The following is a 57,671-nucleotide window of genomic DNA, read 5'->3' on the forward strand; positions in this document are numbered from 1 at the left end:
ATAATCGTTTCTTTGATAATTGTATTAACTCAGTTAATACTTTTAATAAGGTATTAATTTTAAGGTACAATAATTTAGGAGGTAAGTAATGCGAATATATGATGACGAATTAGATTTGTATGGTCCCGATGGAAAACTTCTCCAGGAAGACGTTCCGTTGGAGGCTATCAGCCCGCTTAAGAATTCTGCGATTCAGGATATGATATATGACATTAAAAGATCTGCTGCAGTAAACTTGGCCGGTATTGAAAAAGGATTGAAAAATGCTGCTATGGGCGGTAAATCCGTTTTTATTCCGGGAAGAGAGCTGGATCTTCCTATAGTTGAAAACGCAGAAGTGATAGCCGGGAAAATTGAAAAGATTCTTCGCGTTAATGAAGATGATGACACCACCGTTAACCTTATTAACGACGGACAGCAATTGCTGGTTCAGCTTCCGTTTGAAAGGCTGAACGTGGCTGCCGATTATTCCGTATCCACAATGCAGACAGGTGCCGCAACGATTCAGGCAATCATCGACACCTTTGATGTAAACATGTTTGACGCATCAACAATCAAGACGTCAGTAATGGGTGCATATCCAAGAACCGTCGATTTGTCCGGTGCACACATCAGTGCGCTTCTGGGGCCTCCGGTTCTCCTGGAAGGTTTAGGTTATGGTTTAAGAAACATTATGGCAAACCACGTTGTTGCAATTACCAACAAGCAGACTTTAAATGCTGCTGCACTGTCCTCAATCATGGAACAGACTGCAATGTTTGAAACCGGTGATGCGACAGGGGCCTTTGAAAGGATGCACCTGCTGACCCTGGCATATCAGGGCTTGAATGCCGACAATTTGGTTTTTGACATTGTAAAGGAAAACGGAAAGGGAACCGTAGGTACTGTAATCCAGTCCCTGGTCGGCAGGGCAATTGAGGATAATGTAATCAGAGTAGCTAAAAAGATGCCTTCAGGATATAATCTATATGAACCGGTTGACTGGGCATTATGGAACGCTTATGCCGCTGCAGGATTGCTTGCTGCAGTAATCGTTAATATCGGTGCTGCAAGGGCTGCTCAGGCAGTTGCATCAACTGTATTGTATTATAACGACATGCTCGAATACGAAACAGGGCTTCCTGGTGTGGATTACGGAAGAACCGAAGGTGTAGGTGTAGGATTCAGTTTCTTCTCACATTCAATTTACGGTGGGGGAGGACCGGGAACATTCCACGGAAACCACGTAGTAACAAGACACGCAAAGGGAACGGCAATTCCTTGTGCATCCGCTGCAATGTGTTTGGATGCGGGAACCCAGATGTTTTCAGTTCAAAGGACTTCATCATTGATTGGAATAGTCTACGGCACTATAGACAATCTTAGAAATCCGATTCCTAACGTTGCAAACGTTGCAGGTGAAATTAAGGAAAAGCTTTAGGGTGTTTTTATGGATGAATCAGAAAAGGTTAATGTTATAGACATTAAAATTATTCCAAACAGATACTTGAAGCCAAAGACTACCGAAAAATTGCTGAACGCCATTTATAATCTGGAAGGTCAGCAAAGAGTCCTGATACATGGCCCATCAATTCCTCTGAAGGTATTTTATGGACCGGGAAAGGGACACGTTGTAAATCACACGGACAGAAAGGTCATAAACGTGAAAGGTCATGATCTGGAACTGCGTGTAATGGTCGGCGAAATCGTTATCACTGTGGACATGTCTAAGTTCAACGCCTTTATGGATGATTTGGAAGACATTCTGGGTGAATTCATGCCGTGTGACTATTCATTGCTTGTTGGAATCTTCACGAGAACAAAGTCAACGATTTCCGATTATCTCAAGTATGGAAACAATTTCGAAAGCGCAATAGATGAACGTTACATCGGTTTGGTCGATTCACGTGCAAAAACATCTGAAACAGTTAAAGTTATTAAATAATGTTGGTGAATTATGGGATATAAAGCTCAATACGGTCCTGGTGAAACTAAAATTGCTGAAAACAGAAGAAAGCATATGAATCCGGACCATGAATTTAAGAAAGTTAGAAGTGTATCTGATGAAGGCATAGTAAAGATACTTGGCCACAGAAACCCTGGTGAAAGCTATAAGACCGTTCATCCACCATTAGCTGAAATGGAAGATGACGGGGATATTATCAAACACATCGTAGAGCCAACGCCAGGTGCTGCTGAAGGAATCAGGGTCAGATACATTCAGTTTGCGGATTCCATGTATAATGCTCCTGCACAACCTTATGACAGAGCCAGAACATATATGTGGAGATATAGGGGAGTGGATACAGGTACATTATCTGGAAGACAGGTAATTGAAATAAGAGAACAGGATTTGGAAAAAATAGCCAAAGAGTTAGTCGAAACCGATATTTTTGACCCGGCAAGATGCGGAATGAGAGGCGCAACGGTGCACGGTCACTCACTGAGGCTTGACGAAAACGGTCTGATGTTTGACGGGCTTCAAAGGTACATCTTCAATGAAGAGGATGGACACGTCTACTACGTGAAAGACCAGGTTGGACGTCCTTTGGATGAAGCCATTGACGTAGGCGCACCTTTGGATGAGGATTATCTGAAGGAAATCACCACAATCTACAGGGAAGACAATATAGGTATGAGACAAGACAAGGAAGCTCTTGAAGTCGTTGAAAATATCCATACTGCTCGTACTGAAGGAGGATATGGTATGGGTGTATTTTCCAAGGACTTAAAAAAGAAATTAGGTGAATAAAATGGCTTTGGAGAATAAAAAGTTTTTAAACGCATTAAATCAAAAATTCAAAGGTGAAGATCAGGAAAGCGATCACACCAGTTTCTACTGCTTCGGCGGCTGGAAACAGTCCGAAAGAAAAAGGGAATTCAATGATGCTGCGGAAAAATTAGCTAAAGAAAGAAACATGCCATTTTATAATCCGGACATTGGTGTGCCGCTGGGTCAAAGGCAGCTGATGGCATACAAGATTTCCGGAACCGAAGATTACGTTGAAGGCGACGACCTGCACTTCTGTAACAATGCGGCAATCCAGCAGCTTGTTGACGACATAAAAAGGACAATCATTGTAGGTATGGACACTGCACACTCTGTTCTTCAGGAAAGGCTCGGTGTGGAAGTGACTCCGGAAACGATTAACGAATATATGGAAAACATTAACCACGCGCTTCCGGGCGGAGCCGTTGTGCAGGAGCACATGGTTGAAGTTCACCCTGGACTTGTGGATGACTGTTACGCTAAAATATTTACCGGAAACGACGATCTGGCTGACGAACTGGACAAACGGGTGTTAATTGATATTAATAAGGAATTTCCAGAAGATCAGGCAGAAATGCTCAAGAAATATGTTGGAAACAAAACCTATCAGGTAAGTAGGGTTCCTACCCTTGTTGTAAGGGCATGTGACGGAGGTACAGTTTCCAGATGGTCCGCTATGCAGATAGGTATGAGTTTCATCAACGCATACAAGCTATGTGCGGGTGAAGCGGCTATCGCTGACTTTTCATACGCTGCAAAGCACGCAGACGTTATCGGTATGGGTGCATTCCTGCCGTCAAGACGTGCAAGAGGACCTAACGAACCCGGCGGTGTGGCATTCGGTAACCTTGCCGATATGGTACAGACTTCAAGGGTAAGTGACGACCCTGCGGAAGTGTCTCTGGAAGTAATTGCGGCCGCTGCAGTACTCTACGACCAGGTCTGGCTTGGATCATACATGTCAGGCGGTGTAGGATTTACGCAATACGCAAGTGCAGCATATACCGACGACATTCTCGACGATTTCCTCTATTACGGTATGGATTATGTTGAAAAGAACTATGGAATGTGTAACGCTGAATTAAGCATGGATACTGTCCGTGACATCTCAACCGAAGTAACCCTTTACGGATTGGAACAGTACGAAATACCTACCCTTCTTGAAACCCACTTCGGAGGTTCTCAAAGGGCAAGTGTCATATCTGCCGCTGCAGGCTGTTCAACCGCATTTGCAACCGGAAATTCAAACGCCGGTGTAAACGGATGGTATTTAAGTATGATTCTGCATAAGGAAGCTCATTCCAGACTTGGATTCTACGGCTATGACTTGCAGGATCAGGCAGGTGCATCAAATTCATTATCAATCAGAAGCGATGAAGGTCTGATTCACGAATTGAGAGGTCCAAACTATCCGAACTATGCAATGAACGTAGGACACCAGCCTGAATATGCAGGTATCGCTCAGGCACCTCACGCAGCAAGGGGAGATGCATTCTGTACAAATCCATTAATCAAGATTGCATTTGCCGATGACAATCTGACGTTCGACTTCAAGCATCCGAGAAAGGAAATAGCTAAGGGAGCATTAAGGGAATTCATGCCTTCCGGTGAAAGGGATATTATCATTCCTTCAATTTAAAAATCAATGAAAATGGTGGAAAAACGGCAGTAATTGGAAAATAAGAATGGATTGTTGCATTGATAAATTAATTAAGATTAAAATTTATATCATCAAACTTTGCCCAAACATAAATGAATCTTAATGTCAATATCAATGCATTTAATCTTTTTCAATTTTATTATATTTAAATATGCATTTTAAAGCCGATGTGAATTTAAATTTGCTGCTTTTTCACCTCTTTTTTTATAAACTGTTCATAATATTCTGTATTTTGCTTATTTTTTCACATTTAATCCCTGAATTAACGTTTCATTAACGGGTCATATGTGCAGGCGAAAAATCGAGTAATGTATTGAATTTGCCTTTTGGGAATTTCTTGCGTGCTGATGATTTTTCGATGGGGTTTTAGATTTATTAATACTTTCAGAATAAATTTTATTATTTATATATTATTATTTTTTTAAAAAGTATTACATTTTCTTTATCCAATTTAAACTCCGTATTTTCCTCATCAACTGATTTAAATAAGTTATTTTCATTTGTATTAAATTATTTTCTGGGGTTTGCTGCTTTTTGATAGTGAATAATCTGTTATATTTTTTTAACTTACTCTGTGTTTAAATTTTAAAATCAGTTAAATTAATACTTTTATATTTTAACTTAATTTTGACCAATATTTGCTAATTTAAAAACTTAATATTAATTTTCATAAAATTATGTTGCTTTTAAAATAATTAAAATCAAATCAGACGTTTTTTAAACGTTTTATTTTTAAGAAACTTTTATATGCTTATTACTTCTAATATATAAACTTGATTATTAGTTAAATAATCATTAATTTGAGGATTGTATTAAGTCAGTTAATACTTTTAATAAGGTATTAATCGATTAAGCACAATTCTCCGGAAAGTAACCTGTGTGCGAAATTATGGCGATAAATAATTCTGCATGTTGAATGAAAATCCTTAAACGGCATTCCTTAAAAGTTATTTGACTGCTTTAGCTTTCGGTGATTCAATAAAAAGTGATGCATTAAAGCTATAAGCTATTTTAAATCATTAAAAACTATTGTAATCACGTCGTGGAGAGAGATTTCTGAATTGCCGAAAATTAACTGGGTGTCCGGAATGTTTGTTCGTGCATTTGGATGTTATTGTCGCAATACATTAGGTTATTTTCCTAAAATCAAACAGAAATGTTTGTTAATGACGATGTAATAGACACATAAAAAGAATTCATGAATAATGAGGGATTTATTCCTTCATTATTCAAATGAAAGAATGGTGAAATAATGGTAGTGAAAATTTGCATATTAAGAAGCGGAAATATTGGAACCTCTCCAGTATTGGACTTGTTATTGGATGAAAGGGCAGACAGACCAAACATTGACGTTAGAGTGTTCGGGTCCGGAGCTAAAATGAATCCTGAACAAGTTGAAAATGTTGTACCTAAATTAGAACAATTTGATCCTGATTTCTGTAAATTTATCAGCCCAAACCCTGGGGCACCTGGTCCTGCAAGAGCAAGGGAAATCCTCTCTGAAGCAGACATACCAGCCGTTATCATCGGTGACGCTCCAGGTAAGGGCAAAAAAGATGAAATTGAAGAACAGGGCCTCGGCTACATTATCGTAATGTCTGATCCGATGATTGGTGCAAAAAGGGAATGGCTGGACCCTACAGAAATGGCTATTTTCAATGCAGACATCATCAAGGTACTTGCTGAAACCGGTGCATTAAGACTGGTTCAAAACACAATCGATGACATGATTGCTGCAGTTGATGCAGGTAAGGAAATCGAATTGCCTAAACTCATTATCACCGCAGAAAAAGCTGTCGAAGCAGGCGGATTTGAAAATCCATATGCCAAAGCTAAAGCAATCGCAGCTTACGAAATGGCTGGCGCTGTAGCCAATTTAGATATGAAAGGTTGTTTCATGACAAAAGGATTTGAAAATTTCATCCCATTAGTCGCTGCAGCCCACGAAATGGCAGCTTGCGCAGCTAAATTAGCTGATGAAGCAAGAGACATTGAAAAATCAAACGACACTCTTTTAAGGACTCCTCACATGAAAGAAGGAGAAACCGGATGTAAAAGATGTTTGATTTCAAAACCGGAATAGAATTAGAAGACTGCATTGATAGATTTAATTAAGATTGAAATAACTTTATATTTCATCATCAGCCCAATAAAATTAAATAAATCTTAATGTTTCATATCAATGTAGTTATTCTTTTTTTATTTCATCATATTTAAATCAAGATTATTAAAAAGTTGGTGGAAATTCTATTAACTACTATTCTCCTATATTTTCATCATACTTTTTTATAATAAGTAAGGTTGGAGGTATATGGTTTTTAATCGTATATTTCCAATCATTTTTACTTCGTTTTTAAAAATAGCTATTTTTTGAAGTGTTTTAACAAAAAAATAAAAAAAGAAAGGAAAATTTTAGGTTTAATTTTCCAGTTGTTCGAGTTTTTCCGGGAAGTAGTTGTCAACAACGTACTCGAGCCCATATTTTGAGAAAGACTGCTGTTCTGCTTTCTTCCCGATTTTAAGCATTTTTTTGATTTCAGTTTGCCAGAAATCGCTTTTATACCTTGGGTCTTTTGAAAGCTCTTTAAGCCTCATGACGTCAACGTCCTTGAGTTTATCGGTAGGCAGGTCATAGTTGATAATGTCTGATGCCGTTACTCCCATAAACTTTGCGTTTGGAGTGGCTAAGTCATGATTAACGTGAGCAAGCTTCGCACTTCCGGAAATGATAACCTGTGCGATGTGGAATCCCCAAGGGTCTCCGTCGTTACAGATATAAACTGGCAGTTCAAGCTCTTCGTTAACCCTTTTGATGAATCTTCTGGTTGCACGTGCTGCCTGACCCTTAAGTCCGACAATCAATGTGTTGAACCTTTCGTTAGCGTTTTCCTGAACCATACGGTGGAACATTCCCATGGTTTCCACTGCAATGACCCTTTCGACTCCGCAGTCTAAAAATTCGACCTGATCGATTGTAGGAGAAATTGTATAGCCTGATTTTCCGGCCTTTGCAGCATTGATTTCAACGTCGTCATCTAAGAGAGTAATGTCTCCGTAAACTGACGCACCGTCCTCTTCGGGCATTAGTCCCAAATCCTCACGGGTGGTACCTAAGGTAACTTCCAAATCCTCTCCGACGATGTTTGATTCCTGCTGGTTTTTAAAGCTTATTCCCCAGCCTTCGGAAACGTAATACATTTCCCTGATGGTAGCTGTCTTTTCTCTTGCAACCAGATCCTTACAGAAATTGGCGACATAAACCATCTGGCCCAGTTTCCTGATTTGCTTAACGTTACCGAGTGATCTTCTTCCGTACCTGTCGCCTAAAACGTAGTATCTTTTGGCGTCATCGTATACGATGTTTCCGGTACCTCTTGAAGGAACCTTGATTGAAGGAACTTGCTGCTTTTCAATCTCTTCAATGATTTCCTGACCTAATCCTTTCAGCTTGTTGAAAGTGTATTCTTTTCTTAATTCCTTATGGGATTTGCCTTCCTGTTTTATTTCAGTCATATAATCACCTATTCTTCAAATTCTCCTTCTTCATCATCTTCTTCTTCAAAGTTAAGATTACTGTGCTCTTCGTCAACGGCATAGCCCATTTCATCAAACTCTTCCATGATGATTGCGTCAAGCTCTTCTTCCTCAACTTCCTCTTCAACTTTCTCTCCAAGCAGTTCTGCAAGAGCTCTCTTGGTTACCTTTGCAAGGACTTCCTGATATTCAGGAACGCCGGTTTCACCGAGTTTTGCTGCCTCTTCAATGATGACAGGTACGTATTCCTCGAATACTTTGGAACGTTTTTCCTTTTCCTTGGCTGCTCTTTTGGATCTGATATGCTTTTGGAGCTGACGGGCCAGTTTCATTGTGGCCTGCCTGATTTCCTGAACGATTTCAGGTTCCGGGGATACGCTCTGCTTACCTGTTGAGAGGTAAGGAACCTGAGTTGAAATAATGTTTACAAATAATGTCAGCGGAGTGTTGTCCAGGTCTTTTAGACCGTAGCGTTTCCAGTCAATGCTTTTCAGTGCTTCAGTGATTGCACAGCTTCCTGCGTCAAAAGTCAAAGGAACCCTGTTTGCGAATCTCATGATTTCGGATTTTCTCTGTTCATTGACTTTTCTTCCTGAATTTCCTCCGTAAGCAAGACCTGCTTCAATGATGAATGAAACACCACCGGCGTAGGTTACAGGCTTTCTTGTGATTGTGGTAACGAATTCAGGCTGAAGGATCTGTTTCATACCCTTTTCAATCTGGTCTGAACCGATTGGTATGAGTCCGTCTGTTGGAGGTGCCATGAACTTCATTTTCTTGAAGCAGTGAACGATAGCTTCAGCTTCAGCAAACGTTATGTCCTTAGGACGCTTGTTCATGTCTATTCCGGTCATTTCGGCTATTTCGTCCACTCTCTTGTTGGACATCCTTGACATTGAAGCTGTAAGCATGCTTTTGTATCTTCTCTTGTCGGTATTCTTAGCCATTGTCATCAAATCGTCAGCGCTTACACCTTTAGGGTGCGGAAGCACTTCCTTAGGCTGTACAGGGACAATGTCAGCAGCCCTTTTGAAGATGTATTTGTGTCCTGTAGGGTCTCTGAAAGTAATCTGTGCGTGAGGGTTTCCGATCATTGTTCTTCTTATGTATTCAAAGGCACCCTGTTCCGCCATGGAATATGAAACGTCCTTGAACTGGAGTTCAATGCAGACTCCCGTGGATTCTGCCGGGTAGTCTTCCCTTTCCATTAAAATTCCTCTGTTGTTTTCAACGTCCATCTGGAATTTCATCTTGACTCCCTTGATTTCATCCCCTTCCTTGTAGCATGAAATTACTTTGGCCGGCTTACCTGTAGTCATCTGTGATAAAAGCACACATCCACTACAACCTAAACCCTGCTGTCCTCTGGATTGGATATTTCTGAATTTGGATCCTGCAAACATCATACAGTATACCTGCATGACATAGTCCTCAGGAATTCCCGGTCCGTTGTCTTTATGTCTTAAAATGTAATGTTCTTTGTCAACACGCATCAGTTCGATATCAATGTCCGGCAGGATTCCGGCTTCTTCACATGCGTCAAAACTGTTTGTAATCAGCTCGTGAAAAACAATGGTTAATGAACGGATTTTACCGGTGAAACCTAACATCTGCTTGTTTTTTCTAAAGAACTGGGATGGTGTTAATCTGTCGAAATCTTCATCCCAATCAATACCTATTTGCTGTTCGGCCAAAATTTTTCCTCCTTAGATTTTTATTAGTTTTTCTATAATTAAAATTATTAAATTTATCACTATATAAAAGACATCCAAGAGCGTCTGATAAGTAATATTTTTACATTACTCTATCTAAGCCATTGAAAAATATACAATAAATTAATAATAAAAATTGTAAAAAATATAGTATTTACACTATGTTATCTATATATGTTGGTTGAAGTATATAATAGTTTGCCATAACCTATGTTAATATTCTAGTTTCATGGCATTATTCTAATGGTTGAGTAATAATTCACTATAAAAAAAGAAGGTCAGTAACATGTAATGGATGTTACTGTAAAGTTTCTTCATCAAATTCGATTCCATCCCTAAACTCAATTTTGTCATCATGGATTCCAACAAGATCCTTGAATTCCTTGAGCTTGAGGGTCTCTTTCTTGTTTTCCAAAAAGGCATAAACTGATTTGTGCCTTGAACCGTTCAAAATCATTTCAATGGCTTCCTTGGCAATCATGACATTGTCCATCTCACCTATCAATGAAACGGTCTTGCCGTAAATGGCCATGTCCACATCGGCAAGTTCGGTAATGAGCTCACGGGTTTTGCCGTCCTTTCCGATAATTCTGCCTTTGTATCTGGCCAGAGCCTTCTTGGATTTGCCCACATAAAGGGGCAGCTTTATGATTTCAAGATAAATGTCATCATGAATCAGCTTTTTGGCAATTTCCGGGTTGAAGCCCCTTGCTATTGCCTTTACGATGTGGTTTGCATTCCAAACGCCTAAAGGATCTTCCATGTCCTCGCGGGGTGAAATGTAAACAGTTCCTTCATCGCTGTCGATATCAAGAATGGTGCCGGTAAGGTCTTCAATGGATTTTTTCACTTCCCCATTTTTACCGATTAATGCACCGACTCTGTTTTGAGGTATTTTTAAATAATCTGTTTCAGGCATTTCTATCACCTTCGTTAATTAATTATTTGTAAAAATTTCTATTTAAAACTTATTTTTAGGTCATGTTGGTTAATATATTTTTCTTTGAAATTCAATTTTTCAAGATTATTCTGTTATATAAATTTAAATAATAGCTTTGATAAAATTACAATCAAGAAAAATATCATCATCATTTCTTATTGTGTTAATTTAATCAGGGTCTGTTTTAAGAATTCGTGAAGTTCTTTTAAATGTTTAAACTGCGATGAAGATATTCTACGATTGCAGGAGATGATTGGTTTGGATGAGCTTAAAGTTGAAAGAAGGACAATTTTCGATGAATTTAAACTTGAAGGCATAAAAGAAGGTAAAGCTAAAGGCAAACTTGAAGGCATAAAAGAAGGTAGTTTGGATGTTTTGAATAGTTTTGCTAATGATCCTGAATGCCCTTATACTATCGAGCAATTAGCTAAAAAATTTGGATTCACCGTTGATGAAATAAGTAAAGGGAAATAAACTTTTATTTATTTCCTTTTTCATTTTTTAACCAGAGTACTTTTTAACCTGTCGCTATTTCGAGTTTTAATTAGATATTTTTTGATTTTTGGAGGTTCAATATGGATTATTCTGATAATCTTGAACTTGAAAAAAGAACCATTTTCGATGAATTTAAGCTTGTAGGTATGAAAGAAGGTATGGAAGAAGGCAGTCTGTCTGTTTTGAATGCATTTGCTAATGATCCTGAATTTCCTTATGATGCAGAGCAATTGGCAGAAAGGTTCGGATTCACAGTTGATGAGATACTTGATTGGAAAGCTGAATAGTTGATTGTAGATTTCTATAGAAAGTCGATTCATTTTTAATGCAAAATGATAATTTTTTATACATTAAAGTAAATAATTCTAACTTAGGTATTAACATGAATGAGAAAATAATATTAGGTCTTCCGAAAGGAAGTTTAAATAACGTAAAAAGAGGAAATACTCATCAGTTGTTTGTTGATGCAGGTTATGAAGTTAAAGGATACGAACCTGGTGATGAGTCTTACGAAATCGAAATATTGAACGATGACAGCATAGTTGCTTTTTTAACTCGTCCGCAATCCACTCCAGTCGAATTGAATAGGGGAATGGTTGACATAGCTATTGTCGGAGAGGATTGGGTTAAGGAAGAATCCGTATTGAGGGATACAAACACCATCAAGCTCGGTGATTTGGATTATGGAAAAACCCGTTTGATTGTGGCAGTTCCTAAGGATTCTCCATATGAAAATCTATCAGACTTTTTTAGAGCAAACAAGGACAGGAAAACTCCAATCCTATGTTTCACTGAATATCCTAACCTGACCAGAAAATTCTTCATGGAAAATGAGGCATATCAGGAAATATATGGCGATGCCGTTCCTTTCGTTCAGGTCAGGGGACTGACTCACGGTGACAATGAAATGGTTCAGGTAATCAACTCCGACGGTGCCACTGAAGTCTACATTGCAAAAGGTGCGGATTTAATCGTTGACAATACTCAAACCGGAAGCAGCCTGAGAAAAGCAGGACTTAAGGAAATCGAAACCATTCTGCATTCTTCAGCAGGTCTTTACGCAAGCGAAAAGATTAGCGATGAAAAGCTTGAAAAGGCCAAAATGATTTATCAGCAGCTGCTGGGAGCAATTACCGCAAAGAAATACTTCGATGTCAAGTTCAACATTGCAAACAACAAAATCGAAGATGTTTCCAATTACCTGATTGAAAACAAGCTTTGCGCAGACGAACCTACAATCACTCCGGGTTCCGATTTCTCACAAATCAACGTTTTGATCCCGAAATCAAAATTCCCTGAAATGGTCGATGCAATTAAAGGATTTGACGCAACTTCCATCATCAGAAACGACTTAAAACAGCTGGTCAACTAATTCTGGGGGCAAATGCCTCCGTTTCATTCTTTTTTTAATAGTATTTCGTTGCAAAAGAAAGTATCATCGTCGCCATAAAGCAGATTATTAAAACCATCGCATAATGATCATAGTTTTCTTTGAACCTGTCCAAAATCTTTATTTTATCGGAAACGATTATCGGTATCAGGGCAAAGAGCGGTACGAAATAGCGTGTTGTAATTCCAAGATTCAAATATCCGACGCTCGCCCATGTTAAAAGCTGGATAAAGGATGTTCCGAAATATATCATCAGCAATATGAAAAGAGTTCCGATTCTTGTTTTCAAGTCAAATCTGATATTTTTCGGGTATGCAAACAATGTAGCGCCGGCAAATAATAATAACGTGGCCACTATCATGTGATAGCTGTCTGAATAATGCACTTTTTGGGCAGCTCCAAAGAAGTTGAATGTGCCGTATGTTATGTGGGACAGGTTATATGTAAAGAGCTGTGATACGAATCTCAATATAAATTTCGGGTGTGCTGTAATGTAGTCGATTTGCGCTGTTGAGTTGATGAAGCGGAGTCTTGACCTCCATGAATGCATCAGGGTAGGTGTTGAGTATGTGCTCCATAGGATTCCGATTATTCCAACGATTGCAATGCAAATCAGGATGTATCCAGTAATCTTTTTGCCCTTTTTGAAATTGTCGGTCGGAACAAGCAATAAAAGGAATATGAATGCAAGATAAGGCAGTTTGCAAAGACCCAAAAGCAGGCACAGCGCACTGAACTTAACGACTTCCTTTGTGTCAAGCGAATTCTTTTCGGCCGTGTATAGGTAGAGGAAGTATCCTATCGCAAGTATTCCTACCCCTATTATCATTGAATCAATGCTCAGCGAAGCTGCCTGATATATGGAAATCGGAAGGCAGGCCACCACAAGCAGCGGAATTTTCAAAACGGGAGTCTTTTTTATTGCAAGCGATATCAGTCCCGCATAGAATATCAGGTTGAAGATACGTCCGAGCCACATCATCCAAATCACGTTAAGATCCAGTAGCTTGGCAATAAACATTCCAATGGCCTGCGGCAGGTATCCGTAGAAAGGGTTCTGTTCAAAGGCCGAAACGATCAAAACTGGTGTGTGGTTGATTTTTTCCGTATCATAGGGTGTTTGTTCCACGGTCTTTCCCAAATAGCTGGTGAAAAATTTCACCGATTCTATGGAATCGTATCCTGCGCCAGGATTATATTTGGCGATTTTGTTAGGTCCCGTCAGGTTGTATGCCCTTTCAACTCCCAAATCCTCTCCCGTCCAATGGGGAATAATCACTCCTCTTGAGGTCAATTCCGTTCTTGCCAGATGTTCTGTTTCATCGCTGACATCACAGATTGGCACGATAAATGAGGTTATGATACCGAAACACAGTATGGCCACAAAGGCGACCTTGTAGAGTTCATCTTTCGAATCGTGCATGAAATAATAGGTGATGCATAATATACCCAGAACTGCAACTATCAACAGCATGGCCAATTCAAAAGCAGGATCTTTAATGTTTTTGTATGTTACTGTTGAAAGCCCTAAAATTACTATCAAGACTAAATATGCCAGCCAATACTTTTTTGATTCCATTAACGTTTTCGTAAAATTTCCCGTAAAATTCTTACACTCCGACATAATCACCAAACTTAGAAAATAACTCTCTTGTTAAAAAGCATATAACATTATTACTTTTGTGGGTAATACTATTTAAAATCGATGAGTATCTCTTTATTATCAATTGTCCTTGTTTTTTTAATTTACCATGTAAGTAGGTGCTTGCATGCGGAAATATTTATTAATTGCTCTTTAAATAATTAATAGTGGAAATAAATACTTTTCTTTAAAAGATTCGGAGGCAGAAGTATGAAAAACATTATTTTAACTTTAATTGCAGTGGTCTTTTTAATACTCAGTTTAGGTTTCGTAACAGCAATTGACATGGAATTGAAGAAGGTTAATGATAATTCTACTGCTGGCGATATTGATGTTAATGATGCTGTTCTTGCAGGATATGGCCTCTCTATCAGTGGATATGCTTCTTCTCATCCTATATTCGGCGGTTCCAGCTCCGGCATCAGTGGAAATGACAGTCCTCTATACGGAGTTTCCAATCCAGGGTCTCTTTTTGGCGGCTCAGGTCTTGGCAGCGGTGGAAATCAAAACTTTTACTAGTTTACTAAAAAAAGGATAGGAATAATCGTTGAAATCATATTTCAACAATTATTTCTTCAAAAGCTGTCTATTTGTCAGCGTTTAATTCTAAGGTTTCTTTTTCAATTTCAATTCTTTCGTCTAAAATGGTTGAAACTTCATCCATTTCATCTTTGAATACTGCAAGATCTACTTCAAGGCCTATTAAATCAGCTACATTTTCCATGTCTTTTTCGAGATTTTTGATTAATTCGTTTTTAGCTTTTTGCATTTTCAGTTGGGTATTTAAGACGATTTCTTCTAATTGGTTTCCTGCTTTGAAAATAATGAATTCAATAGGTTTTTCTTCATCTTTTTCAATTTCTTTATCGACTTTGTCGAGCAATTTAAGGATGTCTGAGTCTGCATCATCTTCTGCTTTGTAAACCTTTTTAATGGCTTTTTCAACATGAGCACTTATTTTTTTGTCAGTGTATTTTTCTTTTAATGCAATTTTTCTTTCTTTACGGTTAATTTTAGCTTGTGTTTTCTTTTCTTCAAGTTTTACTTTTTTTTCATCGATTTTTACTGAAAGTTTTTCTTTTTGTTCATCTAAACTCATAATATCACCATAATATTTAAGTAATTAATGTTATATTAAAAATGATTTATAATTTTTTTCAAATGAAATCAGAATATGCAAATCCTATGTTGAAGCATCATTCATTATGCTTTTTGCTGATGGCTATCACGTTGATAATGGATATTACAAAAATAATTGTTAAACACATTATTGGTTCAATGAAAGCCACAATCATCGCTATTATGAAACATACGTAATTAAACATCCTGATTTTGGGTTCGTGATAATAGTCACGTTTCAATCCTGGATTTTCCTTAATTATCTGCATGTCAAGCACTTCAAAGGATAATGTCCACAGGAATAATATGACTGCATATGAACATTCAGGTAGTGGGCTGAAAGGAAACTCGCCGATCCAGCCTGTAGCAAATGGCACCATGGTTAAAAAGAAAATCCATACTCCATTCAGGTAAAATATTCTCATGGAAACTTTTTTGAATTTGTGGAAGAGGTTGTCATGCTTATACCATGCCAGATAAATCATTGCAAAGCTGTTTAAATAAGCTAGAAATACTGGCCATTGCTGGGCCAGTCCCTGAAGCGTTGGAACGTGGGGATTTACAAGCTCCAAAACCATAATTGTTGAAGCTATTGCAATTATCGCATCAGTAAAAACGATTAGTCTTTCTTTGTCTATGCCCATATTAGTCCCCGCCAAAAATATACATTTTATAATATTTGATAGTTGTTTATGACTTATATCTATTTTTTATGTATTAAAATTTTTCATAGGCATATTTCATTAATTATAATGTAAACATCCGGCAAAATTCTCATATCTGATTGTCAAAAGCCTGCATCTGTTTTGGGCAATCTATTAATCTTTAATTGGAATGTGGCCATGTTTGCATTAATTTTTGATTTGTTTTTGAATAATAATCTGAAAAAGCAAATTTTTTATAGAAAGTTGTTCAGATATTTAATCAGGTGAATAGAATTGGATGAATTAATGGGGGCATCGTCATTTCCGGTAGTGCCAATACTTATTGAAATAGTGCTTTTTATAGTTTTAATATTGGTTGCGACATTTATCGTTAAAAAAATCTTTAACAGTGACAGTAAATTTCTTAATCTGGAGGAATATCTTCCCAAAGAGGAAATTCAAACGTTGACGCAGCTGGCTTATCTGGCATTAATGTCTGCGTGTTTTCTAAACGTGATGTATACGCTGATTTATGTAAATTTCGACACTGTATACTTTGCACTGGCGGACGTTACCCTTTCGCTTTTCATTGCAGTATCGATAGACAAGAGCACGCTTTCCCGCAAATTGGTGGTATTGCTGCTGGTTCCTTACGGATCGCTCTATTTTCTGCTCTTCAATGCCACTCTGGTCGGTGTGCTGGATTTGATTCATATTCTCGTCTTCATCTATTTCATCAAATACTATTATGACAAATTCCATGAATATACGGAATCAAACGGTCTGGGAATAGCCGTTATTTTAGTGTTTATAATAATTTTCGTTAGCTTTATCCTCACTGCAGTTGCTGAAAACGAAAATCCTTTGCATTCCATTCTCATGGTTACCAATGCATTTACAAGCAACGGTTATGCGGTACTGGGGGATACTGACGTCGGAAAACTCACTTCCCTGATGCTGGCCTGGTCCGGATATATCCTTGCAACGGTAGGTACGGCAACATTAACGACGGCGCTTTTGTCAAGACACTTCAGGAAAAGGTTTGATGATTACGATGATAAGCTCGATGCGCTGAACGATAAGATTGATAATCTGGAAGATCTGATTAAAGGCAATTCTGATGATTAATGCGAAAATGGCTTAAGTTTTTAAAAGATGATATTTTGATGTCTAAACTTAATCATCAACCAACACTATTTTTTTATTTTTAATTAGAACAGTCTAAATCGCAAAATAAGAAATTTAAGGAATTTTTAAAAATTAATCATCAACCAAAAAATGTCCTAATCATCAACCGGTAAGCAATATTTTGGCAGTATCTAAAACTTCGGATTGACGTACTCCCAGACCTCATCGAAATTCGTTTTAACCCCTAAGCGGGTGTATTCGTTGACGAGAGTGTTGATGTCCCTTTCAAGTAGTTCCTTTGATATCGGATTGTCCAGAACTACTGACTGTGAAACGTCAATTATAACTGGGGTTTCGTTTTTATTCAGTATGTTGTAGTTGGACAGGTCTCCGTGAACCAGCTTGGCATCATTAACGAACTTCTTAAGCTCGACAAGAAGTTTATTGAAGAATTCATCCGGGTCTTCAGGCTTCTTGTTTCTCACGGGCTGTGCTGGGTTTCCGTTCTCGTCGCCGATGAATTCGATTAACAGCACGTTATTGGCGCTCGTGTAAGGCTCAGGCACGTTGACTCCTGCGTCATGAAGCCTTTTGAGGTTCTTGTACTCTTTTGTAACCCATGAATAGATGATTTTGCGCTTGTTTTTGGTCTTGACGTTGAATCTAGGATCTCCGTTAAGGTAATAGTTCATCTTCTTGAAGTCTGAAGTGGCTATCCTGTAGATTTTAACTGCCACAAAATTTCCGTCATTGTTGACGCCTATAAGCACGTTTGCTTCCTTTCCGGTGCTTATGGCTCCGTTTAAAACGTCAATGTATCCCTGATTAGCTATCTTGTATAATGTCTCCAGCGTTAACTTGTCAAAGATTTCGTTGCTGACCTTTCGCTCCTCGCTGTTTTTCTTTCTTTTACGGGAGTGAATTTCCTGGTGCTTGGCGTCCGCTTTAGCTATTTTAGGATCCATTAAAATCAGTAAAAAAAGTGAATGGTGTGGTTACATTTTCAAGTAACCTTTTCTTTCAAGCCAGTTGGATTCTGTTTTGGTGTATCTCCAGATTACGTCTCCTTTTTCATCGGATTGGAAATCCCAAGGTTTTACGAGGATAACGTCCCCTTCACGAATCCAAATACGTTTTTTCATTTTTCCAGGTATTCTTGTCATTCTGATGTGTCCGTCCGCACATCTGACTTTAAGTTTACCGTGCCCCATTATCTGTTCAACTACGCCAGGTATTTCCCCTTTCTTCGGAGTTCTTACCCTCCTGTACTCTTGCTGATTGTTATTAGGTTTAGACAAATACTCTCCTCCAAAATTATATTTATAATAGCTCTCACAATTTAATATAAATTATTTATATATTTATCAATAAACTATATATTAATTTATTGGATTTTATTAAAAGGTGTTTTAATGGGTACCGAATTTTTAAAAATAAAAGAGTGCGAAGAGGCACAGGATATTATACAGGAATTATTTGACAAGTACTGCAAGGCTCAAAGCGAAGAGATAGACTGCGAAGATGCCTATGGAAGGGTATTATATAATGACGTTTACAGCAGGATGGATTTTCCTCCTTTTGACAAGGCTTTAAAGGACGGATTTGCAATATTGTCCGAAGACAGTTTCGGCGCTTCAGAAGAGTCACCGAATACTCTTGAAGTAATCGATTTTCTTGAAGCCGGCTCAATCACAGATAAAAAGGTTGAAAAGGGCAAGTGCGTTGAGATAAGTACTGGCGCAGCTATGCCCGAAGGGGCCGACGCCGTAGTGATGGTCGAATACTCAGAAAAGTTCGACGATAAGGTAAATCTCCTTACGACAGCAACTCCGTCCCAGGATGTTGCAAAGAAAGGCTCAGACATTGAGGAAGGAAACTTAATCCTTAAAAAGGGTGATGTCCTCAATCCGGGAAAAATCGGCGTATTACTCTCACAGGGCTTCAAGACGATAGAAGTCTTTAAAAAGCCTTCTGTCGGCGTAATATCATCCGGAAATGAAATCACGATGCAGGGTGAGGATTTGCCGTTCGGTAAAATCTATGATGTTAACGGAAACATGATTAAAAATGACGCAATCTCCTGCGGATGCGATGCAAGGTTTTTGGGCGTTGTACGTGACAACTACGATCAGGTAAAGGAAAAGATTCAGGAATCCTTGAAAGAAGTTGATGTCCTTTTATGCTCCGGAGGAACCTCAGCAGGTCTTGGGGATGTAATAAAGCACGTTCTCGATGAGTTAGGTGAAGTATACATCCACGGAATCTCAGTTCAGCCTGGAAAGCCTACAATCGTTGGAGTCATTGACGAAAAGCTCGTTATCGGACTTCCTGGAAATCCCGTATCAGCGCTCATGATATTCAACGCCTTTGTAGCTCCGCCGCTAACCAAAATGGCTGGAATCGAAAGGGATTTCGAATCTAAAGTTGTTAATGGAGTAATGACAAGAAGAATCCACTCTCCTGTGGGACGTATGCAGTATCAGCTCGTAAAGGTTGACGGAAGCGACGTGCACCCAATATTTAAGGATTCCGGTGCCATATTCTCATTATCAAGTGCCGACGGTTATGTGAAAGTGGAAAAATCCGTCGAACTGCTTGATGAGGGAGAGGAAGTCGAAGTTTATTTATTCAACTAATCAAAATATTTTTTAATAACGATTGTCAAAGTTTAGTTTAAGGTGAAAAGAATGGAATATGAAGTGAAGGTCATTCCAGACCAGACAATTGCAGTCATTAATTATAAAGGTCCGATTGAAGATTTGGAGATTCTTGTCTCTAAGCTGATGGGTTGGGCCGAAGCTGAAGAGCTTGAAGTCTTAAGCGATCCTTTTGTCGTTTACTATTCACAGAGATACGAGGTAAACGAAGGCGATGCGGTCTTTGACGTGGGAATCGTCCTGGGCGAAGAGGCCGACGAAAAGGATATCATCCGTGTCGTCGACATGGTTGAACATAAGGTTTTAAGCGGAATACACGAAGGTGCAACCGACAATATTATGGAAAGCTATGCTGAACTGGTTGAAATAGCTGAGGCGAACAATTACGACATTATCGGTTCACCAAAGGAAGTATTTGTTAAAAGCGTTTTCAATCATGACAATGAAGATGAATACATTACTGAAATTCAATTGCCTATTATAGAAATGTGAGGTGATTTGATGGCTAAAGACGATATTGATTTTGATAAAGAATTAAAAAGATTATCAAGAAACATAGATATTGACATTATGAAGTCTGAGAATTCCTTTGACAACCTTTTTGAAAAGATGGATAAGGAAATCGACCAGGCTGTATCCAATAAGATATCTGCATTTGATGAATCCAAGGAATTGACATCCAAGCATATCATGACCAACTATACGGACTCAGCTTTGGAAAGATATAAAAGAAAATTGGATAAAATCTAATCTTCAAACAGTTTTAAGAAAGAATCCATTTCAACTTCTACGCTGTAGTTGCTGAATGGATTAATTACCACACCACTTATATTTTCCGGATTGTCATCAATCATTTCTGCCAGATTCTTGGCATAAATGTCAATGGCTGATGTAGGCTCCGGAAGCTGTAAATCATCACTGTAGAGCGGAATGAATACATCTCCATTTTCATTAACTATTTTTATTGGCTTGAAGCGAAGCCCATCATCGAATTCAATGATGTCTCCCTCTTCAATGTCATCCAAATCGATGTTGGAAGTTATTTCTATTGGCATTATAAGCTGTGCAGTCTTAAGCTCCTGTATTAATGCGTCATTATCCTCTTTTGTGGCGTCTTTTGGACTGATGTTGAGAAATTCCCTTAATCCCATGATATCTACAACCCTATAACCTTCAGGTCATGAACCAAAAGCTTCGGAATGATGAAAGGTCCCTTTTGCTTTATTTCGGATTTCACTCCATCGCATTTCCTCATCAGATCATAGATGTTTCCGGAAATCATGGCTTTTTTAACGCCATCGGTTATTTCTCCGTTTTCGATGGTGAATGCATTGCTTGCCTCAACAGAGAAATCTCCTGAAATCGGATTTGCAGTATGGGCTCCCAGGACGCTTGTGGTCAGGATTCCACTGTCAATTTCGTCGATTCCAATAAGGTCTTTAAATTTGAATTCTACATTTGATGTCCCTACATTTGGAGTTGACAGGTAAGATGATCTGTATCCGTTTGAAGTGCTTTCGCATCCTGCCTTGTTTGCAGTATAAATGTCATACATGAATGATTTTAAAATGCCGTCTTCAACCAGGTCTGTTTTGACTGATGCGGTTCCTTCACCGTCTGATTTTGCACTTCCCATTCCCTTTTCAAGAAGTGGATTGTCGGCTATCGTAAGGTTCGGATTGGTGATTTCATCGCCGATTTTATCATGAAGGATTGATCTTTTTCTAATCACGTTTTCACCGCTGAATCCCTGAATGAATGTTGAAAGAAGTCCTGATGCTGCATAGTAATCCATAACGACATCACACTCTCTGGTTTCAATGGATTTAGGGTCAAGCGAGTTATGTGCCAGCTTGCACACTTCATCAGTTATCTTTTCATATTCCAAATCGAGAAATCTTGAGCTGTTGTAGTCGTATGCAGTTGCAAACTGGTCGTCCTTTTCAATGTAAACAGATAATCCTCCGGAAAATGCTGTGCCTTCATCAAAGGTGTTCACTCCGTTTGAATTGACAATCAGCTCTTTTCCCTTTGAGGCTGAAAATCCGCAGGAGCTGATGTTGCACTTGTTGTCTTTAGTTCTTTCGATGATGTTTTCAAGGTATTCGCAGCATTCGTCAAGGCTTAAATCATCATAACTTTTATCAAAAGTTCCATTAATGTCACTGTATTTTCCCTGCTGTGAAAATTCGTAGTTTTCATCAATTTTATTTAATTTTGAGTTTTCCAATGCTTTTCGCGCAGTCTCGGGAATTTTATCTAAATCGGATGTGTATGCAAAGCCCATTTTATTGTCCTTTATTATCCTGATTCCCACTCCGCTGTCAATTTCCTCCTTTGCAAAGTTCAGGACGTCATTTTTGGATTCGACTTCGATGAGTTCTGTGTTGCTTATATAGATTTCCCAGTCCTCTGAGAGTCTTTCAACTTCCTTTATGCATTTATCGGCTATTTCATAAATCATGTTATCCTCCAAAGGCAAATTTATTAATGGCTTCAGCCACTCCGTCACCAAAATTATTTTCACATGTATAAGTGCTAATCTCCTTTAAGGTATCATCTGCGTTTGCAACAGCTATTTTAACTCCAGCTTCCTTCAGGAAATCCTGGTCGTTTTCGCTGTCTCCGATGGCCATCACGTTTTCCATATTTATGCCGTTCTTCTCGCAGAGCCTTCTGAGTGAGCTTCCCTTATTGACTCTCTTGTCGGTAACGTGAAGCGCAAAGCCACTGTCATAGATTTCAAGCTCATCTGCATGTTCATAATCATTAAGGGCATCTTCAATGACTTTCCTTTCGATTGTCTTGTAGAATACGATTTCCGTTGCCCTGTATTCGTTGTCGTGAGAGGCGTGTCTGGAATAATCATCGCCCAGTTTCTCTTTGAGATGAATGTCGGCATTTTCGATGTATTCCCTTTTAACCAGAATCTCAACGGCATTGTTATTGTATCCTTCCTTGAAAATCATTCCTCCGTTTTCAGCCACAAGGCCTCCGCTGCAGCCTATCAGCACCTCGGCCGCATAGGCATAGTTGACAACGTTTCCGGTAACGATTATCGTTGGAATTCCTTTCTCTTCTGCATCCCTCAGGGCTTCGATTGCGGAAATACAAATTTTCCTTTTGTCGTCAGTAATTGTTCCGTCAATGTCGACGGCTATAGCTTCAATTTTCATTTTTAGCTCCTTGAATATCTGTGTGCGATGTTACAGGTTCCTTCCTTACTTACCATGCATGCTCCAATCGGATGAAGCGGATTGCATTCCTTTCTAAAGAGCTTGCAGTCTTCAGGTCTTGCAAGGCCCCTTAATATAGGTCCGCAGATACATCCTTTAGGAGCTTCCTTAACGTCCTTTACCTCAATGTCATACTTTTCACGAGCATTGAAGTCTGAAAATTCCTTTTTAATTTCCAAAATGGAATTAGGAATCTTAGGAAATCCTCTCCATTCCCTGCTTGCAACGTCAAATACCTCATCAATCATGTTGGTTGCAATGACGTTTCCCTCTTCACGGACTGCTCTTGCGTATTCGTTGTCTATTTTCGGTGTTTCATTATGAATCTGTCTTAAAATCATGTAAACTGACATCAGGATGTCCAGCGGATTGAATCCGGCAACTGCCTGTGGAATTCCAAAGTCGGTTGAGAAATATTCGAACGGCTTCGTTCCGATAATCGTACAGACGTGTCCCGGCTGAATCAGTGCGTTTAAGCTGGTCTGTCCTGAATTAATTAAAAAGTCAATTGCAGGAGGTATCAGCCTGTGGCAGGACAGTACAGAGAAGTTTTCAGGAGGTGTTGACAGAAGCTCCGCAGCCGTTGTAGGCGCAGTGGTTTCAAAACCTGCAGCCATAAAGACAACGTCATTGTCTTCCTTTTCAGCTATTTCAATTGCTTTGTTGATTCCGTAAACGATTCTTACATCCCCACCTTCAGCTTTTGCATCTGCAAGGGAACCTTTGGAACCAGGAACTCTCAGCATGTCTCCGAACGTTGTTATCGTCACTCCCCTTTCAACTAACTCTAAACACTCGTCGATTTCACGTGATGGAACGACGCAAACGGGACATCCAGGACCTGCAACAATTTCCACTTCGTCAGGCAGAAGGCTTCTTATTCCGTTTTCCATGATTGTATGTTCGTGGGAACCGCAAACGTGCATTATCTTAACGGGTGTAGCTAGTTTATTGATTCTTTCCAATAGCTCTTTTGACATATTTTTCATAATTCACACCAAAGAATTTAATATTATAATATATTAATATTATTAATAGATATTAATTAAATTTTTTTATTAATTATTTGTGATTATTATGTTCCAAAACAATAAGATTTTGGTAGTTATTCCAGCAAGGGGAGGTTCCAAGGGAATTCCCCGTAAGAATATACGTTTATTGGGAGATAAACCATTAATTTCTTATGCAATTGACATAGCAAAGTCGTCAGAGTATGTTGATGATGTTGTAGTATCTACCGAAGACACTGACATAGCACTGATAGCCGAAAAGTTCGGTGCAAGCGTTGTAAGGCGCTCTCCGGATTTGGCGGGGGATATGATACCGATAGATCCCGTTGTTTTCGATGCGACAGTACAGAAAGAAAAATTAGCATTTGACGAATATGATATTGTAATTACAATACAGCCTACATCTCCGCTTCTTAAAACGGAAACTCTTGACAAAGCCATTGAGAGATTTGAAAGCTTTGACGTTGACACGGTCATTTCCGTTGTGGATGACAGGCATTTGAGCTGGGGATACAGCGAAGCGGAAAGGCGATATTTCCCGCTTTACTCAGAAAGGCTTAACCAGCAGTACCTTCCTCCGGAGTATAAGGAAACTGGAAGTTTTTTTGCAACAAGACGTGGTTTTATAACTCCAAATTCAAGAATGGGCAATAATGTTGATTTGATTCAGATTTCATCAGAGGAAAGCATCAATATAGAATCCTATGAAGACTGGTGGGTTGCAGAACATTATCTCAACAAAAAAAGAATCGCCCTCGTTGTGGACGCCTATGATGAAATCGGAACGAGCCACGTTTCAAGATGTATTTCCATGGCCTACAAACTGCTGAGCAATGAGCTTATCTTTTTCATTGACGAGTCACATCATCTGGCAATAGATATTGTAAAAAGCTTCAATTTCCCATTCAGGCTTTATGATGGTGAAGATGAACTTTTTAAGTCTTTAGAGGATTACAATCCTCAGATTGTCATAAACGATATTTGCGATACTTCAGCAGAATACGTCGCCCAGCTGAAGGCGAGGGGTTATTTTGTCATTAACTTTGAAGACCTTGGTTTGGGTGCCCGTGAAGCTGACATGGTATTTGATGTTTTCGGCGAACATGGCGAAGAATCTGTAAATGTCTTTTCAGGACATAAGTTCTACATCCTGAAGGACGAATTCTACTATCAGCCGACAAAAATCGTATCTCCTGAAGTTTCTAACGTGATTATAACTCTGGGTGAAAACGATTCAAATAAGATTACCGAAAAGGTATTGGATGGCGTTTTGGCAAGTGGATATGCCGGAAGAATCGATGTCCTTCTGGGACTGGGATATCCGGACAAATCAGAAATTATGGAAAAATACGAGTTGAAAAATAACGTTCAAATTTATAATAGAGTTGAAAATATCAGTGACTTCATGTTAAGGGCAGATATTATATTCACTTCTGCCGGCAGAAGCATGTATGAAGTCTGTTCAGTTGGAACTCCGTGCATCTGCATTTGCAGAACTGAAAGGGAACTGACCCACTCATTTGGATTTCCAAACAACGGATTCATCAACATGGGTCTTGGAGAGAACGTATCCGTTGAGGAAATAACAACACAGTTCAAGCTGCTGTGGCAGGACTTTGATATGAGGCAGAACATGAGCCAGCTTATGAAAAACATTGATTTGAAGCACGGCTTTGACAATATCTGGTCCATAGTTGAGGAAAGGTATTGGGCCAGCAAATTTGAAGAAAATCATTAGGGTGTTAAGATGAGGATTTTTAGAAAGAAACCGTTTTTGATTGCAGGAATAGGCGTTAATTTTTTTGATATAGCGCAAAGAGAAGAAATCAGCGATATGGAAGCTGCCAAGATGATGGTTCTTGAAGCCAAAAGGTGCGGCGTTGATGCCGTCAAGTTCCACTCGTTCAAGGCAGACACTCTTGCATCTAAAAATTCTCCGGCTTATTGGGATTTGTCCGAAGAGCCTACAACTTCCCAATATGAGCTTTTCAAAAAGTACGACAAGTTCGGAAAGGAGGAATATCGCGAACTGGCCGAATATTGTCGTGAACTGGACATAATGTTTTTATCCACTCCTTTTGATTTCGAATCCGTTGATTATCTTGATGAATTCATGGATATCTTTCCAGTATCCTCATCAGACTTAACCAACATCCCGTTCATCAAGTACATTGCATCCAAAAACAAGCCAATGCTTTTGACAACGGGCGGTGCAACAATCAATGAAATAAGGCAGGCTGTAAGGACAATTGAAGACGTATCAACCGTTGACATTGCAATAATCCATTCCATATCATCCTATCCTACTGATTATGTGGATGCCAATCTGCTGATGATAAAGGATCTTCTTGAAAGCTTTCCGGATTATGAGATAGGCTATTCCGACCATACGAAGCCCGATTTGAACATGTTCGTCCTGACGACGGCCTACAGCTTTGGCGCAGACATTATAATGAAGCATTTCACTTTGGACAAGTCACTTCCGGGAAACGAGCACTATCACGCAATGGATCCAAACGACGTGCTGGTTTTCAGGTCCAACGTTTCATTCCTCTCAAAACTCCTTGGTATGAGAAACAAACAGCCATTAATATGTGAATCTTCGGCAAGGCGCCATGCAAGACGCTCCATTGTTGCAGACAAGGACATCAAAAAGGGTGAAAAGATTACCTTTGGAATGCTTACCTTCAAAAGGCCGGGAACAGGAATAACTCCCGCCAAAATCGATGATGTTATCGGAAAAACCGCATTGGAGGATATTGCAGAAGATACGCTAATTGACTTTGACATGCTGGAATAGCCAATATGGAAAACTTTATTAATGCTTATATTTAATTAATATTTTAGGTGATTACCATGAAATTATGCAATAATTGTGGTTACAGGTTAGAAGGCTTTGAAAAATTCTGTCCGGAATGCGGAAAGCAATTTAAAGAGCCTGAAGACAGAGAAGATTTTATAGGATCAATTTTCAATCAGTTTTCCTCAGACATGAATGATATAAAGGAAGAGACATTGGAATTTTTCAATGATTTGAAGATTGACGATGTCATTGACGACTTTTCAACCAACTCCCAGAGGGCATTGAACCGTGATGCGACCTACGTTTCAAGGGCACGCATAAAACTGGAAAACTCAGGAGACAACAACCGCATTATCCGGCTGTGCAACAAGGCCATTCTGATAAATGACAGAAATTGGGAGGCCTATCACATAAAAGGTAAGGCATTAATTAACCTGGGAAGGTATGACGAGGGAATTGAAGAGCTTATTAGCTCACTGGCATTGAAGGATGACAATCTCGAAGCCAGATGCTACATTGCCAAGGCATATTATCTGAAAGGCGACACGGGATATTCCATCAAGGTATACGATTCCATTTTAAATGTCGATGACAAACACCCCGGAGCTCTTAAGGGCAAGGCGTTAATCTTTTTCGATCAGGAAAACTATTATGAAGCTAACAAATACTTTGAAAGGGCAAACAACGTCACTTGCCTGTCAAGAAAGCTCCTCAACAAGTGGGACGTCTGCACAAAAAAACTGAAAGAGGAATAGTTTCCTCACTTTTTTTAATTTTTTCATCTATATGCCATTATCAAAATTGCTTCTTCAACGATAACCCTCGCATTAATTGAAACAACACCATCATTATTTCAATAGTTTAAAAATAAAGTTATCATTTAATTATATGAAAATTGAAAATAAATTAATAAAAAAAGAAGGTAAAATTAAAATTCTGCAGAACAGTCGGTAGAGTATTTGCTTAGCAATACTGCACATTTGTCAATGGTCTCAGAATCTAATTTTATCGTACTGGTTTGAATAGTATTCAATAATTCGTCAATAAACAGGTCTTCATCGGTTAAAGGCATATTTATGACAACAACTTCGTTATTTATGAAACCTACAAGCGGCTCGACAAAGCAGTTCCTGATATTGTTTTCGTTAAGGAAATTAATCAGGTCCTCACCTAAAGTCAATGCCTTCTGCTTGATTGCATTGTCGTGAGGGAATTTGGCTTGTTTTGTCGTGTATCTGAATAGCTTCTGATTTCCGACCTGTCTGATTTCAAACTTATCATTTTCATCTTCCATGGAATTAATCAGTTCTATGTTTTCGTTTTCGGAATTCAGTCTGCTTTTAGGATTATACTTTTGTGAAAGCATCGCATAGATTCCTGTAGGTCCGACGACAACGTGGTTGATTCCAACAGGTGAAGTTGGAGTTTTGACATTATAGAATACGTAGTAGTCCTCAGGAAGACTTAACAAGTGTTCTCTTACGATTCTTGTTCTGATGGTAGTCTCTTGAGTATCTCTTGTTCTATAAAATCCAAATGCAACGATAATGATTCCTATCAATAAGGCGGCAAGTCCAATTCCACTGTTTACTAATATGATTTCCACAATACTTAAAACAAATATCACAACACCTGCCAGGATAATGTAATGGTCTGTAGTGAAGTTTTTCAAATCAAAGTCAGGACCATCTTCAGACAAGAGTTCCGTAGAAACGATTCCGTCTCCTGGTTCGGCTATTGTCAATTTGCCCAAAAAGTTTCCGAATCTTCCTTCGCTTTCCTCTTCTGCAACAGGACTGCGATAATATATGTTCATTCCCTTCAGGAATTCGTCCTTAAGGAAACTTTTCATAATATTGTAATCGTTTGATTTTGGAACGGCAAATTCCTTACCGAATTTGGATAGAACCGGTTCTGGGATTGTAGTTCTGGCGGTTCTTGGCGTTGCATCGATTTGCATTTTCTCCTCTTCAAGTTCCTCTTCTGCAATTTTCTGCATCTGATCTTCTGAAAAGAAGTTTTCAAGCTTATCAGTAATGGATCTTATGGAGCGTGCGTTTTCATCAATTTCCTCTTCTTCTTCAACTTGCGCATCAGCAGGAACTTCCTGATTGCTTCTGATTATTTCGAGTTCCTTTTTCCTTTCGTCAATGATTTTATCCAGTTCCTTGTTCATTTCGGAATCCAGATATCTTAGGGAACCTCCGCAGCTGTCACATTCGTAGTCAAGTATATTGTCGCTTGATTTGATTTTGTATTTCAATCCACAGTCCTCGCACTGAACAATCTGTGAATTGTCGTATTTTATAGCACTTAATATGCCTGAACCAGAGGATGTTTGGCTATCAGAATAGTCTTCCAAAAGTTCTAAGTCTCCTGCACATGTAGAACATTCAAATGATGAAATGTCGTCATTATCATCGAGTTGGTATTTGGCACCACAGTTCTTACAACATACAACTTTCATAATAATCCTCTTACATTGCCTTTATATTATTAGTTATGATTGGTTTTTATTATTAAATATATTCATTTGATGAATTTTTCAATTATCATTTATTAAAAAAACTCGGCTTAAAAACATTTAAAAAGTGTTAGCTTAATTAATTATTCTTTTATACAGATATATTCCATCTATATTGGTTTCTTCAGTATAATTCGTCAGATTAAGCTCTTTGTGTGAAATGTAATAATCTATCGATGCACTTTCAATGCTGCCTATCCTGTCATTCGGTATTCCCGTTACGTTTTTGCCAAGATACCAGTGGTACGGCCGCATATTATAGGTTCCGATTATCATGTCTGTGTAATTGTCATTGTTTGAAATGATATAGTCTGAAATCTCTTCAGGACCCATGTAATATCTCGTATCCTCAAATGTCATGGTAAACGCAAAGCCCTGAACGATAAAAAGCACGATTAATACTATTGGAAGAATCTTCTTTTTAGGTATCCTTTCGTTAATTTCCTCAACAGCCACCATTAAAAAGTATGTGAATGCGGGAAATGCCGGAATGATGTATCTGTTGACCTTGATTACGTAATATGAGAAGAATATGAAGTTTGCCAGAAGCCAACCTGCCATCATCAGTCCGCCCTGGTTTTTGCTGTTTTTTCCAATGATTAATAATCCTAAAAAGGTGATTATTATCGTAATGAACGAGCTGAAGTGATTGAAGGTCACAAGAGCTATTAACAGAAGAATTATTCCGATGATTTTCTCCTTGTTCAATTCAAAATTGCATTTTTTAGCCCATAAAACTGCACCGACAGCCATTATCACCAATACCAGTCCTGAAAGGATTGTGGGATTTTCAAGGGCAGGAGTATGCTTTACAAACACTATGCTTGAAGACGAAATGAAATTCGGAAAGTTGACGATGTAATAGGTGAGGTCTGTATTGTAGGCCGCATCTTTAGTAGATCCAAGGGTTCCTCCGGCTCCTCCGGCAAGCAGGTCGGTAAAACCGAGGTTTCCATTGCTCATCGTATTGACAGTAACTAAAATGATGGTGCTTAGGATGGCCGCAATTGCCAGGCCGATGAGCATGTATTTCAAGTCCTTTCTGTTAATCTTAAATGAATTGTGGTAGATATAGCACAGCACTATTACAGGAAGAATCAGGCCAGTGTTGTATCTTGTGAAAAATGAGATTACAAACATGACGATTGCTCCAACGTAATATTTCGGAGTGTCCATGGCCCTAATCGTGAAATATATTGCCCAGATGGTGACTGCAACTGAAGGTACGTCCAGACTGCCGTTTGCAAGCCAGGTGAGGCTAAGGGCAAGTCCTGAATAGACTATTGCTCCCGTTAAGCTTAAAAGCTTGTCGAATCTTGTCCTTAAAAGCAGGTACATTCCAACGTTTCCAAGTATTGCAAAGATTCCGGTAACGATGTAGATTGCCAGCCTGTCGACAAGTCCCGCCCTGAAGAGAAGGGAGGTTAAAAAACAGATTACTGGTGAGAGAAAAATGTCATAGGTTGAATAGATATTGGTTCCCGTAAAGTAAAGGGCGTTTCTCAGGTATAGGAATATGTCTGAGCAGTAAATGCCCAGATTCATGTTGAAATTGATGTAGTATCCAATCAGTATGCAGCTGAATACAAAGACGAATATGATTTCCTTTTTGTCTTTTAGATTTAGATTCATTTCTAATCACTTTGTTTAAAACGATCCGACTGCAAATGCGACAAATGCAATCAGCATTCCGATTTTAAGGTATTTGGACACTTTGGCCGCATTTTCAGATTCCTGATTTTTAAGAAAGATAATTCCTGAATAGATGAATATCAGCACTGCAACGGATATTATCGCCATATAATAGATGTTGAATATGTGATTATAATATAAAAGCGGACAGAGGCCGCAATCAAGGATTATCAGCACGAAAGTGATTATTGCTGATGGCTTCGTTCCGTAAAGTATTGGGAAGGTTTTAGCCCCTTCGGACTTGTCTCCTTCAATGTCTTCCACATCTTTCGTGATTTCCCTTGCCGTTGTCATTATGAATGCAAAGAATCCCAAAAAGATTGAAATAGAAATTATCGGCTCGGTACCGATTGAATATCCTCCGAAAGCAAAGCAAAGTCCCGTCATGAATCCTACAGTCAGATTCCCGATTAAAGGAGTTGATTTCAGTTTATATGCGTAAACATACAAAACAACGTCTGCAAAGAGAACTATGGCGAATGGAATCCAGCTTCCCGTCAGATAGCTGATTAGCGCTCCACATACAGTTCCCGCTAAAAAGAGTCCGTAAGCGTAGTTTCTTGCAGTCTTTGGAGTGATTCTGCCTGAAGGTATCGGCCTTGAAGGCTTGTTAATCAGGTCGATTTTATAATCGAAATAATCGTTGATTACGTTTCCTGCACTTATCTCAAAAAGCACCGCCAGCATTGCAAGTATTATGGGAATGGAAACGGTATGGTCAACGATAGCCACAAGAACGATAGCTATTCCCGCCATCACCACATTTCCTGGTCTTAAAATTTCTATATACGGATTCATGTTTTCACTTAAAGAATTATTTTTTAAAGGCTTATTGCCTCTTTAAAGCTATTTAATCAGTGAAATAGCATATTAATGATTGCTTTCACTTATCAATAATTATAAAAACTATTAAATATTACATATTATAATATATTATTTTATTATTTATATTATTACTTTTTAGCTGGTGTTAAATTTGAACAAGATTAAGATAGCAATAGTTGGGATAGGAAACTGTGCGAGTTCCCTTATCCAAGGAATTCACTATTATGATGGAAAAAACCCTGAAGATGCAATAGGACTTATGCACTGGGAAATCGGAGGCTACAAACCAAGCGATATTGATGTTGTAGCTGCATTTGACGTTGATGCAAGAAAAGTTGGAAAAACAATTGATGAGGCAATATTCGCCAAACCGAACTGCACAACCGTTTTTCAGAAAGACATACCAAAATACGACGTAAAGGTAAGCATGGGTCACGTTTTGGACGGAGTTGCAGAGCACATGTCCAAGTATGATGATGAATTCACTTTCGTCGTAAGCGATGAGGAACCTGTCGACGTTGTAGAGGTTTTAAAGGAAAGCGGCGCTGAAATACTCGTTAATTACTTGCCTGTAGGTTCAGAAGAGGCCGCAAGATACTACGCTCAATGCGCACTTGACGCAGGAGTTGCCTACGTTAACTGTATGCCAGTATTCATTGTAAGCGATGACGAATGGGATGCTAAATTCAGAGAAAAAGGAATTCCTATTGTTGGAGACGACATCAAGGCTCAAATCGGTGCTACTATTACACACAGAACACTAGCTAGCTTATTCATGGATAGGGGAGTTAAATTAGATAAAACCTATCAGATTAATACCGGTGGTAATACCGACTTTTTGAACATGCTTAACAGGGATCGTCTGGATTCCAAAAAGGAATCAAAAACCGAAGCTGTCCAGTCAGTCTTAAAGGAAAGGATGGACGACAGGGATATCCATATCGGACCTAGTGACTACGTCCCATGGCAAAACGACAATAAATTATGCTTCCTCAGAATGGAAGGACGTACCTTCGGGGACGTTCCTATGAACATTGAGCTTCGCTTAAGCGTTGAGGATTCACCTAATTCCGCAGGCTGTGTCATTGATGCAGTAAGATGCTGTAAAATAGGTTTGGAAAGAGGTATCGGTGGACAATTAACTTCTATTTCTTCATACACCATGAAACACCCTCCAATCCAATACACAGACGACGAAGCATACGATAATGTTGAAAAATTCATTTCCGGCGATTTGGAAAGATAATTTTTCAATCCCTATTTTTTTTATTAGTATTACAAATTTATTAATATATGAACATACATATATTGTAGTATAATGTATGAAAATTACTCAGTTAACTGTAAATAATTTTAAAGAGGTGTTAAATAAATGGCTAAAGTAAGAATTACTGAAACTGCACTTCGGGATGCCCACCAGTCCTTACTTGCAACTAGGATGAGAACCAGGGACATGGTTCCTATTGCAGAAGAGATGGATAAAGTAGGATACTTCTCTGTTGAAGCGTGGGGTGGAGCAACTTTTGATACATGTATCAGATATTTAAATGAGGATCCCTGGGAAAGATTAAGGAACTTAAAGTCTGAATTTAATAAAACTCCTATTCAAATGCTTTTAAGGGGACAAAACCTAGTGGGTTATAAGCATTATCCTGATGACGTCGTTACAAAATTCGTTGAAAAATCCTATGAAAACGGTGTAGACATTTTTAGAGTTTTCGATGCCTTAAACGATATCAGAAATATGGAAAAGGCAATTAAAGTCGCAAAAGCTCAGGGCGCCCATGTACAGGGTACAATCAGCTACACCATCAGTCCGGTTCATACCCTGGACGATTTCGTGGATTTGGCCAAGGAGCTTGAAGCTCTTGACTGTGATTCCGTGGCCATCAAGGACATGGCAGGACTTATTACTCCTTCAGCCGCATATGATTTGGTATCCAAACTCAAAGAGGAAACCGATTTGCTGGTTGACCTGCACTGCCACTGTACAAGCGGAATGACTCCTATCAGCTATTATGCCGCATGTCAGGCAGGCGTGGACATACTGGACACTGCTATTTCACCGCTCTCCTGGGGTACTTCACAGCCTCCAACCGAGAGTATGGTTGCAGCCCTCCAGGGAACTCCGTATGACACGGAATTGGACTTGAAACAGCTGGCGTCAATTAAAAAGTACTTTGAAGACATCAAGGAAAAGTACGCAACAATACTTGACCCTATCGCTGAAAGTATCGATGCAGATGTATTATTGTATCAGATTCCTGGCGGAATGCTTTCAAATCTCATTTCACAGCTCAAGGAACAGAACGCCCTTGACAGGTACAACGACGTGCTTGAGGAAATGCCACGTGTTAGGAAGGACATGGGTTATCCTCCGCTCGTAACTCCGACAAGCCAGATTGTAGGTATCCAGGCGGTCATGAACGTCCTCGGTGGAGAAAGGTACAAAACCGTATCCAACGAAGTCAAGGAATACATGAAAGGAAATTACGGAAGGCCTCCTGCACCTGTTGATCCTGAAATCTCCAAGAAAATAATCGGAGACGAAGAGGTCATTACCTGCAGGCCTGGAGATCTTTTGGAGCCTGAATTCGACAAATATAAATCCGAAGGAATGGAGAAAGGATTCGTCAAAACCGATGAAGACGCATTGACTTATGCAATGTATCCTCCGATTGCCCCTAAATTCCTAAAAGGGGAAGCTGTTGAGGAAGAGCTTAAGGCACCATCCATTGTTGACGATGAAATCGGAATTCCGACCCAGTATAACGTTGAAGTTGACGGAGACGTTTATGAAGTTAAAATCATGCCTACCGGATTCATGGAAGTTGAGGAAACCGAAAAAGGTCCTTTCACTCCTGTTGAAGGTGGAGTATTCTCCTCAATGCAGGGTATGGTAATCAAGGTTAACGTTAACGTTGGAGATAAGGTATCTGAAGGCTCAACAATCGCTGTTATCGAAGCCATGAAAATGGAAAACGACATTCAGTCCGAAGTTGAAGGTGTCGTTAAGGAAATTTTCGTGGAACCTGGTGACGCAGTCAGCGCCGGAGATATCCTGATGGTTATCGAATAGATAACCTACTTATTATTTTTTTTAAATTTTTTATTATTTTATATTGATAAATTATTATTTTGATTATTCTACAAATTAAATTTTTAGGATTTTGTACATATTTTAATCATTGGTGCATTTTGTTGCTTTTTTTAATAAATATTGAATGTTAACATCGTGAATTTTGCCCGGTTAGTCATTTTCAATAGTAAAAGATTGTCATTTTGTTTAATTTTTTCATTGAATATGTTATAATCTTTTAGAAAATCAATTAGACAAATTTATATATTTCAGAGTATAAAGATTATAATATCGAAGTTTTAGATAAAAACTTTGAAAATTTTTTAAGGTGAAAAAATGAAAAACTACTTTGATATTAAAGATAAGGTCGCTCTTGTTACTGGAGCATCTTCCGGTCTCGGTTGGCAAATTGCTCAGGCATACGCTAGCCAAGGAGCTAAATTAGCATTATTCGCTAGAAGAGAAGAAAGACTCATCGAAAACAAAAAAATCTTAGAAGATGAATATGGCGTTGAAGTCATGTACGCCATAACGGATGTCGGAGACCCTGAAAACATCGCCGAATCTGTTAAAAAAGTAGTTGACCATTTCGGAAGAATCGATATCCTCGTAACCGCAGCTGGTATGGGTAACAACAAACCTGTTGTCGACCAAAGTGCTGACGAATGGGATAGACACATTAAAATCGACTTAAGCGGTGTATACTACACCTGTGCAGAAGTCGGTAAAGTAATGATCGAACAAAACTATGGTAAAATTATCAACATCGGTTCAATTCACTCCCGCGTAATCTTCCCTGGTGGAGGAATTTCCGCATACTCCTCAGCAAAAGGTGGAGTAATGAACTTAACCAAAAATCTTGCTGTCGAATGGGCTAAATACAACATTACCGTTAACGCAATCGGTCCTGCAGTATTCGAAACCGAATTGACTGTAGACAGTATTGAAATGGAAGGATTCATGGACTTAATTACAGCATACTGTCCTATGGGCAGACTTGGTGAACCTGGTGAACTCGACGGTCTTGCAATTTACTTCGCATCCGACGCTTCCAGTTTCTGTACCGGACAATTGGTCTGTGTAGACGGTGGTTGGACAGCTATTTAAGTGTAATTTCAAATTACACTTCTTTTTTTATTTTTTAAATTAATTAACTTGATTTAATCTATTTACTAGAATTTTCCAGTAAGAGTTTTTTCGCATCTGAATATAATCATTAATTAATCGTGATGTGCTATATTTCTTTCATTTGAACGTTTTTTCAATAATTATTATATATCAGTAAAAACATATATTATAATGTAAAGAATACTTAACAATATTTAAATTGTGCTTTACAAACTGATGTGATAATTATGAAATCAAATAAAAAAATTCTATGTTTGCTTATTGCATTAATCATGCTTTTAGCCGTTAATGCGGTAAGTGCAACGGAAGACACTTCAGATATCATTGCAGCTGATGACTCTGCAATCGATTCCGAGATTAGTCTTTCTCAAGATAATGAATTGGGGGCTGGGGAAACCTTTGTCATTACAAACACAACGTTCAGCAATTATTTCACTGCTGATGGTGAGTTGAATGGCAATGTTAGTGAAGGCTCTACTTTGGACTTCCAAGGTACTTTTACCGGTACTGATTATAAAGTAAACATAACTAAACCGGTAACAATCATTTCAAGTACTGAGGATGCGCTGTTTAACGATATTGGTAAAAAGGATACTGCTGGCGGTTGTTTCCATATCTCTGCCGGCGGATCCGGTACTACCGTAACTGGTTTAAACTTTATAAACTCTGCATTTTACGTAACCGGAGCTTCTGATGTTGTGATTGAAGATATCTACATGATGGCTAACATGTCAGGTGTAGGTTCCGGAACTGGTTTCATGTGTGTTCAGGCAGGTTCAAAAAATGTAACTGTTAAAGACAGCTATTTTGAAAACAGGGGAACTGGTTCAAGCATAATCGTTATTGGATATTCAGATTACTGTACTGTAGACAACAATGAAGTAGTAATTAATGGAAGTAGCGGTAATGCGGTCTATATAACCACTTATGTTCCTGCCAAATGGACAGGCACTGCACCTACAGGAAATGTCATTTCAAACAATTATATCCATGGTTTGAAATCCGGCTTTTGTATGGCGCTTGTTGTTGCAGGAAATGAAAACTTAATTGAAAACAACACAATCGATTATAACGGTGCAAGCGGTATTGCAGGCCAGTCATTTTCCGCCCAAAACAATAATAACTATACAAACAATGTTTTAACCGGCGGATGCAGTTTCACGGCCGGTGATTTTTCCTACGTTTCAGGAAACATTGTTGACGGTTCAATGACTGCAGGTTCCGATAGTATTGTTGAAGACAATCAAATGAAATCATTGTCATTATCAAAAGCAAATGCTGTTGTTGACAATAACATTATCGGTGAAGGTGGTGTAACCCTTAATGCGGCCGCTTTAAACACTACATTGACCAACAATATCATTTTATCTCCTGTAACGGTCAAATCCAAAAACAACACCATTCAAAACAATACCATTAGTGCTGAAAGCGAATATGCAATTGACTTAACTACAACCACAGGAAATGAAGTTTCATTCAACACCTTATCTTCCAATGATTACATGGGGGATGAAGCAGTTAAAAGCAATGGAAACAACTCCGTTCACGATAACGCTGCATTGGGCAATGTTGTAACTAAAGACAATTTCTTCGTTTTCTTCGATACTGACGGAAACTACAGAGACCTTAATTTCACTGTATTGTACTTTAAAGGTGAATTCGATAATTTGGTGGATGCAATTACAATCAATAAAAATATAACTGTCTTAAGCCTGAACGCCACTTTAAATAACATGGCATTCATTCTGCTCGCTGACAGCATTAATTTAAACGGACTTAAAATGAACTTCGACGCTGCTCCTGTTTCAACCATGGGTTCAGCTATTTTAATCAATGGAACAAACGCTACAATTGAAGACATGCTAATCAGCTATGTTTTAAATGAATCCGATACTGCATATATTATTTACGCAGAAAATGCCGATGATTTATGTATATTGGGTAATGAATTCTATTTGAACGCTAAAACTGACGGAAGTGAGGTAAATAACGTCATTTATGTTTCAGACACTTCAGACATATTGCTGGAGGATAATATCATTTTAGCTGATATTCCGTCATGCTACGTCGACTGGAAAGAAGTCCCTCCGGCAAGCGGCAATTGGGTTAAATTCCCTGTCAGTGAAGGCCTGGTCTTTGAAGGATGCAGTGACCTGACCATAGTTGACAATTTCATTGGCGTTAGCTACAATGATGTTGTTGGAAGTTATGACACGATTTACGTAGTCGATATTAAAAATTCCAGTGGCGTTGAATTCAGTGATAACAACGTTTCAGGTATAGGCAAAACTTACATTTACGGATTATACGTTGAAGCTGACGATTTGATTGTTGACAATAATATTTTTACCATAAAATCCGATTATTATGTCAATGATATGGAAATTGAAGCCTCTTTAGACGCTACTGTAAGCAATAACATTTTTACTGCTGAGGCTGAAAGTCTTGCATATCCGATTTATTCAGGCATGAATGGCGGAGATTTGGAAGTTGAATATATCAACAACACCATTAACGCAAAGGCAGATATCGTTTACGGCATGGAGCTTTGCGGCTCAAATGAAGTCGTTATGGGAAACACAATAAATGTGCTGGGAAATAAAACCACAGGCATTGCTTCTAAAAGCAAAACTTTATACGTTTTCAATAACACCATTAATGCTCCTGGTGAAAACTTAGGAAATTCATCAGTGGTTGAAATATTCAAATCAATGTCCGTTGGCATTCAACTGGTTAACTCTTTCGCAAGCATTGAAGCAAATACGATCAACTCTGATTCCATAGGCATTCACGCTGAAGGCGGTTCAGTTTTAATTTACAATAATGCAATAAATGTTACTGACAACGGATTGACAGATTCCTATGCAATTTTCGCTGAAGAATCAGATGTAAGCATATTAGACAACAATGTGACCTACGTTGGAAATACCTCCGGTGAAACGATAAACAATGCTGTCTGTTTAAATGACTGCGCTGAATCATTGATTGAAGGCAATGTTTTCGATATTTCCTTCCTTCATGCTATGTTGACTGGAAGGAAATTCCTCCTGGAAGCGGAGTTTGGGTTAAATTCCCTGTTTCTGAAGGTCTTGTATTCAACAACTGTTCAGCTTTAAACTTCACTGATAATACAGTTGATGTTGAAGCCAATTCCGCAATCGGATCATTTGACACCATTTATGCAATAGACATTAAGGATTCAGACAATGTTAGCGTTTGCGATAATGCAATCGGCGCTTCAGGTTTCTCATACGTCTACGGATTGTATATCGAAGCTGATGATTCTATTGTTGACAGTAACACATTTATCATAAAATCTTCCAATTACGCTAACGGAATTGAAATAGAAGCTTCACTAAACGCTACCGTCAGCAATAACAGCATCATTGTTGCCTCTCCTGTCGTTGCTTATCCTGTTTATTCAGGCATGAACGGAGGAGACCTTGAAGTTAAATACATCAACAACACTATTGGAGCTGTTTCTGATATCGTTTACGGTATGGAGCTATGCGGAACCTATGAAGTTGTAAGGGGTAACGTAATCGTAGTTGAAGGTAATAAAACTACCGGACTGGCTATCAAATCAAAAGAATCCGAAATCAGAGATAACGATATCAGCGCTTTAGGTGAAAACTTAGGAAATTCCTCAACTGTTGAAACATTCATTCCAATGACTGCAGCTATTCAATTGGTTGATTCAGATGCATTCGTCACTTTAAATTTAATTAATTCACTTTCCAGAGGTATTTATATTGAAGGCGGTGTAGCTAGCATCTTTGATAATGAAATAAATGTTACTGATAATGGTATGGACGATTCATGCGCAATCGCAGCTAAAGAGTCAGATATTCTTATTTCTTACAACAACATTACCTATGTGGGCAACACTTCAGGCTCAACCGATAATTATGCAATTTACCTGGAAGATTGTATAACTCCTGTATTAACGAAAAACAACATTGACATTACTATTCCATCATGTGCAGTTGACTGGAGAGAAGAGCCTGCAGGCAGCGGAAATTGGGTAGGTTATGTCATATCTGAAGGTATTCACATTGATTCTCCAGAAACTATATTTTATGGAAACGATGTTACTTTAGACTATTCAAATGTTGTCGGATCTTATGATACAATCTATACGATACACATAATTTCAGATAATGCTAAAATCTCATCAAACAATATTGAAGCTGACGGTCACGCATACATTTACGGATTGCAGATTACAGGAGAAAACTTAACTGTCGAAAAGAACAACATCACTGCAAATTCCGATGCATACTATGCAAACGGCATTAACATTGAAGGACCTGCTTCAGGAGTTGTCAAAGACAATTTCATAGCAAATTCCGCACCTGGAGTTGTATATCCAATCTATTCAGCAATGTCTAACGGAAATGTAAGTGTCGATTACGTAAATAATGTCATTGTCGCATCTGCTGACCTTGCTTACGGTATGGAAATTGCAGGATTGGAGGAAAACGTTGAAGGAAATAAATTCCTGATTGCAGGTAACGAATCAATTGGTATCTATTCAAAAACCAAGAATTTAACTGTAAAGGATAATGAAATGAAAATTTTCTCCAATTCAACAAAATCCACTGCATTTAAAGGCATATTCGGTAATGCAACAGTAAGCGACAACAATATCAGCGTAATGGGTGAATACAGTATTGATGTTACTAAAATCAACGCTGTGGTAAAAGATAACTATCTGGTAGCTAATGAACTCACGGGTGATGCGTCTGTTGATTATGATATGGATACTTCATCAGTTTACAACAACACTCCTGCTATGGAAAAATATTTCCTTACCAGTGATGGCTTAGTGAAATACTTCGGTAATGCCGATCAATTGAAATTCACTTTAACTGATGCTTCAGGCACTCCAATGTCAAATAAGACAATTATCATTACAATCAACGGCAGAAACTACACCAGAACTACTGATGAAAACGGTACTGCTAAAATGAATATCGGTTTGAATTCAGGCGATTATGCTGCAACAGGTACCTATTTGGGCGAAACGTATAATCTGACCGCCGATGCTCCAATTACCATTTTGCCTACCGTTGAAGCTGATGATATCACAAAAATCTATAAAAACGATACTCAGTTCTATGCTACTTTCTGCGATTCAGACGGCAAAACCTTAGCAAACAACACTGAAGTTGAATTCAACATTAACGGTGTTTTCTATAAACGTTACACCAATGAAAACGGTACGGCCAGATTAAACATTAATTTAAACCCTGGCGTATATGTTATTACCTCCTATAATCCGAAAACCGGAGAACAGGCAGCTAATAATATCACCGTTTTATCTTCCATTGTCAACAACACCGATCTGGTAAAATACTACAGAAACGCTTCACAGTATGTAGTTACAATCCTTGACGGTCAGGGAAATCCTGCCAAGGCCGGTGAAAACGTTACATTCAACATCAACGGTGTATTCTACACTCGTCAAACCAATGAATCAGGTCAGGCCAAATTAAGTATTAACCTTGAACCTGGTGAATACATCATTACTGCACAGTACAACGGATTGATGGCATCCAACAACATCACTGTATTGTCTGTCATTGAAACCGAGGACTTATCCATGAAATATAAGGACGGATCCAAGTTCAATGCAACAATCCTTGATGGCCAAGGCAAACCGTTAGCTAACGCAAATGTTACATTTAACATCAATGGTGTTTTCTACAATAAGGTAACTGACGAGAATGGTGTTGCTCACCTCAACATTAATTTAATGGCTGGCGAGTACATCATTACCACAAGCTATAACGGAATGAACGCAGCAAACAAAATTACCATTTCAAGTTAGGGAATTAAAACCCTTAACTTCTTTTTTTTTATTTTTTAAACGAATCTTTTTTACTTACTTGAATTTTCCAGTAAGAGTTTTTTTTTCATTTTCCGCTAATTTTTTATCAATTTTTCATTAAAAAGTCAAATCGCCACTTATTTATATTGAATATAATATATTTTTATACATAATGTATACTTTTTAATAATTTTGTTATTAATCAGTGCATTTTTGGAGATGGAAAAATGAGATTTAAAAAGATTTTTTTAGTTACTCTCCTATTAGTCGCTATGTTAAGCGTTTCGATGGTTGGCGCATCGGATGATGCGGACAATTTCGCAGGCGATGACATAATGGCTGACGGGTTGGGTGAAATGCAGCCTGGCGATCCTGAAGGGGATTTCGATGCATATGTAAATGAGGAAAATGTTGATATAAATGACATAAATGAAACGCTCGGGGTAAGATTCTATTGTCCTGAAAATTATAACGGCAGCGTTAGAATTGAATTTACAGATACTGATTTGGACGCTATTGTCTATGATGTCAATGAAAGCGTATGGGACACAAATGCTGTATATCTTATTCCTGATTTGGGAATTATCGAAACCGGAAGATACCGCACCGAGCTGTTTTTCCAAAATGATGATGATGAATGGTGGATTGGCGGCGGAGTTATCTCTGTCGTCGACTATAATGAATTCTGGGTAAATGAAAACATCAGCTTCGGCTGGCCGCAGCCAATCGATCTGGACGTTCCGTTCCAGCTTTACTATCCTGTAGGCAGCGCCGGTAAGGAAGTTATGATTACCGTAATAAGATGGGGGAGCGTAATCAACGAAATTGCCGTTTCAACATCAATCAATGACACAAGCGGATTTATTGATTTCACATGGGAAGACTTGGGCGTTGACTGTTACGGCTTAAGCGTCAATGAACCGGTTGAGTATAACATAATGTTCACTTATGAAGATGAGGTCATATTTGAAAGCGTTTATGAAATGGCCTCACCATTGTGGGCATGGGATTATGCCTATATTGGAGGAGTGCTTGATGCGGCCACTGTCGCTTCAGTAGGACTTGATCCTAGAATCGATGAGGGAAACGTCATCATTTTAATCGACGGAGAACAATGCTTCAACAAGACCCTCGATGAAATCTATTCCAACGTAATCGGCGGCGGACCAAATGCGGGCAGAGTCGAATATCAGATTTTTATTGACGATTTGGACACTGAAATCGAAGCCGGTGATTACGTAGTGGAATTGATTTTCACCAATGAAAACGTCACGGTAAGCGATTATTATGAAATAAAAATATATAATGCCACTTCCGTTGTTGAGGACAATGAAAGCGATATAGCCATAGTCATTCTCCGCGATGAGGTATATGTGCAGGACGCTACCTTCATTCAGATTGTAATTCCTGTAAATACTACCGGTAACGTTATAATTACATGGGACGGGGAATCATTCATCGACCTTCCGATTGAATTAATGGGAGACTACCGCCAAGTTGGCAATTTTTCAGTTTACGACTTATATTCAGAGTATTTCGAATTTGTAGGCTTGGGAAAACATGAAATCAACGTCACATTTTCAGGTGAAAACGGTACGCTTTCAAATGATGCCAACGTTACCTTTTTATCCTACGTTACTCCTAAAGTATTGCCTGGAAATTACCTTTGTGATGATGATATCAGATACTTTGCATTTGTGGAACTTATAGACGAATGGTGGAATGAAGAGGTAATTGTCCTGCTTAACGGCACGGAATACTTCCACAAATATCTCAATGATTTCGATGGGGACCATGTCATATATCATGAATATGCCGACTATTATCTCATAACTCCGGATTATCTGGATGAGCCTGTAGCTCCGGGCACTTATGAGGTAGAAATCACATGTTCAGATTATCATTTACCTGAATCCGGCATTGTAACTTTCTATGATGACGGCATAAACATCGATGCTCCGGATGTTGAAAAGTACTTCGGCGGCCCTGAAAGGTTCTATGTCAATGTAACCGACGGCGCCTTCAACCCTATAGCCAACGCTACCGTCAACATCACGATAAACGATGTGACTTATAAAAGGGTTACAGATGAAAACGGTTCTGCATCAATCGGTTTAGGATTAAACAGCCGCACCTATGAAGTCTATGTTCAGTGCAATGAAACCGTAGTTGTTTCACGCGTATTTATCCTGCCTACCGTCGACGGAGACGATGTGACTAAAATGTTCAGAAACGGAACTCAGTACTATGCAACTTTCTATGATTCAGAAGGTAAAACATTAGGAAATCATACTGAAGTCGAATTCAACATCAACGGCGTTTTCTATAAACGCTACACCAATGAAAACGGTACTGCACGCATGAACATTAATTTAAACCCTGGCGAGTACATCATCACGGCCAAAAACCCTGTTACCGGTGAACAGTACACGAACCTCATTGAAGTATTGCCTACAATCGTTGAAAATGATGATCTGGTCAAATATTACAGGAACGATTCCCAATATGTAGTTACAATCCTTGATGATGAAGGAAATCCTGTTAAGGCCGGTGTAAACGTAACATTCAACATTAACGGTGTATTCTACACTCGTCAAACCAATGAATCCGGTCAGGCTAAATTAAGTATTAACCTTGAACCTGGTGAATATGTCATTACTGCACAGTACAATGGCTTGATGGCATCCAACAACATCACTGTATTGTCAGTCATTGAAACCGAGAACTTGAACATGAAATATCAGGATGGATCCTATTTCAATGCAACAATCCTCGATGGTCAGGGTAAACCTCTAGCTAACGCAAATGTTACATTCAACATCAATGGTGTTTTCTACAATAAGGTAACCGATGAAAATGGTGTTGCCCGCTTGAAAATTAATTTAATGGCTGGCGAGTACATCATTACCACAACGTACAACGGATTGAATGCCGCAAACAAAATTACCATTTCAAGTTAAGGAATTTAAACCCTTAACTTCTTTTTTTTATTTTTCATAATGAGTTAAATCTTCAAGGCCTGCTTTTTTAAAGCCTCTTTTTCTTCTCATGCAGCTTTCACAAACGCCACAGTGCTTTTCAAAGCCTTTGTAGCAGGAATAGCTAAGCTCCATCGGTGCATTAACTTCAGCGCCTAGCTTCACGATTTCATCCTTGTCCAGGTCAATGGCCGGAGCCTTGATTTCAATATCAATTGGTGAACCTACTTTAAACAATTCATTAAAGCTTTCTAAAAATTCTTTTGAATTGTCGGGAAATGTGGCGGCTTCCTCTTTATCCCATCCGACGATTATTATCTCCGCACCGATGCTTTCAGCGTATGATGCCGCAATTGCGGTAAAAACAGTATTTCTTGCAGGAACCCAGACGCTGTCGGCTGTTTTTAAGGATTTCTCCAAATTGTCCAAATCATTAATTTCAACTTCGGGAATGTCTTCGGAGGTATTTAACGTCGAATCGCTGATTTCAGCCAGCCACGGCAGGTCAATTACACTGTGGGTAAAGCCCATCTTTTCACAGATTGCGCGTGATGCTTTAAGCTCCTGATTAAATGCCTTCTGGCCGTAGTTGAATGTTATTGCATGAATGTCATAGTCTCGGGCATAAACGCTTGCGGCCACGCAGCAATCAAGCCCTCCGGAAAGTACTGCGATGGCTTTCATTTAACCAGCTCCCTTACTTTTCTGAGGCTTAAACCGCTTTTTTGAGCGATTTTCTTTAAATCCTCATATTCCGGTCTAGAAGAGATTACCTTGCCGTTAACGTAGCCTATTTTGAAAGTGACTTCATATTCCTCGCCTTCAATCACAAAAGCTTTTTTAATGAACTCTCTTTTGGCCGTTCCCCTATGGATATTAGGAGCTATCCTGATGCCTAAACTTCCGGTTTCCTTGAATATCAACTCAACCAGTTTGTCACGATTGCTTCTTTTGGAAATTACTTTAAGCAAACTTCCCTGGCGGTTTTTCTTCATTATAATCGGCGTTACAGACACGTCGGATGCGCCAGCATCCAGTAAAACGTCAAAGAGATATCCGATTTCCTCACCGGTTAAATGGTCGATATTGGTCTCAATTACATCAATTTTATCGCTTTCATTAATGTTTGATGACTTGATAATCCTTAAGATGTTGGGATGGTCGAAATCCTTGCTTCCGGAACCGTATCCGACATTATCTGCTTTCACAAGAGGAATGAACTCCTTAATCTCAGAACATAACTCGGCATAAATTGCACAGCCGGTAGGAGTTGCAAGCTCGCTTGAAACTGGCCCTCCAATGAAATTGTAGCCTTTTAAAATCTCCAATACTGCGGGAACAGGTACCGGAAGGGTTCCGTGTGAGGTATTTACTGTACCTCCACCCACGGCTATCGGAAGGCCGATAACGTTTTTGCTATCAAAGCCCAGTGAATGGAATGCCCAGACGGATCCCACAACGTCGGCAACCGCATCGCTTGCTCCGACCTCATGGAAGTGAATTTCATCAATGCTTTTGCCGTGAACTTTTGACTCGGCAATAGCCATTCTTTTAAATATATTTATGGATGTTTTTTTAATATCTTCATCAAGGTCTAGGCCATTTATTCCATCGACTATTTCATTAAAATGAACGTGACCTTTTTTATCAAACATTTCAACATGACAATATATAGTATCAATACCACATTTATTAATTTCATCAAAAGTTACTTCAACTTCACCTACGATTCTAGCTGATGATTCCATAACCTCTTTCAGTTTGCCGGTATCCGCACCCAAATCGACGAGTGCGCCGATAATCATGTTTCCTGAAATTCCGCTGCATTGCGGGTCAATAATGATTGTCATAATAATTTCCCAAATCCTTTCTTAAACATTTATTTTTAACTTCGTTATATATAATAGTATATGAATGAAAGCAAGTTTAAGATTACCGAAAAGGATGATGAGATCTGCTTCACCAATCCAGATAATTTCATGGCCATAAGCGATTTTACAGAAAGTGACGTAATTAACACGGTTGAAAACGTCATCGTTACAACAAAAGCTGAAAATAATGATGTTAAATCCTGCATCGTTCAATTAATGGATTCCATCAGTTACTTTAAGAATTCCTACGGCGATGTGGAGATATTCACCTTCATGTCAAACGACGTTGTATTACAGGATTTTGCGGAAAACCTGAAAGTTTTAAACAGTGAAAAGGGTTTTGTAGACGCCAGAATCAACATAAGCCACGTCATCTGCATTAACCGGAGATTATCCCAAAATAATTTGATGAAAATCTATAGAGACGTCACCAAAGCGAAAGCGAAGTATTTTGCGAGTCTTAATCTGCCTTTGCACATTGAAAACATTCTAAACACCGATGATTTTCTTGCCGTTTTGGCAAATGCTTCCGGTGAATGTTCGGGCATTAATGATATTGAAACCAACATCGAAGAGGCTGTTGAAATAAGCTTGGAGGACGCTTTTGAAAGATTGGATTTAACATTTGGGATTTTAGATTACTTGGTTGCTGAAGGAATACTGATTGGAGATTTGGTCGAGGCCGGAATGGAGCTTTTAAACGGCGTTGAAATAACCGAAGAGCTTGAAGGAAAAATGGAAGCTCAAATTATTCATGCGTTAACAGACATTAATGTCATTGCCCTTATAATGGCAGCTATCAGAACGGAAGATGACTTAACGAGAATACGTGAAATCGATGATTCGGCTCACCTCTACTCCGATGAGGTTCTGGGAATGGCAGTTGCAAACCAGATTGCCGGAACGAAGGCTGTTTTAAACTTCAGGCATTACATTGATGTAAAACCCGGAATCATCTACGGTTTGCCGCCGATAATGGAAGATGTTTTCGCAGGACTCATTGCAGGATGCGTATCTAAGATTTTTGAAGAATAAAAGAATATAAAAGTGAAATCTACAAAATTAATGAATCCATCAAAGATTCTTTTTTTAGGAATTTTAATGTCTTTGAAGCTTGTTTTAACGATATTTGTCGTGTTTTAAAGAAAGTTATATTGAACTTATAATATTCATATTCGGATGTGAAATTTATTTTATCGTATAAAATTATTTTTCATCGTTTAATTATTATAAAATATTTTCTATTTTTATTTAGTTAAATAGGTTTATATGGTATATTATTCATAAAATATTAACTATATTTTTAAAAATTAATTCTTGGAGGATTGATATTATGGATTATGATATTGAAGATGCATTCAATGTCTTAAAAAATCTTAAAAATAATCCTTATGGAATAAAAGATTCCCCTCATTCCATTATTAGATCTAGAGATAGATCTGTTAATTTAGGTTTGATATATGAAAAATTATCTCAAGAAAAACCAGTAGCTATTGAAAAAGAAGCAAATTCTTCAAGTAGATTTTTGTTAGTCTTTGAATATACAAAATTCCGTGACTTATCAATAGCAATTGATATATTGAATGAAAATGAAATAATGATATTGACTGTTATTGATAAATCAATTGAAAGGAGGAAACATTAATGAAAATAAAAGAATTAGATGCAGAATATACATATGACTTTGATTTGGATATTGTTAATATTCAGGTTAAACAGGAATATACATATAAAGAATCAGTTGATTTGGATGTTGGCGTTTTTTTGGATTTTGATGAAAATGATTTTCCAGTAAATTTGGAAATTCTTTCTGCTTCTAAAAGACTTGATATTGAAAAAGAACTTCTGATTAATCCTCAGGGTAATGTTAAAATAATCATTAGTTCAGATTTGATTGAATTGAATGTAAACTTCTTAATCAATGATAATAATTATCTTTTACAATACTGTGATAGGCATTGTGAAAATCTTAAGATTGCTGATACTGAAACAAGTTTTGCACTAGTTTAGAGGTTTAAACCTCTAACTTTTTTTTATATTTTCGTTAACCGTCTCTTTTTAAATTAAATGAATTTTGAAATGATTAATTAACTAAATGGATATTTTTCAACAAGCATATGTTAATATGAAAGATTCGTTCAAAGATGGATAATTCAACTATCAATCCATATCCTTTGTAAATAAGCAAAAAATTCGATTTTGCTCAATGAAAAAATATTTAAAATTATTTGTAAAAATATAATACTGATGAATTACATTTAATAAAAAAACTAATAACTATTATAATCGCAAATTAATGATTTTTGAGGAATCAACAATGGAAGATGACAATTATTTTCAGGAAGAGGGATTTTCACCGATAAAATCGCTTTTGGGATTATTGACTTTCTCAACGATACTTCCTATTAATGTTTTCACGTCAATCGAATACATGACGCGCATGGTATGGTGCTGGCCATTCATACATCTGTTTATCGGTATTTTGGCGGCCGCTTTCGGTTATGTCTGCGGTGAATTCCTGCATCTAAACGCATTTCTTACGGCAGCGCTGGTGTACGGGTTTTTAATGCTGATTACTGGCTATAATCATCTTGACGGCGTAATGGATATGGCTGACGGTGTCATGGTTCATGGAAATCCCGAAAAGAAAATAAGTGTGGTCAAGGACTCTTCCGTAGGTGCCGGCGGAATAGCAACGCTCTTTCTGGTTGCTTCAATAACAATAGCCGGACTAACCAATATTCTCGATTATAAATTCATAGCAGGAATTGTCATCTGTGAAATGGTGGCTAAAAGCTCACTTTTAACGACTGCCCTCACTTCCAGGCCATTGACTCCAGGAATCGGAAGCTATTTTATTACTTCAACACATCCTGGAAATTATGTGCTCTCTACAGTAATTGTTGGCATTATAGCATTTCTTCTGGGTGGAGTCACAGGCATAATAGGACTGATCGGAGCAATCTTTGCAGGACTTATAATATCATTAATAGCAAAGAGAAACTTCGGCGTTGCCAACGGGGATGTTTTAGGAATGAGCAATGAGGTCGGAAGACTGATGGCACTGCTTTTCATGTCAATAGCTCTTTATTATTTATAATTAATGGTGATAAGATGAATGTTAACGTTTTAAGATTGGATCATAGATTGAAAAGGGATACTCGTATCACGACTCACGTATGCCTCACCGCACGTGCGTTCGGGGCAAGCAAAATTTACCTCGCAGGCGAAGAGGACAACAAATTAATGGAAAATGTAAGAGATACCGCTTCTAGATGGGGTGGAAACTTTGAAATCGAACACACCGACGCCTACATGGGCGTTATTAATGCATGGAAGGATAATGGCGGCAAGGTGGTTCACTTGACTATGTATGGTTCACAGGCTCATGAGGTTGCTCCGGAAATCCGCGAGGACGGAAGCGACATATTAATCATCGTTGGGGGTTCCAAGGTTCCCGGAAAGGTTTACAAGGCCGCCGACTGGAACGTTTCAGTAACAACGCAGCCTCACTCTGAAGTATCATCACTGGCCGTTTTCCAGCATTTATTGATGGACGGCAAGGAATTCGATTTGGAATTTGAAAATCCGGTATTTGAAGTGATTCCGACCGCTCACGGAAAAAACGTAAACATCCACGATGAAAACCGCTAGGATATAAAATCGTCCAGTCTTTTGATTGCTTTCAATTTTTCATCTTTATTGATTCTTGCTTGATCCAGGGCATCCTTTATGGTTTGGATGGAATTATCATAGACTTCCTTATCAACAGGGTATGGAAAGCCGTCTTTTCCTCCATGGGTGAAGCTATACTTGACCGGGTCCCTCCAGCTTGCAGGCTCTCCGTAAACCAGATCGGATATTAATGCAAGTGCCCTTATTTTTTTAGGCCCTATTCCCTTAAGCAATATCAGTTCCTCATAGTTTTCGGGCTGTATTTCCCATGCGTTCTTTAAAACCTCAAATTCCTTATCTGAAATGTCCATATCAAGAACCGGATGATGTGATGGCATCGTAAAATCCTCTAAAAGAGTCTGGTTGTCTTTTCTTTTAAAGTACTGCCTTAAATGGTCAGGGTTATCGTTAATTAAATCAACACTGATGTTCTGGGCTTGCTTACTTTCCTTATCGGTCATGTTAAGGGTCTCGGGAGTTTTCACGTCACAGGATATTCCGCTGTGGGGCTCCAAAAGCAGGTCATTGACCTCTTCGCCCATCCAGTGATATCTGCGGGCGTACTTGTTTTCGGTATTCATTCCCTGCTGGATTACGGCCCAGTCTCCCTTTTCGGTAACGAAGAAATGATGCTGGTATAACGTATAGCCGTCCTGGATGCATGAATTATCTATTTTGGCAGACAGTTTGCTCGTTTCAATCAGCTTGTCGGTTGTTTTTGTATTTAAGTTGAAAACTTCACCGGCATGTGCAATTCCCTCAGGAGTCTTTCTGGATTTGGCACCCTTTCCACCGCTTAAATAGATTCCATGCTCTTCCGGTGAAAGAGATTCCTTTAAGGCCCCCATAGTCGTCGTGGTCGTTCCGGACGAATGCCAGTCAAAGCCCAAAACACAGGAGAATGCCTGAAACCAGTATGGATTGGAAACCCTTCTTATGAACTCGTTCAGACTGTATTCTTCAATGATTACTGAAGTCAATGCTCCTGACAGCTTAACCATTCTTGAAAAGAGCCATCTTGGCGGATGGCCTCCATGCAATGGTAAATTGACCGCTCCTCTTCTTTGCATAATTAACTTTTTGTTTTTAGTCCATTTATAATGCTTTGGAAAGACCATTTGATAAGTATTAATTGAAATTTTTGAAAAGTATTTTAAAAGCTGTTCAAAACGAAACTTTATTAAGTATGTGATTATATAATTATTAGTGTTATAATTTTTATTAATTTATAGGAGTTATTATTTATGGCAATTGAAAACGGCGATTTTGTTCGCGTAAATTTTACAGGTAAAACTAAAGAAACTGATGAGGTATTCGATACCACTTATGATGAAATTGCTCTTGAAGCAGATATCTTTGATGAAAACAAAACTTACAAACCAATTCCAATCGTAGTTGGAGGAAACCACTTATTACCAGCTATTGAAGAAGAAATAGTCGGTCTTGAAGCTGGAGATCGCAAAACCGTTGAAGTCGCATCAGACGACGCATTCGGTCCACGTGATCCAAAAGCAATCCAGTTAATCCCAATGAAAGAGTTCAAAAAACAGGGAATGACCCCATATCCTGGTATGAGAATTTCAGCTGAAGGCGGAGAAGGTAAAATCCTCACCGTAAACGGCGGAAGAGTAAAAGTGGATTTCAACCACCCGTTAGCAGGTAAAGACCTTGTTTACGATATTGAAGTAACTGAAATCATCGAAGACGATGAAGAAAAAATCAAAAGCATGATTGAGTTACATTACGCAAACCCTAACGTCGACATTGATAAGACCGAAATCAGCATCGAAGACGGTGTCGTTAACATCCAAATGGATGAAATGTCCAAATTCGACCAGCAATCATACATGGACGTTACCTTTGCAAGATTCAGAATCTCCAAAGATGTATGGGAAAACATTGAAGGCGTAACCAAAGTCAATTTCGTAGACGCTTTCGAAAAAAGAGAAGAAAAAGAAGAAGACGAAGAAGTAGCTGAAGAAGTAACTGAAGCTACAGAAGAATAGATTTCTTCTTTAAAAATTAATATGAAGAGTTATTTTAATAAATAACTCACAAAACCTTTTTTTTAAACCACCGCATCACTTTTTGTAAAGTAAATGTATGAAACGGCCAGCCCTATAAGGAATGTTGCTAAAATAATGCCGTAGGATATTGCAATGCCCGCTCCGTACTCCATTATTTCACCGGATGCAATCAGGTAAGGGCATGTCCATGGAACGAAGGGAGCCCAGCTCTGACCGTACACCATCAGGTTAATCAATGATAATGTGGCGCCCCCGACCATTGCCGGAACCATATTTGTTATCAAAAGTGAAATGAAGACAAACGGGGAAAACGTCAGGTATAACAGAACGTTTGCGTATAGAAGTTCTGCAAAGCTTTTGATAAATAGCATTGCCGTAAAGCCTTCAAGGCCCGCCACAAAGCCCAATATTAAGGTTGAAATGCTTGTGACTGCCGTTAATATAACAATCCATACCAGAAACATTATGTATTTGGATATGAGGAACTTTTCCCTTGATATTGGTATCGTAAGCATTGTCTTTAATGTGTGCTCGTTGTATTCGCGCCCGAAAAGGTAGGAAATGATTATCGCAAAGATTAATATCGCAAACATTGCGGACATGTACATGTTAACGTTTTCAAAAAGCGCTTGAAAGCTCTGGGCTTCACCGAATGAGGTGGCCGCAATAAACATCAATACTGGTGGAAGAAGAGCTCCCATCACGCTCAGAAGAAATATTTTTGATCTTTTAAGCTTTAGAAATTCCATTTGAATAAATGTCATCATTGATATCACCTAATTATATATTGCTCTTGTAAAGAAGTCCTCAAGGCTTTCTTCACAGAGATTCACCTTTCTGACGTTAATCTTTGAATTAACGAAGATTGCATTGATTTTATCCCTATGTTCCAGACTCTTATACAGCTGAATTCCATTATCGTTAACTGTAAAGTCATGATTTTGCCTGAGACCCATCTTTTTAAGGATTTCCGTGGCCAAATCAACGTCTGAGACTTCAAATTCAACGTATTTCTCCAGTCTTCGGTACAGTTCCTCTTTGGGAATCTCTTCAATCAGCACTCCCTTGTCCATTATCCCTATGATGTCTGCGATGTTTTCTATTTCGCTTAAGATATGGCTTGAAATCAGTATCGTTATTCCGTATTCATGTGAAAGTCTTTTTAAAAGTGTTCTGATTTCTTTTATTCCAAATGGATCGAGGCCGTTAATCGGTTCATCAAGTATCAGCAGTTTGGGATTGTGCATGATGGCTGCAGCTATTCCCAGGCGCTGTTTCATTCCCAAAGAGAAGTCCTTGAACTTTTTTGATTTGTCGTTTTCGAGACTGACCATTTCCAGAGCCAGGTCGATGTTTTCACAATAGTTGTTTCCCCTCAGTTTGGCAATCACCTTGAGGTTTTCATAAGCCGTCAGGTTCTCATAAAATCCAGGAGTTTCGATAATCGAACCCACGTTTGAGTAAATCTCCCTTGAATATTTTTGAGGGTTTTTTCCGAAAAGCAGTATTTCTCCGCTGCTCGGATATATGAGATTCAAAAGCATGCACATTGTCGTGGTCTTTCCGGCTCCGTTCTTTCCAAGAAGGCCGTAAATCTTTCCCTTTTCGACATGCATGTCGATTGAATTAACAACATAATCCTTTGAATATTTTTTTGATAAATCCTTAGTTTCTATTACATAATCATTCATTTTAATCATCCGTTTGTATTAGATACTCCTGACTGATTCAGGAGAAAATTATTATAATTCCTGCTTTTGCAGTTTTTATAAAATCAATATTTAAGTTTTCTTATCTTACGCTATCTGGCACGTTTTAAATATTAAAATAAACATAAAAATAAATGGCAATGGGATGTTAATTAAGCGATAACCAAGCACATTAACATTCATTGCCTTACTAGCTCTTTTTTAATCTATAACATTATTCAGGACTTCTTGCTTCATTGTAGATAGATCCCATTGCTCTTGAGAAGAACACGCTCAGATAAGGGGATATGAAGAGTCCTTCGATTATTGCAATTATGGCAGATACAATCATTGCATTGTTAACCGCAATCGCCAGTGCTGCCGTTAAAAGCGTCATAACAAGACCAAGGGCAACCGTTATTATCATATAGACAATCAGGATGAATATGATTATTCCGATGTATTTTACCCATCCCAGATTGGATATTTTTCCGGTAATGTCTTTAAATGCAAAGGCGTCTGATAACTTGTCTGTTGCAATCATATTGGCAAGGGCCATAATAAGGAGGAAATTGCATATTATGAATAATATGGAGGTTAAGATAACAATCAAATAATCGCCATTGTAATATAATCCAACAGTATACATTCCAACTAGAAATACGATAACGGGAATGATGTTATATGCTAAAGTGACAATGAAGTATTTGGCTCCATTAATCAAAAGCCTTAAAACGTCGTCAAATCCCGGAAGCTCGGATTTTCTTTCAATTGAGAATTTTATCACGCTATAAAGGTATCCCATTATCAGCAAGATGATAATGAAGCTTAAAACGCCCAGCAATGCGAAAACGTATGTGTCTGTTGCGGGAAGCTGTGAAATCTTCAGTATAAATGAATTGCCTGAGGTATTTCCAAAAACCCGGACAATATCGACGCTTTTCTCTGTAATTCCAAGGGAAACGAGGTTTAAGAGTGCAAAAAGCACTCCAAAGCTCACGAGCCTTTTGGGGTCATTGAAGGGATACTTCAGTCCTTCACTAACCAGATCGGTCATGCTCGCCATCAAATCACCCTAGATTTGCATGCTGTAGAGCAGTCCTATGGACCTTGAATTGAAGATGCTCAGGTAAGGGCCGACGATGAACATTGTTATCAGTGCATTAATCAATGCTCCAACTAGGATTATTCCTGTAGGATCTACGCCCAAAGCCAAGCTTGAAATTCCGAACACTCCAAATATTATATAGATGATTGAAGTGACGACAAAGGCAATCACTACGGTGATTATGATTAAGCCCAAATAGGTTATAATGCAGTTGAACCATCCGATATCGTCAATGGCTTCCTTGATTTCTGTTAATGCGAATGCCTTAGAAAATGAACCGTCATTGTAAGCCATGTGACAGATTCCCATTTGGCTCATAAGACATGCAGCTATTCCGACTGCAAATGTTATGATGCATCCGATAATCATTAATGCGATTGATGCAGTTTTGTTAACGTTTGATGCGATAGCCGCAAATATGAAGAATATGATTACGGGAACGAGCATATAGGCTACCTGAACCACAAATACCTTGATTCCGTCAACGAACATCTCAATAATGTTGTCGAATTCAGGCAGAGGATCCTTCCCGTTGATAACTCCATGAACTGCTGTATTAATTACTCTGTAATTGTATCCTGTGATTAGGAAAACCGGTAGTAAGAAGACGCTGAATAAGCAGATAACGCCCAATATCACCAGGGTTTTCCAGTCTTTTGCTGAATATTCCAGTGAATCTTTGTATATGTCCAATATCATTTTTTTCAACTCCTATTAATCGTCATCGAAAAGGAAAATCTCTTCTATAAAGAAATATTTCTCCCGATCTTCTTTGAATAACATTTTATTGAAGACTTGGGTAATGTCCCTGGCTAAAAACAGGGAGGGGTTATATCTCCCGTTTTCCAAGGCATTAATGGTTTGCCGGGTAACCCCGACTTTCTCGCCAAGTTCCTTTTGACTCATTTTGAGGTCTTGCCTCAAATATTTTATCATGGTTTTCATACTAATCCCATAAAATAACGTTATCTTTTTGCAAAAGTATTTAAGTAATCAGGTAATTATGTTAAAAACTAATTACTTATGTTAATGTTAAATTACATAGTATTTAAACTTTTCTATTTTATGGATTATTGTCAGATTTGTTAATTTTTGTTTAAATTAATTATAATTAACTGTTTTTATTTATTTGAATTAATTAATTATTTGATTATACTTTAAACTATTATGGTTAATGTTTGCATTAATTAAATCGATTTGAATTTAAAAATATAGTCAAATTTGGAGTAATACATCTTTAACAAATATTGATTCTAAATGCTTTTCCCGCCGATGACAGCAACAATTCCAGGAATGTTTTCCACTTTCAGCCTGTACATGGCTTCCATTCCTTCGCTTTCAAAAGCAACGCACTCCTTTTCAAGCACTTTACTCGTTAATAGGGCTGCAACCGGTGGCGTTATTACAAAAATAGAGTTGTTTTCTTTTAACGCTTCAACGGTTTCATCATGAAGCATTCCTTTACCGATATGGATTTTTACGCCGTTTTCACTTAAGAAAGGAATCGTTGATTCTATTTCTTCCTTGTTGCTTGTTGTTGGAGCTATTCCCGCATCACTGACTGCCGTATGCATTATTGCAGTGCCTTCAATGTCAAAATCGAGCTTGCCTTCATTTATTAACTTAACCAGCTGTGGAAGTGCAGCATCACGGCCAGTAAACATGACTCCTGAAATGGAAATCTGATCGCCGAGTTTAAGGCTTGATATTTCTTCATCGGAAATTGGCGTTGTTATCCTTTTCATGTTTAATTATATAATTTTGATTAATCTTAAAATTTCGTATTTTCTGATAAGCTATTCTGCGTGATTGACATGATGATGAAAAAAAGCAAAGAGACTATTAATCATTCCTCCCATAATATTAAACAGGAAGGAATTTTTCCAGTTGACTGCATCAAAGATTAAGGTTAAAGTGTAAACATGCATATTCAAAAGGCGGAAATGAAAGATTTAGAGGATATTATGTGCATCTACAGAATTGCTCAGGATTTCATGATTGGCACAGGAAATCCTGACCAGTGGGGACGTTTCTATCCAAAAAGGGAGCTGATTGAAGACGACATTAATAATGGGGTCTGTCATGTAATTTGCAAAAATGATTCTATCCATGGAGTATTTGCACTTTTTAAAGGCAGGGAGCCTACATATTCTCATATCGAAAATGGAAAATGGCTCAATGATGATGAATACATAACTGTCCATAGGATTGCAGGTGACGGGAAGAAAAAAGGTATTTTCGCCTGCACAATTAATTATTGCAAGAGCATCTCAGATAACATCAGAATAGACACCCATGAAAACAATCGAATCATGCAGAAGCTAATTGAGAAAAACGGCTTTCAAAGGTGCGGAACAATCTTTGTGGCTAACGGCTCTCCAAGAGTCGCCTACCAGTGGACTGGGAAGTAGAATTTCAGCCCTAACTTAAAGGATTCTCATCAAAAAAAATAATCTAAACTTCATTTTCAAATCAAAAAATAATTATATTATTTAATATAAAAAGATAAATAGATTAAACTTGA

Annotated in this window: 53 protein-coding genes; 29 read left to right on the forward strand and 24 right to left on the reverse strand. The window is 38.4% G+C overall.

Annotated features, from left to right (window positions below; all coding sequences use genetic code 11):
• Positions 1–88 precede the first annotated feature (88 nt).
• From mcrB to F3G70_RS02485, 5 genes are all read left to right on the forward strand, one after another.
• Positions 89–1,420, forward strand: coding sequence for a coenzyme-B sulfoethylthiotransferase subunit beta (gene mcrB, locus F3G70_RS02465; RefSeq protein ID WP_149731139.1), 1,332 nt, complete (start codon positions 89–91; stop codon positions 1,418–1,420).
• 9 nt (positions 1,421–1,429) lie between these two features.
• On the forward strand, positions 1,430–1,924 hold the full coding sequence (mcrD, locus tag F3G70_RS02470) for a methyl-coenzyme M reductase operon protein D (protein ID WP_149731140.1): 495 nt from the start codon (positions 1,430–1,432) through the stop codon (positions 1,922–1,924).
• 12 nt (positions 1,925–1,936) lie between these two features.
• Complete coding sequence (mcrG, locus tag F3G70_RS02475) at positions 1,937–2,731, forward strand: coenzyme-B sulfoethylthiotransferase subunit gamma (RefSeq protein ID WP_149731141.1); 795 nt, start codon at positions 1,937–1,939, stop codon at positions 2,729–2,731.
• Between the two features lies 1 nt (position 2,732).
• Entirely contained in the window at positions 2,733–4,388 is a 1,656-nt protein-coding gene (gene mcrA / locus F3G70_RS02480) for a coenzyme-B sulfoethylthiotransferase subunit alpha (protein WP_149731142.1), read from the forward strand.
• A 1,273-nt stretch (positions 4,389–5,661) separates the two neighbouring features.
• On the forward strand, positions 5,662–6,492 hold the full coding sequence (locus tag F3G70_RS02485) for a F420-dependent methylenetetrahydromethanopterin dehydrogenase (protein ID WP_149731143.1): 831 nt from the start codon (positions 5,662–5,664) through the stop codon (positions 6,490–6,492).
• A 335-nt stretch (positions 6,493–6,827) separates the two neighbouring features.
• Here F3G70_RS02485 and F3G70_RS02490 read toward each other — a convergent pair whose 3' ends face one another.
• The 3 genes from F3G70_RS02490 to F3G70_RS02500 all read right to left on the reverse strand — a co-directional run bounded on the left by F3G70_RS02490 (position 6,828) and on the right by F3G70_RS02500 (position 10,574).
• On the reverse strand, positions 6,828–7,922 hold the full coding sequence (locus F3G70_RS02490) for a DNA topoisomerase IV subunit A (RefSeq protein WP_149731144.1): 1,095 nt from the start codon (positions 7,920–7,922) through the stop codon (positions 6,828–6,830).
• An 8-nt stretch (positions 7,923–7,930) separates the two neighbouring features.
• Positions 7,931–9,637, reverse strand: a complete 1,707-nt coding sequence (gene top6B / locus F3G70_RS02495) for a DNA topoisomerase VI subunit B (protein ID WP_188118037.1) — start codon at positions 9,635–9,637, stop codon at positions 7,931–7,933.
• A 316-nt stretch (positions 9,638–9,953) separates the two neighbouring features.
• On the reverse strand, positions 9,954–10,574 hold the full coding sequence (locus F3G70_RS02500) for a KH domain-containing protein (protein WP_149731145.1): 621 nt from the start codon (positions 10,572–10,574) through the stop codon (positions 9,954–9,956).
• Positions 10,575–10,853: 279 nt separating this feature from the next.
• Here F3G70_RS02500 and F3G70_RS02505 point away from each other — a divergent pair, with 279 nt between their 5' ends.
• The 3 genes from F3G70_RS02505 (at position 10,854) to hisG (ending at position 12,462) form a co-directional block, all read left to right on the forward strand.
• Complete coding sequence (locus F3G70_RS02505; RefSeq protein WP_149731146.1) at positions 10,854–11,069, forward strand: hypothetical protein; 216 nt, start codon at positions 10,854–10,856, stop codon at positions 11,067–11,069.
• 101 nt (positions 11,070–11,170) lie between these two features.
• Positions 11,171–11,377, forward strand: coding sequence for a hypothetical protein (locus tag F3G70_RS02510; protein WP_149731147.1), 207 nt, complete (start codon positions 11,171–11,173; stop codon positions 11,375–11,377).
• Between the two features lie 95 nt (positions 11,378–11,472).
• Positions 11,473–12,462 carry an ATP phosphoribosyltransferase gene (hisG, locus tag F3G70_RS02515; protein WP_149731148.1) on the forward strand — a complete coding sequence of 330 codons (990 nt, stop codon included), beginning with the start codon at positions 11,473–11,475 and terminating at the stop codon, positions 12,460–12,462.
• Positions 12,463–12,496: 34 nt separating this feature from the next.
• On the opposite strand, the gene F3G70_RS02520 is transcribed toward hisG, so the two are convergent.
• Positions 12,497–14,059 (reverse strand): DUF2142 domain-containing protein, encoded by a 1,563-nt coding sequence (locus F3G70_RS02520; protein WP_188118038.1) that lies wholly within the window; start codon positions 14,057–14,059, stop codon positions 12,497–12,499.
• 273 nt (positions 14,060–14,332) lie between these two features.
• Here F3G70_RS02520 and F3G70_RS02525 point away from each other — a divergent pair, with 273 nt between their 5' ends.
• The gene (locus F3G70_RS02525) at positions 14,333–14,641 is read left to right on the forward strand and encodes a hypothetical protein (RefSeq protein ID WP_149731150.1); all 309 of its coding nucleotides are present in this window, start codon (positions 14,333–14,335) and stop codon (positions 14,639–14,641) included.
• Positions 14,642–14,708: 67 nt separating this feature from the next.
• Here the strand turns inward: F3G70_RS02525 and F3G70_RS02530 are convergent, their stop codons facing one another.
• Together F3G70_RS02530 and F3G70_RS02535 are read right to left on the reverse strand one after the other, a co-directional pair.
• Entirely contained in the window at positions 14,709–15,221 is a 513-nt protein-coding gene (locus F3G70_RS02530) for a hypothetical protein (protein ID WP_149731151.1), read from the reverse strand.
• A 97-nt stretch (positions 15,222–15,318) separates the two neighbouring features.
• Entirely contained in the window at positions 15,319–15,885 is a 567-nt protein-coding gene (locus F3G70_RS02535) for a TMEM175 family protein (protein ID WP_149731152.1), read from the reverse strand.
• 294 nt (positions 15,886–16,179) lie between these two features.
• Here F3G70_RS02535 and F3G70_RS02540 point away from each other — a divergent pair, with 294 nt between their 5' ends.
• On the forward strand, positions 16,180–17,013 hold the full coding sequence (locus F3G70_RS02540; protein ID WP_149731153.1) for a hypothetical protein: 834 nt from the start codon (positions 16,180–16,182) through the stop codon (positions 17,011–17,013).
• Positions 17,014–17,204: 191 nt separating this feature from the next.
• On the opposite strand, the gene F3G70_RS02545 is transcribed toward F3G70_RS02540, so the two are convergent.
• Together F3G70_RS02545 and eif1A are read right to left on the reverse strand one after the other, a co-directional pair.
• Positions 17,205–17,978, reverse strand: a complete 774-nt coding sequence (locus tag F3G70_RS02545) for a serine protein kinase RIO (protein WP_149731154.1) — start codon at positions 17,976–17,978, stop codon at positions 17,205–17,207.
• A gap of 30 nt (positions 17,979–18,008) precedes the next feature.
• Positions 18,009–18,311, reverse strand: a complete 303-nt coding sequence (gene eif1A, locus F3G70_RS02550) for a translation initiation factor eIF-1A (RefSeq protein ID WP_149731155.1) — start codon at positions 18,309–18,311, stop codon at positions 18,009–18,011.
• Between the two features lie 114 nt (positions 18,312–18,425).
• On the opposite strand from eif1A, the gene F3G70_RS02555 reads away from it, so the two are divergent.
• From F3G70_RS02555 to F3G70_RS02565, 3 genes are read left to right on the forward strand one after another with little or no spacing between them, the layout of a single operon-like run.
• Positions 18,426–19,649 carry a molybdenum cofactor synthesis domain-containing protein gene (locus tag F3G70_RS02555; RefSeq protein WP_149731156.1) on the forward strand — a complete coding sequence of 408 codons (1,224 nt, stop codon included), beginning with the start codon at positions 18,426–18,428 and terminating at the stop codon, positions 19,647–19,649.
• Positions 19,650–19,700: 51 nt separating this feature from the next.
• The gene (locus tag F3G70_RS02560; protein WP_149731157.1) at positions 19,701–20,162 is read left to right on the forward strand and encodes a GyrI-like domain-containing protein; all 462 of its coding nucleotides are present in this window, start codon (positions 19,701–19,703) and stop codon (positions 20,160–20,162) included.
• A 9-nt stretch (positions 20,163–20,171) separates the two neighbouring features.
• Positions 20,172–20,420: a hypothetical protein gene (locus F3G70_RS02565; protein WP_149731158.1), complete on the forward strand. Its 249-nt coding sequence runs from the start codon at positions 20,172–20,174 to the stop codon at positions 20,418–20,420.
• Here the strand turns inward: F3G70_RS02565 and F3G70_RS02570 are convergent.
• The 4 genes from F3G70_RS02570 to hypD are packed head-to-tail and all read right to left on the reverse strand — an operon-like array spanning position 20,417 to position 23,895.
• Entirely contained in the window at positions 20,417–20,821 is a 405-nt protein-coding gene (locus F3G70_RS02570) for an SseB family protein (protein WP_149731159.1), read from the reverse strand. The genes F3G70_RS02565 and F3G70_RS02570 overlap by 4 nt on opposite strands.
• Positions 20,822–20,826: 5 nt before the next feature.
• Positions 20,827–22,134, reverse strand: coding sequence for a TldD/PmbA family protein (locus tag F3G70_RS02575; protein WP_149731160.1), 1,308 nt, complete (start codon positions 22,132–22,134; stop codon positions 20,827–20,829).
• A gap of 1 nt (position 22,135) precedes the next feature.
• Positions 22,136–22,846 carry a phosphoglycolate phosphatase gene (locus tag F3G70_RS02580; protein ID WP_149731161.1) on the reverse strand — a complete coding sequence of 237 codons (711 nt, stop codon included), beginning with the start codon at positions 22,844–22,846 and terminating at the stop codon, positions 22,136–22,138.
• 2 nt (positions 22,847–22,848) lie between these two features.
• Positions 22,849–23,895: a hydrogenase formation protein HypD gene (hypD, locus tag F3G70_RS02585; protein ID WP_149731162.1), complete on the reverse strand. Its 1,047-nt coding sequence runs from the start codon at positions 23,893–23,895 to the stop codon at positions 22,849–22,851.
• A gap of 88 nt (positions 23,896–23,983) precedes the next feature.
• Between hypD and F3G70_RS02590 the strand changes: the two genes are divergently transcribed.
• The 3 genes from F3G70_RS02590 to F3G70_RS02600 are packed head-to-tail and all read left to right on the forward strand — an operon-like array spanning position 23,984 to position 27,474.
• Entirely contained in the window at positions 23,984–25,654 is a 1,671-nt protein-coding gene (locus F3G70_RS02590) for a cytidylyltransferase domain-containing protein (protein ID WP_149731163.1), read from the forward strand.
• A gap of 9 nt (positions 25,655–25,663) precedes the next feature.
• Positions 25,664–26,716, forward strand: coding sequence for an N-acetylneuraminate synthase family protein (locus tag F3G70_RS02595; RefSeq protein ID WP_149731164.1), 1,053 nt, complete (start codon positions 25,664–25,666; stop codon positions 26,714–26,716).
• Between the two features lie 56 nt (positions 26,717–26,772).
• Entirely contained in the window at positions 26,773–27,474 is a 702-nt protein-coding gene (locus F3G70_RS02600) for a tetratricopeptide repeat protein (RefSeq protein WP_149731165.1), read from the forward strand.
• 173 nt (positions 27,475–27,647) lie between these two features.
• Here F3G70_RS02600 and F3G70_RS02605 read toward each other — a convergent pair whose 3' ends face one another.
• The 3 genes from F3G70_RS02605 to F3G70_RS02615 form a co-directional block, all read right to left on the reverse strand.
• Positions 27,648–29,186 (reverse strand): NERD domain-containing protein, encoded by a 1,539-nt coding sequence (locus F3G70_RS02605; protein ID WP_149731166.1) that lies wholly within the window; start codon positions 29,184–29,186, stop codon positions 27,648–27,650.
• A 132-nt stretch (positions 29,187–29,318) separates the two neighbouring features.
• Positions 29,319–30,875: a glycosyltransferase family 39 protein gene (locus F3G70_RS02610; RefSeq protein WP_149731167.1), complete on the reverse strand. Its 1,557-nt coding sequence runs from the start codon at positions 30,873–30,875 to the stop codon at positions 29,319–29,321.
• Between the two features lie 15 nt (positions 30,876–30,890).
• Positions 30,891–31,733, reverse strand: a complete 843-nt coding sequence (locus F3G70_RS02615; RefSeq protein ID WP_149731168.1) for a UbiA family prenyltransferase — start codon at positions 31,731–31,733, stop codon at positions 30,891–30,893.
• 178 nt (positions 31,734–31,911) lie between these two features.
• On the opposite strand from F3G70_RS02615, the gene F3G70_RS02620 reads away from it, so the two are divergent.
• The 6 genes from F3G70_RS02620 to F3G70_RS02645 all read left to right on the forward strand — a co-directional run bounded on the left by F3G70_RS02620 (position 31,912) and on the right by F3G70_RS02645 (position 44,760).
• Positions 31,912–33,006 (forward strand): inositol-3-phosphate synthase, encoded by a 1,095-nt coding sequence (locus tag F3G70_RS02620; RefSeq protein WP_149731169.1) that lies wholly within the window; start codon positions 31,912–31,914, stop codon positions 33,004–33,006.
• A 126-nt stretch (positions 33,007–33,132) separates the two neighbouring features.
• The gene (gene oadA, locus F3G70_RS02625) at positions 33,133–34,839 is read left to right on the forward strand and encodes a sodium-extruding oxaloacetate decarboxylase subunit alpha (protein ID WP_149731170.1); all 1,707 of its coding nucleotides are present in this window, start codon (positions 33,133–33,135) and stop codon (positions 34,837–34,839) included.
• A gap of 336 nt (positions 34,840–35,175) precedes the next feature.
• A complete protein-coding gene (locus F3G70_RS02630) occupies positions 35,176–35,946 on the forward strand; it encodes an SDR family NAD(P)-dependent oxidoreductase (RefSeq protein WP_149731171.1) in 771 nt (256 codons plus the stop codon).
• A 248-nt stretch (positions 35,947–36,194) separates the two neighbouring features.
• A complete protein-coding gene (locus tag F3G70_RS02635) occupies positions 36,195–39,083 on the forward strand; it encodes a right-handed parallel beta-helix repeat-containing protein (RefSeq protein ID WP_149731172.1) in 2,889 nt (962 codons plus the stop codon).
• Positions 39,084–39,229: 146 nt separating this feature from the next.
• Positions 39,230–41,800, forward strand: coding sequence for a carboxypeptidase regulatory-like domain-containing protein (locus tag F3G70_RS02640; RefSeq protein WP_149731173.1), 2,571 nt, complete (start codon positions 39,230–39,232; stop codon positions 41,798–41,800).
• Positions 41,801–42,072: 272 nt separating this feature from the next.
• On the forward strand, positions 42,073–44,760 hold the full coding sequence (locus tag F3G70_RS02645) for an Ig-like domain-containing protein (RefSeq protein WP_149731174.1): 2,688 nt from the start codon (positions 42,073–42,075) through the stop codon (positions 44,758–44,760).
• A 27-nt stretch (positions 44,761–44,787) separates the two neighbouring features.
• Here F3G70_RS02645 and queC read toward each other — a convergent pair whose 3' ends face one another.
• Together queC and larC are read right to left on the reverse strand one after the other, a co-directional pair.
• A complete protein-coding gene (gene queC / locus F3G70_RS02650; protein ID WP_149731175.1) occupies positions 44,788–45,462 on the reverse strand; it encodes a 7-cyano-7-deazaguanine synthase QueC in 675 nt (224 codons plus the stop codon).
• Positions 45,459–46,628, reverse strand: coding sequence for a nickel pincer cofactor biosynthesis protein LarC (gene larC / locus F3G70_RS02655; RefSeq protein WP_149731176.1), 1,170 nt, complete (start codon positions 46,626–46,628; stop codon positions 45,459–45,461). Before larC ends, queC begins: the two co-directional genes overlap by 4 nt.
• 60 nt (positions 46,629–46,688) lie before the next feature.
• Between larC and F3G70_RS02660 the strand changes: the two genes are divergently transcribed.
• The 5 genes from F3G70_RS02660 (at position 46,689) to F3G70_RS02680 (ending at position 50,303) form a co-directional block, all read left to right on the forward strand.
• On the forward strand, positions 46,689–47,684 hold the full coding sequence (locus F3G70_RS02660) for a phosphatidylglycerophosphatase A (protein WP_149731177.1): 996 nt from the start codon (positions 46,689–46,691) through the stop codon (positions 47,682–47,684).
• A gap of 298 nt (positions 47,685–47,982) precedes the next feature.
• Positions 47,983–48,294, forward strand: coding sequence for a hypothetical protein (locus F3G70_RS02665; protein ID WP_149731178.1), 312 nt, complete (start codon positions 47,983–47,985; stop codon positions 48,292–48,294).
• A complete protein-coding gene (locus F3G70_RS02670; protein WP_149731179.1) occupies positions 48,294–48,659 on the forward strand; it encodes a DUF2283 domain-containing protein in 366 nt (121 codons plus the stop codon). The genes F3G70_RS02665 and F3G70_RS02670 overlap by 1 nt, the downstream gene beginning before the upstream one ends.
• A gap of 307 nt (positions 48,660–48,966) precedes the next feature.
• Positions 48,967–49,749: an adenosylcobinamide-GDP ribazoletransferase gene (cobS, locus tag F3G70_RS02675; protein WP_149731216.1), complete on the forward strand. Its 783-nt coding sequence runs from the start codon at positions 48,967–48,969 to the stop codon at positions 49,747–49,749.
• 14 nt (positions 49,750–49,763) lie between these two features.
• Entirely contained in the window at positions 49,764–50,303 is a 540-nt protein-coding gene (locus F3G70_RS02680; RefSeq protein ID WP_149731180.1) for a tRNA (cytidine(56)-2'-O)-methyltransferase, read from the forward strand.
• Here the strand turns inward: F3G70_RS02680 and F3G70_RS02685 are convergent.
• Positions 50,300–51,394, reverse strand: coding sequence for a DUF763 domain-containing protein (locus F3G70_RS02685; RefSeq protein WP_149731181.1), 1,095 nt, complete (start codon positions 51,392–51,394; stop codon positions 50,300–50,302). The two genes, F3G70_RS02680 and F3G70_RS02685, sit on opposite strands and share 4 nt — an antisense overlap.
• Before the next feature lie 174 nt (positions 51,395–51,568).
• Between F3G70_RS02685 and F3G70_RS02690 the strand changes: the two genes are divergently transcribed.
• Positions 51,569–52,330, forward strand: coding sequence for a peptidylprolyl isomerase (locus tag F3G70_RS02690; RefSeq protein ID WP_149731182.1), 762 nt, complete (start codon positions 51,569–51,571; stop codon positions 52,328–52,330).
• A gap of 62 nt (positions 52,331–52,392) precedes the next feature.
• Here F3G70_RS02690 and F3G70_RS02695 read toward each other — a convergent pair whose 3' ends face one another.
• From F3G70_RS02695 to F3G70_RS02720, 6 genes are all read right to left on the reverse strand, one after another.
• Positions 52,393–53,118, reverse strand: a complete 726-nt coding sequence (locus tag F3G70_RS02695) for an ABC transporter permease (RefSeq protein WP_149731183.1) — start codon at positions 53,116–53,118, stop codon at positions 52,393–52,395.
• Positions 53,119–53,127: 9 nt separating this feature from the next.
• Positions 53,128–54,042, reverse strand: coding sequence for an ABC transporter ATP-binding protein (locus F3G70_RS02700; protein WP_149731184.1), 915 nt, complete (start codon positions 54,040–54,042; stop codon positions 53,128–53,130).
• A 232-nt stretch (positions 54,043–54,274) separates the two neighbouring features.
• Positions 54,275–55,105 (reverse strand): DUF4013 domain-containing protein, encoded by an 831-nt coding sequence (locus F3G70_RS02705; protein ID WP_149731185.1) that lies wholly within the window; start codon positions 55,103–55,105, stop codon positions 54,275–54,277.
• A gap of 9 nt (positions 55,106–55,114) precedes the next feature.
• Positions 55,115–55,846, reverse strand: coding sequence for a DUF4013 domain-containing protein (locus F3G70_RS02710; protein ID WP_149731186.1), 732 nt, complete (start codon positions 55,844–55,846; stop codon positions 55,115–55,117).
• 15 nt (positions 55,847–55,861) lie between these two features.
• A complete protein-coding gene (locus F3G70_RS02715) occupies positions 55,862–56,092 on the reverse strand; it encodes a helix-turn-helix transcriptional regulator (protein ID WP_149731187.1) in 231 nt (76 codons plus the stop codon).
• A gap of 308 nt (positions 56,093–56,400) precedes the next feature.
• Positions 56,401–56,892, reverse strand: coding sequence for a fumarate hydratase C-terminal domain-containing protein (locus tag F3G70_RS02720; RefSeq protein ID WP_149731188.1), 492 nt, complete (start codon positions 56,890–56,892; stop codon positions 56,401–56,403).
• Positions 56,893–57,069: 177 nt separating this feature from the next.
• Between F3G70_RS02720 and F3G70_RS02725 the strand changes: the two genes are divergently transcribed.
• The gene (locus F3G70_RS02725) at positions 57,070–57,558 is read left to right on the forward strand and encodes an N-acetyltransferase (RefSeq protein ID WP_149731189.1); all 489 of its coding nucleotides are present in this window, start codon (positions 57,070–57,072) and stop codon (positions 57,556–57,558) included.
• Positions 57,559–57,671 lie beyond the last annotated feature (113 nt).

This window comes from Methanobrevibacter millerae, assembly GCF_900103415.1.
Lineage (GTDB): Archaea > Methanobacteriota > Methanobacteria > Methanobacteriales > Methanobacteriaceae > Methanocatella > Methanocatella millerae.

What these genes read in the sequence shown, in the direction of transcription:
- mcrB (WP_149731139.1), top strand. Translation starts at nt 89, where the DNA reads ATGCGAATATATGATGACGAATTAGATTTGTATGGTCCCGATGGAAAA.
- mcrD (WP_149731140.1), top strand. Translation starts at nt 1,430, where the DNA reads ATGGATGAATCAGAAAAGGTTAATGTTATAGACATTAAAATTATTCCA.
- mcrG (WP_149731141.1), top strand. Translation starts at nt 1,937, where the DNA reads ATGGGATATAAAGCTCAATACGGTCCTGGTGAAACTAAAATTGCTGAA.
- mcrA (WP_149731142.1), top strand. Translation starts at nt 2,733, where the DNA reads ATGGCTTTGGAGAATAAAAAGTTTTTAAACGCATTAAATCAAAAATTC.
- F3G70_RS02485 (WP_149731143.1), top strand. Translation starts at nt 5,662, where the DNA reads ATGGTAGTGAAAATTTGCATATTAAGAAGCGGAAATATTGGAACCTCT.
- F3G70_RS02490 (WP_149731144.1), bottom strand. Translation starts at nt 7,922, where the DNA reads ATGACTGAAATAAAACAGGAAGGCAAATCCCATAAGGAATTAAGAAAA.
- F3G70_RS02500 (WP_149731145.1), bottom strand. Translation starts at nt 10,574, where the DNA reads ATGCCTGAAACAGATTATTTAAAAATACCTCAAAACAGAGTCGGTGCA.
- F3G70_RS02510 (WP_149731147.1), top strand. Translation starts at nt 11,171, where the DNA reads ATGGATTATTCTGATAATCTTGAACTTGAAAAAAGAACCATTTTCGAT.
- hisG (WP_149731148.1), top strand. Translation starts at nt 11,473, where the DNA reads ATGAATGAGAAAATAATATTAGGTCTTCCGAAAGGAAGTTTAAATAAC.
- F3G70_RS02520 (WP_188118038.1), bottom strand. Translation starts at nt 14,059, where the DNA reads ATGGAATCAAAAAAGTATTGGCTGGCATATTTAGTCTTGATAGTAATT.
- F3G70_RS02525 (WP_149731150.1), top strand. Translation starts at nt 14,333, where the DNA reads ATGAAAAACATTATTTTAACTTTAATTGCAGTGGTCTTTTTAATACTC.
- F3G70_RS02530 (WP_149731151.1), bottom strand. Translation starts at nt 15,221, where the DNA reads ATGAGTTTAGATGAACAAAAAGAAAAACTTTCAGTAAAAATCGATGAA.
- F3G70_RS02535 (WP_149731152.1), bottom strand. Translation starts at nt 15,885, where the DNA reads ATGGGCATAGACAAAGAAAGACTAATCGTTTTTACTGATGCGATAATT.
- F3G70_RS02545 (WP_149731154.1), bottom strand. Translation starts at nt 17,978, where the DNA reads ATGGATCCTAAAATAGCTAAAGCGGACGCCAAGCACCAGGAAATTCAC.
- F3G70_RS02555 (WP_149731156.1), top strand. Translation starts at nt 18,426, where the DNA reads ATGGGTACCGAATTTTTAAAAATAAAAGAGTGCGAAGAGGCACAGGAT.
- F3G70_RS02560 (WP_149731157.1), top strand. Translation starts at nt 19,701, where the DNA reads ATGGAATATGAAGTGAAGGTCATTCCAGACCAGACAATTGCAGTCATT.
- F3G70_RS02565 (WP_149731158.1), top strand. Translation starts at nt 20,172, where the DNA reads ATGGCTAAAGACGATATTGATTTTGATAAAGAATTAAAAAGATTATCA.
- F3G70_RS02570 (WP_149731159.1), bottom strand. Translation starts at nt 20,821, where the DNA reads ATGGGATTAAGGGAATTTCTCAACATCAGTCCAAAAGACGCCACAAAA.
- F3G70_RS02575 (WP_149731160.1), bottom strand. Translation starts at nt 22,134, where the DNA reads ATGATTTATGAAATAGCCGATAAATGCATAAAGGAAGTTGAAAGACTC.
- F3G70_RS02580 (WP_149731161.1), bottom strand. Translation starts at nt 22,846, where the DNA reads ATGAAAATTGAAGCTATAGCCGTCGACATTGACGGAACAATTACTGAC.
- hypD (WP_149731162.1), bottom strand. Translation starts at nt 23,895, where the DNA reads ATGAAAAATATGTCAAAAGAGCTATTGGAAAGAATCAATAAACTAGCT.
- F3G70_RS02590 (WP_149731163.1), top strand. Translation starts at nt 23,984, where the DNA reads ATGTTCCAAAACAATAAGATTTTGGTAGTTATTCCAGCAAGGGGAGGT.
- F3G70_RS02595 (WP_149731164.1), top strand. Translation starts at nt 25,664, where the DNA reads ATGAGGATTTTTAGAAAGAAACCGTTTTTGATTGCAGGAATAGGCGTT.
- F3G70_RS02600 (WP_149731165.1), top strand. Translation starts at nt 26,773, where the DNA reads ATGAAATTATGCAATAATTGTGGTTACAGGTTAGAAGGCTTTGAAAAA.
- F3G70_RS02605 (WP_149731166.1), bottom strand. Translation starts at nt 29,186, where the DNA reads ATGAAAGTTGTATGTTGTAAGAACTGTGGTGCCAAATACCAACTCGAT.
- F3G70_RS02610 (WP_149731167.1), bottom strand. Translation starts at nt 30,875, where the DNA reads ATGAATCTAAATCTAAAAGACAAAAAGGAAATCATATTCGTCTTTGTA.
- F3G70_RS02615 (WP_149731168.1), bottom strand. Translation starts at nt 31,733, where the DNA reads ATGAATCCGTATATAGAAATTTTAAGACCAGGAAATGTGGTGATGGCG.
- oadA (WP_149731170.1), top strand. Translation starts at nt 33,133, where the DNA reads ATGGCTAAAGTAAGAATTACTGAAACTGCACTTCGGGATGCCCACCAG.
- F3G70_RS02630 (WP_149731171.1), top strand. Translation starts at nt 35,176, where the DNA reads ATGAAAAACTACTTTGATATTAAAGATAAGGTCGCTCTTGTTACTGGA.
- F3G70_RS02635 (WP_149731172.1), top strand. Translation starts at nt 36,195, where the DNA reads ATGAAATCAAATAAAAAAATTCTATGTTTGCTTATTGCATTAATCATG.
- F3G70_RS02645 (WP_149731174.1), top strand. Translation starts at nt 42,073, where the DNA reads ATGTTAAGCGTTTCGATGGTTGGCGCATCGGATGATGCGGACAATTTC.
- queC (WP_149731175.1), bottom strand. Translation starts at nt 45,462, where the DNA reads ATGAAAGCCATCGCAGTACTTTCCGGAGGGCTTGATTGCTGCGTGGCC.
- larC (WP_149731176.1), bottom strand. Translation starts at nt 46,628, where the DNA reads ATGACAATCATTATTGACCCGCAATGCAGCGGAATTTCAGGAAACATG.
- F3G70_RS02660 (WP_149731177.1), top strand. Translation starts at nt 46,689, where the DNA reads ATGAATGAAAGCAAGTTTAAGATTACCGAAAAGGATGATGAGATCTGC.
- F3G70_RS02665 (WP_149731178.1), top strand. Translation starts at nt 47,983, where the DNA reads ATGGATTATGATATTGAAGATGCATTCAATGTCTTAAAAAATCTTAAA.
- F3G70_RS02670 (WP_149731179.1), top strand. Translation starts at nt 48,294, where the DNA reads ATGAAAATAAAAGAATTAGATGCAGAATATACATATGACTTTGATTTG.
- cobS (WP_149731216.1), top strand. Translation starts at nt 48,967, where the DNA reads ATGGAAGATGACAATTATTTTCAGGAAGAGGGATTTTCACCGATAAAA.
- F3G70_RS02680 (WP_149731180.1), top strand. Translation starts at nt 49,764, where the DNA reads ATGAATGTTAACGTTTTAAGATTGGATCATAGATTGAAAAGGGATACT.
- F3G70_RS02685 (WP_149731181.1), bottom strand. Translation starts at nt 51,394, where the DNA reads ATGCAAAGAAGAGGAGCGGTCAATTTACCATTGCATGGAGGCCATCCG.
- F3G70_RS02690 (WP_149731182.1), top strand. Translation starts at nt 51,569, where the DNA reads ATGGCAATTGAAAACGGCGATTTTGTTCGCGTAAATTTTACAGGTAAA.
- F3G70_RS02695 (WP_149731183.1), bottom strand. Translation starts at nt 53,118, where the DNA reads ATGATGACATTTATTCAAATGGAATTTCTAAAGCTTAAAAGATCAAAA.
- F3G70_RS02700 (WP_149731184.1), bottom strand. Translation starts at nt 54,042, where the DNA reads ATGAATGATTATGTAATAGAAACTAAGGATTTATCAAAAAAATATTCA.
- F3G70_RS02705 (WP_149731185.1), bottom strand. Translation starts at nt 55,105, where the DNA reads ATGGCGAGCATGACCGATCTGGTTAGTGAAGGACTGAAGTATCCCTTC.
- F3G70_RS02710 (WP_149731186.1), bottom strand. Translation starts at nt 55,846, where the DNA reads ATGATATTGGACATATACAAAGATTCACTGGAATATTCAGCAAAAGAC.
- F3G70_RS02715 (WP_149731187.1), bottom strand. Translation starts at nt 56,092, where the DNA reads ATGAAAACCATGATAAAATATTTGAGGCAAGACCTCAAAATGAGTCAA.
- F3G70_RS02720 (WP_149731188.1), bottom strand. Translation starts at nt 56,892, where the DNA reads ATGAAAAGGATAACAACGCCAATTTCCGATGAAGAAATATCAAGCCTT.
- F3G70_RS02725 (WP_149731189.1), top strand. Translation starts at nt 57,070, where the DNA reads ATGCATATTCAAAAGGCGGAAATGAAAGATTTAGAGGATATTATGTGC.